Here is a 57,013-nt window from a genome sequence, read left to right as displayed (position 1 = left end):
GGCCGGAGAGCAGGGCCAGCCAGGGCAGGGCGCGGCCGGAGCGGGCGGTTTGGTCGCGCCGCCACAGCTCGGCCATCAGCAGCGCGGCGCCGGGCAGCATGGGCAGCGAATACGGGAAGATGATGTTGCCGGACATCGTGAAGAACAGCAGCGTCATCACGGTCCACAGCGCGAGATAGAGCAGCCAGCCATCTTGTTCGCCGTTGCGGAAGATGGCGGGCAGCCGGCGCGCGCGGCAGGCGAGCCAGGCCAGCATGGCGATGGACCACGGGAATAGCGCGCCCAGCGCGTAGGGCCAGATCATGCCGCGCGGCGTGGCGTGGGCGAAGCCGTACTTGTCGCCCTTCCAGCCGGAATCGAGGAAGCGGCTGACATGCTCGCCCATGATGAAGTAGTTGAGGAAGCCCGGCGTGCGGATTTCCGCCCAGATATACCAGGGCAGGGCGATGGCGGCGGCGAGCAGGGTGCCGCTGATCCAGGGCAACTCAGTCCACAGCCGCTTCCACTCGTTGCGGATCAGCACCCAAAAGAAGATGGGCATGCCTACCAGCACCACGTCCAGCGGTCCCTTGGCCAGCAGGCCCAGCCCCAAACCGACGAAGAAGGCGTAGCGCCAGGCTCGGCTGCCGCCGCTCATGGCGTGCCAGAAAGCCACCTGGCTCAGCGTGACGCAGAACATCAGCGCGGGGTCTGTCATTACGGTGCCGGCGGCGCCGTAGAACAGCAGGCCGCCGGCCAGCATCAGCGCGGCGGCCATGGCGGCGTCATTGCCGGCGCGGCGGCGCATCAAGTTGGCCGTCAGCCACAGCGCGCCCAGTGCCAGCAGCAGGGCGGGCAGGCGCGCGGCCAGCTCATTGACGCCGAACAGGCCCATGCTGGCGGCGGACAGCCAGGTGGACAGCGGCGGCTTGGCCCAGAACGGCACGCCGTAGTCGTGCAGCGGCGTCACCCAGTTGCCGGTTTCCAGCATCTTGCGGGCGATTTCGGCGTAGCGCGCCTCGGTGGTATCGGTGAGCGGAATGGCCCATAGCGCCAGCGCGCGGATCAATAGCAAGGCCAGCAGCGCAAAGCCGGCGGTCTTGCGCCAGGCGGGAATCGCAGCGGTTTTCATTCGGAGTCAAACGGAAATCGGATCGGCGAAGGCTATCACAGACAGCGTCCGGCGTGTTATTCGGCGCGCAAACGAAAACGCCACTCCGGCGGAGTGGCGTTGACGATGGCGCGGTGGCTTACTGGCGGCCGTGCATCATTTTCTTCAGCACGCTGGACAGCGCGAACAGGATCAGCGAGCTGGCGCCGGCCATGAACACGAACAGCATGAAGAAGTCGTGCAGATTGGTGACAGCGTAGCCCAGGAAGTGCGGAACCGGTTTGGCCGGGTCCGGGTACAGCTCGGACAACACGCCGGCGAACTTGTTGGCGGCCGAGTTGGACAGGAACCAGATACCCATCATCAAGCTGGTGAAGCGGGCCGGCGACAGTTTCACCACCAGCGACAGGCCGATCGGCGACAGGCTCAGTTCGCCGAAAGTGTGCAGCATGTACAGGCTGACCAGCCACAGCATGCTGACCTTGACGCCTGGCTGCAGGCCATCCACGCCGAAGGCGATCACCAGATAGCCGATGGCCAGGAAGAACAGGCCCAGCGCCATCTTGGCCGGCGACGACGGCTCCATGCCCTTGTTGCCCAGCTTGGTCCAGATCCAGGCGAAGATCGGCGCGAACAGCACCACCGAGATCGGGTTGATCGACTGGAAGAACGAGGCCGGGATCACGTAACCCATCAGATTGCGGTTGGTCTGTTCTTCGGCGAAGAAGGTCAGCGAGGCGCCGGCCTGCTCGAAAGCGGACCAGAAGAAGATGACGAAGGCGGACACGATCAGGATGACGGCCAAACGTTGCTTCTCGATGCTGGTCAGCGGCTCGTGCACCATTTTTTCGCCGCTGTCATGGTGGCGTTTCGGAGCCAGGCCAATAGGCTTGCCTTCCGGCGTGACCAGGTACTTGTTCTTGAACAGGCTGAAAATGACCAGCGACAGCAGCATGCCGCAGCCGGCTGCCATGAAGCCCCATTTGAAGTCGGACGGGTTGCCGGTGTCGCCCAGGGTGCCGCACACCAGCGGCGCGAACAGCGAGCCGGCGTTGATGCCCATGTAGAAGATGGTGAAGGCGGAGTCCACGCGCTTGTCGCCCGGGACGTACAACTGACCCACCATGGACGAAATGTTCGGCTTGAACAGGCCGTTGCCGGCGATCAGCATGCCCAGGCCGCCGTACAGCAGCCAGGAGGCGGCCATCACATTGGTTTCGTGCAGCGAGCCGGAGAAGAACAGCATGAACTGGCCGATGGCCATCAGGATGCCGCCGGAGATGATGGAGCGGCGGTTGCCCCAGTAGCGGTCGGCGATATAGCCGCCGATCAGCGGGGTCAGATAGACCAGGCCGGTATAGGTGCCGTAGATGTCGGAAGCGTGAGCCTTGTCGAAAAGCAGGGCCTTGATCATGTACAGCGTGAAGATGGCGCGCATGCCGTAGTAGCTGAAGCGCTCCCACATCTCCGTCACAAAGAGCAGGTACAGCCCCCTGGGATGCGATTGTGTAGACATAAGGGTTTCCTTCGAGTGACTTGAGACATCACCAGCAACGAGCGATGTTTTTGATTTTTTATGATTGCCTGGATTTTGTAGGCAGTTCTCGATCATATCGATTAAATGTTGAGATGTGAAAATTTTTTCAAGAAAAATGTCATAACAATGTAATAATTAGAGCAATAACTTCCAGTTTGTGATGTTTTTTATTGAGCATTTAATCGTTTTCTTATGAGTTTTATTCATTTGGTTCATTGAAGATTGTATGCAATTGGCGTTGCGAAATGTTCACAAGGTAAACGGTTTGTGATTGTCATTTACCTAAAATGCGCATAGGGTCCTGATGGGCATTCGCCCTTGTCCCACTGCTCAAGGTATGACGATGAAGATCATGACTTGCCTGGCGCAGCCCCTTTTCGAGGGCCCGCGCCCCAACTGGTATACGCTGGACATCATCCTGACGTTCGACTTCCCGCGCGCCTGACGCTCCCCTCTCGTTTTCTTTTCCATTTACAAAGTTGAAACCGCAAGACGGCAAGCCATGCCGGGTCTGCGCGCGTGCGCGCGCCGGACGCACTTGGCTGAGTCGCGAGGAGACGCATCATGGCACGACGCATTCCCGAACCGTTCCGGATCAAGATGGTGGAGCCCATCCGCCAAACCACGTCCGAAGACCGCCGCGAGGCGCTGGAGGTGGCCGGCTGGAACCCCTTCCTGCTCAAGGCGGAAGACGTATATATAGACTTGCTGACCGATAGCGGCACTGGCGCGATGTCCGACCGCCAATGGGCTGGGCTGATGATGGGTGACGAGGCCTATGCAGGCAGCCGCAATTTCCTGCATCTGGCCGACACCGTGCGCGAACTGTTCGGCTACGCCCACACCATCCCCACCCACCAGGGCCGCGGCGCGGAGCAGATTTTGTTCCCGGAGCTGGTCAAGCGCTGCCGCGGCGAGCGGCCGGTATTCCTGTCCAACTATCACTTCGACACCACCAAGGCCCACGTGGAGCTGGCCGGCGCGCGCGCGGTCAACGTGTTGACACCGCAGGCGCTGGACACCGGCACCGCTTATGACTGGAAGGGCGATTTCGACTTGCCGCGGCTAGGCGAGATCGTGGCGGCGGAGGGAGACAACGTCGCCGCCGTCATCATCACCATCACCTGCAACAGCGCCGGCGGCCAGCCTGTGTCCATGGGCAATATCCGCGCCGTCAGCGAGCTGGCGCGCGCGCGCGGCATCCCGGTGGTGATAGACGCGGCCCGCTTCGCCGAAAACGCCTGGTTCATCCGCGAGCGCGATCCGGCCTACGCCGGCGCGTCCATCGCGGCCATCGTGCGCGAGATGTTCGACTGCGGCGATATGTTCACCATGTCGGCCAAGAAGGACGGTTTGGTCAATATCGGCGGCCTATGCTGCTTCAAGGACGACGAGGAACTGTTCCGCGCGGCCCAGGTGCGCTGCGTGCCGATGGAGGGCTTCGTTACCTACGGCGGCCTGGCCGGACGCGATATGGAGGCGCTGGCGATAGGGCTGAAGGAAGGCCTGGACGATGCTTTCCTGAGCTATCGCATCGGTCAGGTGGCGTATCTGGGCGAGCGGTTGCGCGAAGGCGGCGTGCCCATCCAGACGCCTACCGGCGGCCACGCGGTGTTCGTCGACGCCAAGCTGCTGCTGCCGCATATTCCGGCCGAGCAATTCCCGGCCCATGCGCTGGCTTGCGAGCTGTATCTGGAAGGCGGGGTGAGGGCGGTGGAGATCGGCTCCCTGCTCTTGGGGCGCAATCCGCAAAGCGGCAAGCAAGAGCCGTCGCCGTTTGAACTGATGCGGCTGACCATTCCGCGCCGGGTCTATACCAACGATCACATGGACTACATCGCCGATTGTCTGATCGCGGTGAAACGGCGCGCCAGCGAGGTGCGAGGGTTGACGTTTGACTACGAGCCGCCCATCCTGCGCCACTTTATGGCGCGGCTGCGTCCGGTGTAAGGCTGGAGAAGAGGAGGCGGCTCCGGCTTGCCGGGATTGCTGCCTCCGAGCGGGCTTAAGCTTTGTGAGCCAGCCATTGGGCGGCCTGCTCGGCGGCGCGCAGCAGGGCCGGGCGGTTTTTCAGGCCGTCCCAGTAAGCGACCAGCTCCGGCCAGTCGCGCATATTGCCAAACTCTATGCCGTAACCTATGGTGCGTCCGACATACACATCGGCCGCGCTGAAGCGGTCGCCGGCGATATAGCGGCGGCCGGCCACGGCCTTGGCCAGCGTGTTGATCGTCGCCTCGTAAGAGCCGTAGCCGAACATGCGTTGCTGCTCTGGCGTGGGGATGAGGCCGGCGGTCTGGTTGGTCCAGGCCTGCTCCACGCAACTGGCGGCGAAGAACAGCCAGCGGTAGTAATCGCCGCGGGCGTCCAGCGCCGGGGCCAGTCCCGCCTCCGGAAAAGCGTCTGCCAGATAGGCGCAGATGGCCGCGCCCTCGGTGACGACCTGTTCGCCATGTTGGATGGCCGGCACCTTGCCCATGGGATTGATGGCCAGATATTCCGGCGACTTCATGGCGGCGCCGTATTCCAGCAGCACCGGGCGGTAGGGCGCGCCCACTTCCTCCAGCATCCAGTGCACGATATTGCCCCGCGACTGCGGGTTGGTATAGAAGACCAGCTCTTTCGACATGACCTTGCGCCTTTCCGTGGAGGGGTTGCGGCAACGGCGGGCATGGCTGAAGACCCGCTCTCGCCATCGCCGGAATATGCGTGATGCATTTCATGGCAGCGGCAGGCAAGCGGCTCGGCATGGCCGAGGCCGGACTCAGCCGGAGAAGGCCGGCTTGCGCACGCGCATGACGAAGCTGCAATCGCCTATCACGTTGTAGAAGTTTTGCACCGCCATCGTGATGTCGGCCTCCGCCAGCTGGCCGCTGTTGAAGCGGCTGGCCCACGGCTCCAGGATTTTCACGTCCGACGACTCCATCACCCAGTCCACGCCCAGGTAGACGCCCAGCGGGGTGCTGGAACTGCCTTCCGCCATGCTCTGGCGGTTCAGCTCCTGATTGAACAGCTGCAAGCCCATGGCGGTGATGGGCCGCACATGGGTGGGGTCCGCCAGGTAGTTGTCGCTGCGCGGATGCGGCACGGTGATGGTTACGCGCGCGTCCGGCGCGCACACCCGGTACAGCTCCTTGATGATGCCTAGGTAGATGTCGGCGCTGGCGCCCAAGTGCTCCAGCACATGGCTCATCACCACCTCGTCCACCGAGTTGTCCGCCCAAGGCCAGGGAAAGCATTCCAGATCGACTACCTGATCCGGCTGGCAAGCGGCTTGGGAATCCACATTGACGAAGCCGGGACGTTGGTCATGGCCGCAGCCGAGGTTGAGTTTGAGCATGATAGTAGGCGTCGCCAGTAGGAAGTGAGTTGCAGTCTAGCGGCGACCTCATTGGAGAAACAAGCATGGCTAGGCTTGTTCGGTCTATTTTTGGCCTCATATCACCAGGAAATGCTTGGTAGCCACAAAAGGGAGAGTTCATGTTCGAACGTTTGCGGCAGATGTTGGAGGACGGCGCTGCTAGCTTCCGCGTAATAGAACATCCGGCCGAAGGCAATTCGCGCATGGTGGCGGAGATACGCGGCACCGAGGTGGGGCAGGGGGCCAAGGCCATGCTGTGCCGGGTGGCGGACGCGCCGGGCCAGTTTGTGCTGGCGGTGCTGCCGGGCGACGAGCGGGTGGACTTCGCCAAGGTGGCCGCCGCCGTCGGCGCGCGCAAGGTCAAGCTGGCGGATGCGGCAGACGCCGAGGCCGCCACTGGCTGCGTGATCGGCTCCATCCCGCCATTCAGCTTTGACCCTGCTATCCGGCTGGTGGTGGACCCGCAGCTGCTGGCGCGTTACGGCGAAATCGCGTTCAACGCCGGCCGGCTGGATGCGTCCATGGTGCTGGACGCGGACGATTACCGCCGCCTGGCGCAGCCCTTGTTGGCCGATATCCGCAAGGAGAGCTTGGAATGAGCAATGCGAGCGAAGCGCTGGCCGCCTACGCCCGCGCCATCATGGGCGGTGCCGGGGCGGAGCGCATCATCGGCCGCGAGGAGCGGCGCGAAAGCTGGCGCGAGGCCGACTGCGAAGTGAGCCTGCGGCAGCGCGATTACAGCTTCGACAATGGCGTAGTCATCCGCCGCGCCATCGAGGTGGACGATTACCCCAGCGAGCTGGCCTGCTCCGAATGCTGGATCACCTATGAGGTGCTGGAGCTGGGCAGCTCGCCCGGCATCGAACCCGAGCGCAAGAGTTTTGACAACGCCTGCCGCGAGGCCTACTGGCTGCGCTACCACTCAGCGTCGGCCATCTGAAGGCATGGGCGGAAGCCGCGATGTGAGAGGGGTCTGTCCGATTCGCTTGGCGGCTTAGGCCTGTGCCGCGCGCGGGGGCGTTCATGGCGGCGCCAGCCAGACCTGGTCGAAATCCATCCAGCCGCACTGCGCCAGGGTCACGCCGCGCAGCTGGGGCGAGTATTCCAGCGTCTGCCAGTAATGGCGCAGCGGAATCAAGCTGGCCTCCTCCACTAGCAAGCGGGCCAAGGTCTCATAGCGCAGCCAGCGCTGCCCGGCATCCGCTTCCTTTGCCAGCGTTTCTGCCGCCTGCCGCGTCCTGCGCTTTGGCTCCGCTTCCAGCCAGCGGTGAAAGCCTGCATCCTGGCTTAGCCATTGGCAGACGTTGAAGTCCACGTCGTCGCTCATCACTTCTCCGGTCAGCAGCAAATCGGCACGCTCCAGCCAGTCGTAACGGGCGAAGTCCGGATAGGGCAGCACAATCAGCTCGATGCGGCAGCCCGCTTCGCGCAGCCGGCGTGCTGTCGCTTTCGCCAGTTCGATATGGGTTTGCAACTGGTAGGTGACGAGCCGCAGCGTCGCCGGCAGCCGCGGTTGTCGCAACAGGGCGGGCGGTGGCCGGTGTTTCCATTGCGGCAGCATGCCCAGCGCCGGATCGCCATCGAGCTTAGTCTGCCAGACGGCTGGATGCAGCCAGTCGGCCAGCGCCTGTCTTTGCTCCGGATTCAGGCTGGCTGGATTGGCCGCCAGATAGCTGCAGCCGGCTTCCAATTGACGCTGAAACGGCTTATCGACGGTTTCGGCGGGATGGCAGACGCGCGCATCCAGCCGCGCCCTGATTTCCGGATCGTTGACTATCCAGATGTCTACCGCGTCCAATAATGGCCGCTGTTTCCAGTGGCGGTCAAAGGCGCGCAGCGTGGCGCGGCAGTCGTTGTTGACTTCCAGCCGGAACGGGCCGGTGCCGATGGGCATGCGTCCGAAGCTGGTTTGCGGCCAGCCGTCGCGCGGCAAGATGGAGGCGGCGCTGTCGGCCAACCGCCGCGGCAGCAGCGCGTCGGGCAGCTTGAGCGCGATGTCCACTGTCAGCGGCGCTGGCAGGCTGATGGACTGAAGATGCGGCAGCAGGCCTTGGTGCGGGCCGGGCTCGTTGCGCAGCCGTTGCAGGGTTTGGCGGACATCTTCGCCATCCAGCGCGCGGCCATGATGGAAGAATACCCCGGGCCGCAGGTGGAAGCGCCAGTTGCGCCACTCGCCGTCATGGGTCCAATGGTGGGCCAGGGCGGGGGCAATGCTCTTCCTGGCGCGGTCGTAACGGGTGAGGCCGTCGAAGATCTGGCGGATCAGGTGGCATTCGGTGCGACGGTTGATCTGGATCGGGTCCAAACTGTGCAGCGGCCGGTAAAAGGGCAGGCGCAGCGTTTGCGGCTGGGACGGCTGCGCGCCGAGATAGGCTGGCAGCAAGGCTGCCAGCTGCCGCCGCGATTCCGGCGACAGCGAGCGGGTTGCCTGCTCGATATCGCCTTTGTCCAGCAGCCGGCGCAGCGCGTCCGCCTGCAGTTCCGCCGGCGGCGCCAGCAGCCGCAGATGGGACGGGTGGCCGCGGCCCAGGCCTGGACGCCAGCGCAGCCAGCCTTGCGTTTCCATTTTTTTCAGGATTTCTCGGGCGTGGCGCGGCGCGCAGCAAAGCACCTCGGCGACATCGGCCAGGCGGATGGGGCCGTCGTGATCGGGAAAGGCGCGATGCAGGCGCTGGTAGTGCTGGAGAGGGCGCATAAAAGGGGAGGATTGGGCTGAATTTGATCCTTTTTTATCTCCGCTTTTGTGCCGGATACTGCTGCTTCTGTCAAATGTCATGGAGCGCGCATGTCTGCCGTCCCCCTTCCTGTTTCACTTTGGCGCCAACCCGTGTTCTCCGGCCTGTTCGCTTCGACCGCGCTATTGGCGTTGGGAGGCCAGATTTACCAGCTGGCTTTGCCCTTGATTCTGTATGAGCTGACGCATTCGCTGTCGGCGATGAGCAATCTGCGAGCGGTGGAGTTTCTGCCCAACTTATTGCTGGCGGCTTTCATCGGCGTGTGGGTGGACCGGGTGTGCCGCCGGCGCTGGGCTCAGCGCTCGCTGCTGGCGATGGCGGCATGGCAGGCAGGCGCTGGCGGACTCGCCTGGTCTAGCCGGGTGAGGGCGTTGGCGTAGTTGGGGAGCGGTTTAGGAAATGACAACGGCCCGCAATGCGGGCCGTTGTCATTTGAACTCGACTGAGCTCGACGCGCTTTAGTGAGACGCCGGTTCCAGATGGGGCTGGCCCAGCTTCACCATCGGCCCCTCGGCGGTTTTCCATTCGCCGAGGATGCGCCATTGCTTGTCGTGGTCTTCCAGCTGCACGTACCAGTGGTTGGCGGTGACCAGCGGCTTGGCCAGTATGCCCTGGTATAGATTGGCGCCGGCCAGGGTCATTTCGGCGCTTTGGTCGAAGTCGTCTTGCGCCGGGTGGACCAGGCGCAGCGACAGCGTGTCCGGCAGCTTGGCCTTGCTGCTGGTGATCAGGCGCAGGCTGCGGCCGTCGGCGCCGAACATCAGTTGGCCGGACAGGCCCATTTGCGCCGCCACTTTGTCGCGGCGCAGCTCCATATTGATGGCCTTGCCCTTCTTGTAGTAATCGTCGGTGACCAGGCCATCGTCGGATTGGATGGCGACGTTCAGGTAGCAGATGCCGACGATGATGGAAACCAGCGGGATGCCGAACAAGATCCAGGGCCAGGGTTCCTTGTACCAGGGGCGAGGCGTGTGGTGGGCGGTGTGTTGCATGTCTTATTCTCCGATGAAGCTGGATTTTTCTTCCACCCGCAGTTCGGGGTGGTTGAGCGACTGGAGCACGAAGTGGATTTCGTGGCTGCCCTTGGTCGCGTACTGCGGGTCTGCCTGCACGTGCACGGTGACGGCTTCGGTTTCCGCCGCGCGCACGTCGATTTCCGCTTTCTCCGCCTTGGCCTTGATGCCGGGCAGGCCATTGGCTGTGATGGCGAAGCGCTGGTTTTGTTCCGTGGTGTTGATGATCTTGATGATGTAGGTGTTTTCCAGCCAGCCTTCCTCGGTCTCGCGCACCAGCGAGGCGCGGTCGCGGATGATGTCCAGCTTGACGGGCTTGCGCAGGAGCAGCGAGGTGACGGCGGCGACCAGCACGATGGCCAGCACCAGGCTGTACAGCACCACGCGTGGCCGTTTCAGTCGGGACGGGATGGCTTTTTCCGGGTATTTGCCTTCCAGCGCGTTTTCCGTGGTGTAGCGGATCAGGCCGCGCGGATAGTTCATTTTGTCCATCACGTCGTCGCAGGCGTCGATGCAGGCGGCGCAGCCTATGCACTCGTATTGCAGGCCGTTGCGGATGTCTATGCCCACCGGGCACACCTGCACGCAGATGCTGCAGTTGATGCAGGAGCCCAGGCCTTGCTCTTTCGGGTCCGAACCCTTCTTGCGCGCGCCGCGCGGCTCGCCGCGGGCTTCGTCGTAGGAGATGATCAGGGTGTCGGCGTCGAACATCACGCTCTGGAAGCGGGCATACGGGCACATGTACTTGCATACTTGCTCGCGCATGAAGCCGGCGAACAGATAGGTGAAGCCGCCGTAGAAAAACATCCAGAAGGTTTCCCACGGGCCGTAGCCGAAACTGGGGATGGCCGCCACCAGGCTGCGTATCGGCGTGAAATAGCCCACCAAGGTGAAACCGGTCCACAGCGAGAAGGCGAGCATCAGGAAGTGCTTGGTGGATTTGAGCCTAAGCTTGTTCAAGCTCATGGGCGCGGCGTCCAGCTTCATCCGTTTGTTGCGGTCGCCCTCCACCCATTGCTCTATCCACAGCATGATTTCGGTGTACACCGTTTGCGGACAGGAATAGCCGCACCACAGCCGGCCGGCGATGGTGGTCCAGGTGAACAGGCCGAAAGCGCAGCACATCAATAGCGCGGCGAGGTAGACGAAATCCTGCGGCCATACGGTGAGGCCAAACAGGTAAAACTTGCGGTTGATCAGGTCGAAGAACACCGCCTGGCGGCCGTTCCATTGCAGCCAGGGCAGGCCGAGATACAACAGCTGCGTGCCGATGACAAACAGGACGCGAAAGTTGTTGAACAGGCCCCTGACTGAGCGCGGGTAGAGTTTCTTCTGGGCTTCGTACAGCGAGACGGTGGCGCCTTCTTTATTGGCGGCTTCGACTTTTATGGGGATCTTCTTCAGCGACTCTGACATGTTTTTTTCCTGGAGAGGGCTTGGCTGAACTCACCTTGCGATGCGTTGGGCCAAGGCCTCTGGGGTGGGCGGAAAAACGCCGCCTGCGGGAGCAGGCGGCGCAGCCAGGCTTATTGCGGGGCTTTGGTATTGTTGGACAGACCCCAGACATAGGCTGCCAGCAAGTGGACCTTGCCTTCGCCCAGGAAGTCTTTCCAGGCCGGCATCTGGTTGTTGCGGCCGTTGGTGATGGTTTCGATGATGGTCTTCTCGGTGCCGCCGTACAGCCAGCTGCCGGACGGGTGGGTCAGGTTGGGCGCGCCCAGCTGCTGGTTGCCCTTGCCGTCCGGACCGTGGCAGGCGGCGCACAGCGTGGCGAAGGTTTCCTTGCCGCGGGAGGCGCGCTCGGCGTCGAATTTCTTCTTGTTGGCCGAGATCGACAGCACGTAGTTGGCCGCGTCCTTGACCTTCTCCTCGCCCAGCACCGCGCCCCAGGCCGGCATCTGGCCATGGCGGCCGTTCAGGATGGTGGTCTTGATGGTGTCGGGATCGCCGCCGTACAGCCAGTCGTGGTTCACCAGATTGGGGAAGCCCTTGGCGCCGCGCGCGTCCGCGCCGTGGCATTGCACGCAGTAGGTCTGGAACAGGCGCTTGCCCATTTCCTGAGCCTGCGGATCGGCCGCCACCGCTTTCAGGTCCTGTTTCAGGTACTTGTCGTACAGCGGCTGGTACTTGGCTTCGGCTTGCGCGCGCTCGTCCTTGTACTGGCCGACCGAGGTCCAGCCGCGGATGCCCTTGAAGTCGCCCAGGCCCGGGTACAGCACCAGGTAGACGATGCCGAACAGCAGCGTGATGTAGAACATCAGCATCCACCAGCGCGGCAGCGGGTTGTTGTACTCCTCCAGGTCGCCGTCCCAGACGTGGCCCATGGTCTGGACTTCCTCGCCCTTCTTGACCGTGGTCTTGGACTGAGTGAAGACCAGCAGGGTCAGGCCTATGATGCCGCCCAGCACGATCACGATAATCCAGATGTTCCAGAAATCGCTTGTGAATTGACTCATTTTCTAGCTCCGTTGGATGCCTCGCCGCGCGGGGCTTCCTCTACCTTGTCGTCATCCAGGAAGGGCAGGTTGGCCGCTTCCTCGTACCGGTTCTTGGAGCGCTTGCTGTAGGCGATGATCAGCACCACGATGAAGAACGCGAAACTGACCACGGTGAACAGCGAACGCCCGATCGTTACCCAGTCCATGGCTCAACGCACATTCTTCAGCGCAAGACCCAGGCCTTGCAGGTAGGCGACCAGGGCGTCCAGCTCGGACTTGCCTTCCACTTGGGTCTTGGCTTCGGCGATTTCCTTGTCGGAATACGGCACGCCTACCATGCGCAGGGCAGCCATCTTCTTGGGCACCACTTCGGCGTCGACCAGGCTCTTGGCCAGCCACGGGAAGGCCGGCATATTCGATTCCGGGACCACGTCGCGCGGGTTGGTCAGGTGCACGCGGTGCCATTCGTCGGAATAGCGGCCGCCGACGCGGGCGAGGTCCGGACCGGTGCGCTTGGAGCCCCACTGGAAGGGGTGGTCGTACACCGACTCGCCGGCTACCGAGTAGTGGCCGTAGCGTTCGGTTTCCGCGCGGAAGGGGCGGATCATCTGCGAGTGGCAGTTGTAGCAGCCTTCGCGCACGTAGATGTCGCGGCCGGCCAGTTGCAGGGCGGTATACGGCTTGACGCCGGCCACCGGCTCGGTCACGGATTTCTGGAAGGCCAGGGGCAGAATTTCCACCAGGCCGGCCACGCTGATGACCAACAGCGTCAGCACGATCAGCCAGCCCACATGTTCTTCGATCAGTTTTTGGATTTTGTCCATGATTATTACCTCGTCTCCTTTAGTGGGCTTGCGCGGTGATGGCCGGGATCTTGGCGTCCACGGCGCGGCCGGCGGAGACGGTGCGGAAGGTGTTGTAGGCCATCAGCAGCATGCCGGACAGGTACAGGAAGCCGCCGAGGAAGCGTACGAAGTAGTACGGGTAGCTGGCCTTCACAGATTCAACAAAGGCGTAGGTCAGCGTGCCGTCCTGGTTCAGCGCGCGCCACATCAGGCCCTGGGTCACGCCGGAAATCCACATCGAGGCGATGTACAGCACCACGCCCACGGTGGCCAGCCAGAAGTGCGCCTCGATCAGCTTCACGCTGAACATGGAGTCGCGGCCGAACAGGCGCGGGATCAGGTAGTACATGGAGCCGATGGTGATGAAGCCCACCCAGCCCAGCGCGCCGGAGTGCACGTGGCCAATGGTCCAGTCGGTGTAGTGGGACAGCGCGTTGACGGTCTTGATCGACATCATCGGGCCTTCGAAGGTGGACATGCCGTAGAACGACAGCGACACCACCAGGAATTTCAGCACCGGGTCGGTGCGCAGCTTATGCCAGGCGCCGGACAGGGTCATGATGCCGTTGATCATGCCGCCCCAGGATGGCGCCAGCAGGATCAAGGAGAACACCATGCCTACGGACTGGGTCCAGTCGGGCAGGGCGGTGTAGTGCAGGTGGTGCGGACCGGCCCACATATAGGTGAAGATCAGCGCCCAGAAGTGCACCACGGACAGACGATACGAGTAAACCGGACGGCCGGCCTGTTTGGGCACGAAGTAATACATCATGCCGAGGAAGGCGGCGGTCAGGAAGAAACCTACGGCGTTGTGGCCGTACCACCATTGCACCATGGCGTCGACGGCGCCGGAGTAGACCGAGTAAGACTTGAACAGTGTTACCGGCACGAAGGCGGAGTTGACAATGTGCAGCAGGGCCACGGCCAGGATGAAGGCGCCGTAGAACCAGTTGGCCACATAGATGTGCTTGACCTTGCGGATGGCGATGGTGCCGAAGAACACGATGGCGTACACCACCCAGGTGATGGCGATCAGGATCTTGATCGGCCATTCCAGCTCGGCGTACTCCTTGCCGAAGGTAAGACCCAGCGGCAGGGTGATGGCGGCCAGCACAATGACCAGCTGCCAGGCCCAGAAGGTGAAGGCGGCCAGCTTGTCGGAAATCAGCCGGACGTTACAGGTACGCTGCACCACATAGTAGGAAGTGGCGAACAGGCCGCAACCGCCGAAGGCGAAAATGACGGCGTTGGTGTGCAGCGGGCGCAGGCGGCCAAAGTGGAACCAGGGCCCGAAGTTGAGCTCTGGCCACACCAGCTGGGCCGCGATGACTACGCCCACCAACATGCCGACGATGCCCCAAACTACGGTCATGATGGCAAATTGGCGCACCACCTTATAGTTATAAGTGGATTGCGTTTCCATTAAGGTTATCTCCAAGGTTGCTAACTCAGAACATGAACAAACCGTTGCGACTTGAACTTTCCCCGCGTAACCACAATCTGGAGCTGTGTCGGGACAAGTCGCGGGAATCGAACCGCATGGTTGAGTCAAGTGCTAGACCTGTATCGAAAGGCCTCGATGTCCGTATTAGCAGTTCATCGATCTTTCCGACAGCACCCATTCCCAGCCAGGACCATGCTTTTATTCTATGTCAGGCATTGTGCCCAAACCAGCCGCATGCATGGCCTGGTCGTTCCGGCATGTTCTTGCCGCGTGACTGCGCGAGCGGCAATCGATAAACGGTCTAGATTGTCGCCCATGCAATTGTATTGTCCTGCTGGCAGCAGCACTTGATATGGATCAAGACGGAACAATCGTCGGCGCTTTCCAGACGGAAATGCTAGAATCATCAGGTTTTGCAACGCATGCAGGCAGGTCATGATGCAGTCCACTTCCGTACATTACACGCTGCGCCCGGTTTCGCCGGAGGCGCATCTGTTCGAGGCCTCGGTCACGGTTTCGCAACCAGCCAAGAATGGCCAAATCTTTTCGCTGCCGGCGTGGATTCCCGGCAGTTATATGATTCGCGAATTTTCCAAGCACATCGTTTCGATGACGGCGGAGAGCGGCGGCAAGCCGGTTTCTGTGCGGCAGCTGGAGAAGAACAGCTGGCAGGCAGACCCGGTGAAAGGCGCGCTGACGCTGCGTTATCAGGTCTACGCCTATGATCTGTCGGTGCGCGGCGCCTATCTGGACAGCGAGCGCGGCTTCTTCAACGGCACCAGCGTTTTCCTGGCGGCGGACGGTTACCAGGACGAGGCGTGCGCGGTGGATATCGAGGCGCCCGCCGGCAAATCTTATGCCGATTGGAAATTGGCTACCAGCCTGCCGGCGACGGACGTCAAGAAAAAGAGCGGTTTCGGCCGTTACCAGGCGTCCAGTTACGATGAGCTGATCGACCATCCGGTGGAGATGGGGGTATTCAAAAAAGTCATCTTCAAGGCCTGCGGCGTGCCGCATGAGTTCGTGGTGTCCGGCCGCTTCCAGTGCGATCTGAAGCGCCTGGCGGACGATGCCAAGAAAATCTGCGAATACCAGATCAAGTTGTTCGGCGAGCCGGCGCCGTTTGAGCGCTACGTATTCATGCTGTTCGTCGGCAAAGATATCTACGGCGGCCTGGAGCATCGCGCCTCCACCGCCCTGGTGGCCAATCGGGACGATCTGCCGGCGGCGGGCGCGGCGGAAATCAGCGACGGCTACCTGAAGCTGCTGGGCCTGATCAGCCACGAATACTTCCACAGCTGGAACGTCAAGCGCATGAAGCCGGCGGCGTTCACGCCCTACGACCTGAACCGCGAAGGCCATACCCGCCTGCTGTGGGCGTTCGAAGGCATTACCTCCTATTACGACGACCTGACCCTGGTCCGCTGCGGCCTGATAGACGAAAAGCGCTATCTGGGCTTGCTGGCCGAAACCATCACCGGCGTGCAACGCGGCGCGGGCAGGATGAAGCAAACGCTGGAGCAGTCCAGCTTCGAAGCCTGGACCAAGTACTACCGCCAGGACGAGAACAGCCCCAACAGCATCGTCAGTTACTACACCAAGGGCTCGCTGGCCGCGCTGGCGCTGGACTTGCTGATCCGCCGGGACAGCAAGGGCAAGCAGTCGCTGGACGACGTGATGCTGGCGCTGTGGAAGAAATGGCTGGCCGATGGCAAGGGCTTGCAAGAGGACGAGTGGGAAAAGATCGCCATCGAAACCACCGGCCTCAAGCTCAAGCCTTTCTTCGACCTGGCTCTGCGCAGTACGCAGGATCTGCCCTTGGCCGAGCTGCTGGCCAGCCAGGGTATCGAGATGCAATTCGAGGCGGCGCAGGGCGCGGCCGACCGCGGCGGCGTGGTGGATGCCTTCGCCGGCAAGCCGGCGCTGTTGACGCTGGGCGTGAAGACCGCGGCGGATGCCGCCGGCGTCAAGCTGGCCCAGGTGCTGGATGGCGGCGCGGCCCAGGCGGCCGGCCTGTCCGGCGGCGATGTGGTGGTGGCGCTGGACAAGCTGCGCGCGGCTGATCTGGACAAGCAGATCGCCCGTTATGCGGCAGGCGACAAGATCAAACTGCACGCCTTCCGCCGCGACGAGCTGATGACTTTCGACGTCACGCTGCAGGCTGCGCCGGAAGACACCTGCCGCCTGAAGTCGCTGCCGGATGGCGGCAAGTGGATAGCAGGCCGCTGATCGACCAAGGTACAAAAAAGAGCGGCGCCGCAAGGCGCCGTTCCGTCTATGAATGAGGCCGGCCACAAGCCGGAAGAATAAGGAGAGACACGCATGGCTCAACAGCCGGAAGTGAAGTACCGCAAGGATTATCAGGCCCCGGCCTTTCTGATAGACCGCGTCGATCTGGTGTTCGACATCGAAGACGACGCCACCCGCGTGCATTCCCGGCTGGTGATCAATCGCAACGGCCAATCCGCCGCCGCCGATCTGCAGCTGGACGGCAGCGCCAAGCTGGTGGCTGTGGTGCTGGACGGCGAGAAGCTGAACGACAGCCGCTACAGCCTGGTCGACGACGTGCTGACCGTGGCCGGCGTGCCGGACAGCTTCATTCTGGAAGTGGAAACCGAGCTCGAACCGGCCAGCAACACCAGCTTGATGGGCCTCTACGCGTCCAGCGGCAACCTGTATACCCAGTGTGAGCCGGAAGGCTTCCGCAAGATCACTTATTACCTGGACCGCCCGGATGCGATGTCCAAGTTCACCACCACCATCAAGGCCGACAAACAGAAGTACCCGGTGCTGCTGTCCAACGGCAACAAGGTGGGCGAGGGCATGGTGGACAAGAAGCGCCACTGGGTTAAATGGGTAGACCCGTATCGCAAGCCGGCCTATCTGTTCGCGCTGGTGGCGGGCAAGCTGACGGCGCTGCGCGACAAGTTCGTCACCCTGAGCGGCCGCGAAGTGGCGCTGGAGATCTGGACCGATCCGGCCGACCAGGACAAGACGCCGCATGCGATGGAGTCGGTCAAGCACTCGATGAAGTGGGACGAAGAGCGCTTCGGTCTGGAGTACGACCTCGACATCTACATGATCGTCGCGGTGGGCGACTTCAATATGGGGGCGATGGAGAACAAAGGCCTCAACATCTTCAACACCAAATACGTGCTGGCGCGCCAGGACACCGCCACCGACACCGACTTCGAGGACATCGAGGCGGTGATCGGCCACGAATACTTCCACAACTGGACCGGCAACCGCGTGACCTGCCGCGACTGGTTCCAGCTTTCGCTGAAGGAAGGCCTGACCGTCTACCGCGATCAGGAATTCAGCGCCGACATGTACAGCCGCGCGGTGAAGCGCATCGACGACGTCAAGGGCCTGCGCATGGCGCAGTTCCCGGAGGACGCCGGCCCGACCGCGCACCCGATCCGCCCGGACAGCTACATCGAGATGAATAATTTCTACACCATGACCGTGTACGAGAAGGGCGCGGAAGTGGTGCGGATGTATGAAACCCTGCTGGGCCGCGCCGGCTTCCGCAAGGGCATGGACCTGTACTTCAAGCGCCATGACGGCCAGGCTGTCACCTGCGACGATTTCCGCGCCGCCATGTCCGACGCCAACGACGCCGATCTGGAACAGTTCGCGCTGTGGTACAGCCAGGCCGGCACGCCGCGCCTGGCAGTCTCCTCCAGCTACAACCCGGCGGAGCGCAGCTACACGCTGACCGTCAAGCAAAGCTGCCCGGCCACGCCGGGCCAGGCCGTCAAGCTGCCTTTCCATATCCCGCTGACTCTGGGCCTGGTGGGCCAGAACGGCAAGGACCTGCCGCTGCGGCTGGCCGGCGAGGCGGAAGCCGCAGGCGCCTCGCGCGTGCTGGACATCAAGGCCGCCGAACAGAGCTTCACCTTTGTCGACATCCCGGCCGAGCCGGTGCCGTCCCTGCTGCGCGGCTTCTCCGCGCCGGTGAAGTTGGAGTACGACTGGCGCGACGACCAGCTGGTGTTCCTGATGGCCAATGACAGCGATAGCTTCTGCCGCTGGGAAGCGGGCCAGACCTTCGCCGAGCGCCTGTTCAAGCAATTGATCGCAGATGTGGCCGCCGGACGCGAACTGAAGCTGTCCGAAGTGTTCGTCGGCGCCTTCCGCGCCGTGCTGAAGGACCATAGCCTGGATCCGGCTTTCAAGGCCTTGATGCTGACGCTGCCGACCGAGGGCGAAATCCTGGAGATGGTGGACGTGGCCGACCCAGCCGTCATCCACCAGGTGCGCGATTTCGTGCTGGATCAGCTGGCGCAGGCCCTGCGCGGCGAATGGCGCGAGGCTTACGAGCTGAATCTGACCCGCGAGTACAAGCCGCTGGATGCCGGCAAGCGCAGCCTGAAGAACCGCGCCTTGTGGATGCTGAACCGCCTGGACGACGCCTGGCCGGCCGAGACTGCGGCCAAGCAGTGCCTGGAGGCGGACAATATGACCGACCAGATGGGCGCGCTGCTGGCGCTGCGCGACCGCGACGGCGAGGAGCGCGACGAATGCTTCACCGCTTTCGCCTCGCGCTGGCAGGACGAGGCCCTGGTGATGGACAAGTTCTTCATGCTGATAGGCGGCAGCCAGCTGGAAGGCACGCTGGAGCATGTGAAGGCGGCGCTGCAGCATCCGGCCTTCACCATGAAGAACCCGAACAAGGTGCGCTCGTTGCTGGGCGCCTTCGGCGCCAATATGTTCCATTTCCACGCGGCGGACGGGAGCGGCTACCGCTTCCTGGCGGACCGCATCCTGGAGCTGGACGCCATCAACCCGCAGGGCGCCAGCGGCCTGACCCGCGCCTTCCGCCGATTGAGCAAGCTGGAGCCGGGCCGTCAATCGCTGATGCGCGCGGAGCTGGAGCGCATGGCCAAGGCTGAACTGTCCAAGGACGTGTACGAGATCGTGTCCAAGATACTGGCTTGATCCGCGTGGCTCTCGTGGCTCGCGGGTATGGCCTGGCGGTCAACCCGCGCTACGGGCTTAGGCAGGGCGGAGGCCGAGGTTTGCCGGGGCGTTCCGCCATTTAGCCAAGCGGAAGGGGGAACGCTCCCAGGGGGCTTCCGCCCTACGGGAGCTGCCTCCCGCAGGGTTGACGACCGGCATGCAGGGTGTTTTGCAGACAGCCGCAATGTTTGGGGGCAGCCCCTCTCCCCCGCGGGAGAGGGGCGCTGTACCGCCCACCTCATGCCGGAATGAAAAACGCGCCGCATATCGCCGGCGCGTTTGGCTTTGGCGCGAGCGACGCGGAGCTTATTCCACCCGCAGCCGCTGGCCGACGCCGCCGCCGTGTTTCTTGGGCAGATTCAACAGCAGCACGCCGTTTTCATACTTGGCGCTGGCCGCCTCGCGGTCTATGTCCTGCGGCAACTGGAAGCTGCGCGACACCATGCCGTAATAGCGCTCGCTGCGCAGGCTTTGCTGCTCCTTGCTTTCTTCGTCGTATTGCTTGACTTCGGCCTTGATGGTCACCCGCGAGCCGTCGATCTCGACATGTATATCCTCTTTGCCGACGCCGGGCAGCTCGGCTTCCACCTGGTAAGCCTGCTCGGTCTCCTTTACATCCATCTTGATTTGCGCTGGCAGCGCATCGCCGTGCAAGGGTTTGATGAAGAAGCCTGGCGTGAAGTCGCGGAAAAAATCGTCCAACAGGCTATGTCGGGTAGGCAGCATGCTCATTTTCCTCTCCTTTCATTTCAGTGGCTTACGGCGGTTGCCGTCTTGTGATGGAAAATAGAGCATATGCCGCTGGTTTCAAGGGAGAGCTGTCGTTTGTGTTGATGGAGGTCAAGTCAGCCGCGCAGCCACAGCCCGGCGAAGTCCGTCCAGCCGTTGCCGCCCAGTTGCAGGCCAGCCAGCTGCGGGCTGGCGCGGTGCCCCACTTGCTCATGCGACAAGGGCAATAGCCAGCCTTCCTCCACCAGCCAGTCGCCGGCGCGGCGATAACCGGCCTGGCGCGCGGCGAAGTCGGCTTCGCCTTGCAGGCCGCGCATCTCGTCGGCCAGGCGGCCGGCTGCGGCCGGCGTCAGTCCCAGGCGCAGCGTGCCGCAACCGTTCAGCCACTCGAACATGCCGTAGTCGCGGTCATCATGCAGAATCTCGCTGCACAGGATCAGATCGGCCCGCTCCCGCCAGGCGGCGGAGTCGAAGAATTCGCGCCGGGACAGGCAGTGCGCGTTCAGACTGACGCCTAGCCGGGCCAGGCGCTGCGCCAGCGCGGCGGCCAGGGGCGGGAAACAGGGCAAGTCGTAATGAAATAGCGTCAGCTCGCGGACCGGTAGCCGCGGCGGCTGCGCCGTCGTCGGGCGCGGATGACGCCAGCCAGGCTGCAAGCCCAGCGCGAGTTCGCGCGCGGCGTTGGCGGATATCGGATGCGGCGAGGCGAGATAACTCATCAGCGGCAGGCGCTGCGAGTCTGGAATGCCGGCCGAGCCTGGCGGGATCAGCAGATAGGTGCAGGCCGATTGCAGCATGGTGGCGCCGTTCTGGGTGCCGTACTCCAGCCGCAGATGGTAATCCTGCTCCTCGGGTGTGGGAATGATCCACAGCTCGATTGCGTCCAGCAGCGCGCGCTCGCGGTAGTGACGTTCGAAGGCCGCGAGCCGCAGCCGCTGCGGGCTGCGCAATTCGACCTGGAAGGGGCCGCTACCTATCGGCATATGGTCGAAGTCCGGACCGCGCCGTTGGGGCACGATGGAGGCATTGGCGGTGGCCAGCCGCTGCGGCCACAGGAAGTCCGCCGCCTCCAGCCGGCAGCTGAAAGACAAATCGTCATGGACGTCCACGCTTTGAAGGTGGGCATATAGCGCGTGGTAGGGATTGTCCGGCCGCTTCAGGCGCAGCAGGCTGGCCGCAGCGGTGGCGGCATCCAGCGCCGAGCCGTCATGGAAGCGCAGGCCTGGCCGCAGCCAGAAGCGCCAGTTTTTGCCCTCGGCGTCGCTGTCCCAGTGGTGGGCTAGCGCCGGCCTCAAGCTTTGCCCGAGTTTGTCATGGCGGCACAGCCGGTCGAAAATCTGGCGCACCAGGTGCGCCTCCAGCCGCGCGTTGACGCGCTGCGGGTCCAGCGTCAGCGGCGCGTGCGGAATGGGGATGCGCAGGCTGCGGCCGCTGTCGCCGGCCCCGAGGTGGGCAGGCAGGCTGGCCAGCAATTGCTGCTGCCGCGCCGGCTCCAGCCGGGAGAAGGCCTGCTCCAGTTGTCCGCGCGCCAGCATGTCTTGCAGCCGCTGCCAGTCCAGTCCGTCCGGCGTTTGCTTGAGGGTGAGGGTGGAGCGATGGCCGCGGCCGCGGCCGGCTTGCCATTCCAGCCAGCCCAGTTCGCGCATCCTGGCCAGTTGCAAGCGCGCGTTGCGCTCGCTGCAGCGCCACAGCTCGGCCAGTTGCGGCAGGCCGGGTTGCGCCGGGGCTGCGCCATAGGCGTGATACAGCAACTGGTATTGTTGATGCAGGCGCATGCCGTCCCCTTAAAAAAGGAAGTATTTATTATGGATTATATCCATTTTTATATTCCGCTTTCTCAAACATACTGCCTTCGTTCCATTTGATTTCAAGGTGTTGCCGTGTCGCTGCATTCCCCCATCGTGCGCCGCATTCTGCTGTCTTCGTTCCTGTTGTCATTGTCGCGCGCGGCGATCACGCCGCTGTTGGTGCTGGCCCTGGCCAGGCAGCTTGGTTTGAGCCTGCAGGCCACCGGCGGCTTATTGGGCGCGGTGCTGCTGGCCTCGGCGCTGTTCGGCTTGTACGGCGGCTACTGGCTGGATCGCCTGCCGCGCGGGCCGGTTTTGCGCGCGGCGGCTGTGTTGATGGGCCTGGGCAGCGCGCTGCTGCCGTATGGCCATGGCTATGCCGTGGTGGTGACGGCGCTGGCGGCTGGCGAGCTGGCGATGACGCTGTATGGCATCGCGGTGAAGGCGATTTTGAGTGATCTGGTAGCGGAAGCGCAGCGCGCCAAGGCCTTTTCCATGCGCTACACCCTGGCCAATGTGGCCTGGGCGGTGGGGCCACTATTGTGCAGCGGCATGCTGCTGTGGAACGAGCTGGCGCCGTTCTGGCTGGGCGGCTTGCTGGCGTTTGCCGGCTTGCTGACCCAGCCGCGCCTGCCGTCGTTTCCGCGCGATATGGCGGTGCTGCCTGAGGGTTTCGCCGCAACCTTGCGCACCCTGGCCGGCGACCGCGTGCTGGTGTGGTTCACGCTGAGCAGCCTGTTGGCCTATGTGGTGTATGGCCGTTTTTCCAGCTATCTGCCGCTCTATCTGCTGACGAGGATGAGCGAGGCGGAGGCCATGCGCTGGATGTCCGTCTTGATCAGTTGCAACGCCATCGTGGTCGTGGCGCTGCAATACCCCTTGGGCCGGCTGCTGAAGCCTAAGCGGCTGATCCGCGCCGTAGCCGGCGGCTTTTTGTTGATCGCTGCCGGCATGTTGTGGCTGGGCGGCGCAGACAGCCTGCCCATGATGTGCGCGGCCATCGCCCTGTTCACGCTGGGCGAGGTGGTGCTGGTGCCGGCGGAATATCTGTATGTCGACGCCATCGCGCCGGAGGCGCTGAAGGGCAGCTATTACGGCGCGCAAAACCTGGCCACGCTGGGCGGCGCGCTGGGGCCGGCGCTGGCGGGTGCGCTGCTGGCGCATGGCCCTGCCTGGCTGCTGTTTGCCATGCTGGCCCTGCTGTGCGCGCTGGGCGCGGGACTGGCGCTGTTCAGCGAACGGCTGCGTTTGCAAGGGGCCGCGGGGGAGAAGCGCATCCATGCTTCCGCTTTGCCGGGTTCTTTGTCATGATCAAGCGTTTGCTTGAATTGCCGCGCAGACGGCAAGGGCATGATCCAGCGAGGAAACCATGGAGAAACTGCAGCAGGATTTATACGTGCCGGTGGGCGACGGCGAGCGGCTGTTCGTCAAGCGCATAGGGCGCGACGGCGGCGCACCGGTGTTGATGGCGCACGGCGTGATGGCCAACGGACGCATCTTTTACACGGATTCCGGCAAGGGACTGGCCCATTTCCTGGCCGATGCCGGCTACGACGTGTACGTGGCGGACTTGCGCGGCCGAGGCCGCAGCACGCCGAAGATCAGCCGCGCCTCGCGCCATGGCCAGACGGAAACCATCTGCGAAGACCTGCCGGCATTGCACGCCTTCGTCCGCGGCATGAGCGGCGGCCAGTCGGTGCATTGGGTGGCCCACTCTTGGGGCGGCGTGCATATGAGCAGCTGCCTGGCCCGTTTCCCGAGCATCGCCGCCCAAGTGGCCAGTGTGGTGTATTTCGGCTCCAAGCGCAGCGTGCGGGTGCGCAATCTGAACAAGCTGATCGAGGTGGATTTCATGTGGAACACCGCCTCGCGTTGGCTGATCAAGGCCTTTGGCTATCTGCCGGCGCGGCGCATCCGGCTGGGCGCGGACGATGAAAGCGATAAGAGCCATCTGCAAAGCAAGCTATGGGCCCAGCCCAAGCCCTGGGTGGACAGCGACGACGGTTTCGACTACGCCGCCGCGGCGCGGGCCGGCCATTTGCCGCCGATTCTGTATTTCGCCGCCGTCAACGACCCTTGCCGCGGCCACCCGGAGGATGTGCGCCGCTTCCGCGACGAATCCGGTTCGCATCTATCCCGCCTGCATCTATTAGGCAGGCGGGCCGGCCACCTACACGATTACAACCACGTGTCCCTGCTGACCCATCCAGACGCGCCGCGCGACCACTTTCCGCTGGCGCTGGATTGGCTGGCGGGGCGATATGATGCGGTGACGGAAAATTATTGAGCGGAGTTGATTCGGCGCATTCGCCTTGTGGCGCGGCTTGTGGTAGAAAGCGTCAGCCCGTTTTTTGAGCAGGATCTATATGACCGCGCTGCGATTCGATCTCGACGCCGTACTCGATACCCTGGCCGACCAAGGCTGGATCGTTATTCCCCAGGCCCTGCCGGTCGACTTGACCGCCAATTTGCGTGAGGCCTGCCTGCAAGTGTGGGACGAGGGCCGCTTCCACGAAGCCGCTACCGGCCGCGCCGGTGGCCAGGCGCGCCGCGCCGAGATCCGCTCCGACTCGGTGTTGTGGCTGGATCAGGTGGATGAACTGCCGGCGGTGCGTGCCTACAACGCCGCGATGGACGAAATCATGCAGGCGGTGAACCGCGGCCTGTATCTGGGCCTGGCCGAGCTGGAGTCTCACTTCGCCGTCTACCCGGAGGGCGCGTTCTATAAAAAGCATCTGGACCGCTTTCAGGACGACGACGCGCGCACCTTGACCACGGTGTTCTATCTCAATGAAAACTGGCCGGCCGATGCCGGCGGCCAGATCCGCCTGTATCTGGACGAGGCTTGCGGGCAGTTCATCGACGTGGAGCCGGACGCCGGCACGCTGGTGCTGTTCCTGGCCGACCGTTTCTGGCACGAAGTGCTGCCGGCCAAGCGGCAGCGGCTATCCGTCACCGGCTGGTATCGCCGGCAGGGCGGCAGCTTGCCGTGGTGAGGTTTGCGAACGCACGACTGATGCTGAATCGCACCTGACTGTTGTATGTTTAAACCGTCCGTCTTGTCTTGGGTTTTATCTATTGAGCTGCATACTCAAGGCGGGTTCACTACCATATGGTTTTGGCGCCTGGCATGGGTGCAAGTACTTTTGCGATGCGCCAAGGTCCTTTCAAGCCTGCCGCTGGGTGGCAGGCCCGAGGTTATAAGCGGCTGTCTGTTTGAGCGATTTGACGTTAGCAAATCGCGAGTTCAGCCGCGCCTCGGGCCTGACGGGACCCGACGGGGAGCCGCAGGCCTGGCTTGCAGGGTGGCCTTTAGGGGTGGAGGGCCGCCCCGGCAAGAACCATCATCCGCGCAGCGGATTCAAGACCATGCCTTTGGAGCAGGCTCTTAGCGTTGAGCTAAGCAGGCCTGCCTCGCCAACAGCGCCGCCCAGCGCGGATCGGCGGCGCTGCCGTCTTTCAATCCCACCCCGGTAGGCTGGCGCAGCGCGGCGTCTATCAGCCAGGCCAGCTTGAAGGCGGCCAGCGGATAGGGCAGGCCGTCCGGCCGCACATTGGATATGCAGTTGCGTTCGGCGTCGCTGCGGCCGGCGAGCGGCGCGGCGGTCAGGTACAGGCCCAGGCTGTCCGGCGAACTGAGGCCGGGCCGCTCGCCTATCAGCATCGCCGTCATTCTTGCGACCATGATTTCTCCTGCTTCGTCGCCCAGCGCCACCCGCGCCTCGCGCGCGATCAGCAGCGGGCCGACGCGCAAGCCCATCTCCCGCACCCGCGGCAGCAGCTCGCGCAGCAACGGCGCAGCGTGCAGGGCCGGCGCGCGCGAGGACAGGCCGTCTCCGATGAGGATCAGCAGGTCGCAGCCCTTGTCCGGTTCGGCCGCCAACCGCGCGCGGCTGGCGTCGTCCAGCCTGCGGCCCAGGTCCGGCCGCTGCAGGTATTCGGGGCGGCTGGAGGCGGCGCTGCGGATGTCGATGACGCGATGGCCATCCGTCGCCAGTTCCTCGGCCAGCGCGGAAGCATCCAGCGGGGTATGCACCGCGTCGCGCGCCTGGGCATGGGCCAACGCGAAGCGCAAGGTTTCCCGGCAGGGCAGGCTGTTGCCGGCGCGGCCCAGCGCGATGCGGGCGGCGGTGAGGCGGGACAGCTCGCTCCAGCCGTCCTCGGTGATGGGATTTTGCTTTTCTTTCACGCCACGCCCTCCATCAGCGCCAGCAGGCGCTGCTTCCTATCCTGAGGCAGCAACTTGCCGCCGCGGGTGATCTCCATCGCTTCCAGCCAGTCCTCGAACTCCGGCGCGCGTTTGAGCCCAAGCACATTGCGCAGATAGAGCGCATCGTGAAACGAGGTGCTCTGGTAGCCCAGCATGATGTCGTCGGCGCCGGGCACGCCGATGATGAAATGCGTTCCGGCCACGCCCAGCAAGGTCAGCAGCCCATCCATATCGTCCTGGTCGGCCTCGGCGTGATTGGTGTAGCAGATGTCGCAGCCCATCGGCAGGCCCAGGAGCTTGCCGCAGAAATGGTCTTCCAGCCCGGCGCGGAGGATCTGCTTGCCGTTGTACAGATACTCCGGACCGATGAAGCCGACCACGGTGTTGACCAGCAGCGGCGAGTAGCGGCGCGCCACCGCGTAGGCGCGCGCCTCGCAGGTCTGCTGGTCTACGCCCCAGTGGGCGTTGGCCGACAGCGCGCTGCCCTGGCCGGTCTCGAAATACATCACGTTGCCGCCCGCCGTGCCGCGCTGCAGCTCCCGCGCCGCCTGATAGGCCTCGTCCAGTACGGCGAGGCTGACGCCGAAGCCGGCGTTGGCTTTTTCGGTGCCGGCTATGGACTGGAACACCAGGTCCACCGGCGCGCCCTGGCGGATCAGGTTCAGCGTGCTGGTGACGTGGGTCAGCACGCAGCTTTGGGTGGGGATGGCGTAGCGCTGGCGCACCTCGTCCAGCAGGGTCAGCAAGCCGCGGATGTCGTCGGGGCTGTCGCCGGCCGGGTTGATGCCGATCACCGCGTCGCCGGCGCCGTAGAGCAAGCCGTCCAGCGTGGCGGCGGCGATGGCGCGCGCGTCGTCAGCCGGATGGTTGGGCTGCAGCCGCACGCCCATCCGTCCCGGCAGGCCCTGGGTGTTGCGGAAGGCGGTGACGACGCGGCATTTGCGCGCCGCCTGCACCAGGTCCTGGTTGCGCATCAGCTTGGACACGGCCGCCGCCATTTCCGGGGTGAGGCCGGGAGCCAGCGCCGCCAGCGTTTCCGCGGTGGCGGCGTCGGACAGCAGCCAATCGCGCAGGCCGCCCACGGTCAGGTGGGAGACGGCGGCGAAGGCGGCCCTGTCGTGGCCGTCCAGGATCAGCCGGGTGACTTCGTCTTCCTCGTACGGGATCAGCGCCTCGTTGAGAAAGACGGTCAGCGGCAGGTCGGCCAGGCACATCTGCGCCGCCACCCGCTCCTCGGCGCTGGCGGCGGCTAGGCCGGCCAACTGGTCGCCGGAGCGCAGCGGGCTGGCGCGCGCCAGCAGCGTCTTCAAGTCGTCGAAACGATAGCGGCGCGGGCCTATGGCGATGGCGTGGCTCATGTCGGCGCCTTGATGGGTTCCGCTTGGGCTTCGGACGGCGCGCCGCTCAGCAGAGCGTCGTCGGCAGCCTCGGCACGCTGGCGGGCGGTGGCGAGGAAGTACAGGTAAGCGGCGGCCAGCATGGCGGAGAAGATGGCGGCCAGCAGCAGGTTGTAATAGATCATGGCGATCAGGCAGATGACGGAACAGCCCAGCGCCAATGCCGGCAGCCAGGGGTAGCCGGGCGCGGCGTAGGGGCGGTAAAGGACAGGCTCGCGGCCGCGCAGCCGGAACAGCGCCAGCATGGACACGATGTACATGACGATGGCGCCGAACACCGACAGCGTGACGATGTTGGCGGTCAGCGGCTGGCCGGCGATCTGCACCAGGTCATCGCTGAAAATGGCGGCGATGCCGACCACGCCGCCGGCCAGTATCGCTCGGTGCGGCGTCTGGAAGCGCGGATGGATGGCGGCCAGCGCGCGCGGCAGGTAGCCGGCGCGCGCCAGGGCGAAGATTTGCCGCGAATAGCCCATGATGATGCCGTGGAACGAAGCCACCAGACCGAATAGGCCCAGCCAAACCAGCATATGCAGCCAGCCGCTGTGCTCCCCCACGATCAGCTTCATCGCCTGCGGCAGCGGGTCGTTGATATTGGCCAGCCGGCTCCAGTCGCCGGCGCCGCCGGCCATGATCATCACGCCGAAAGCCAGCGCCACCAAGGTAAGGATGCCGGCGATGTAGGCGCGTGGAATGGTTCGCGCCGGATCCTTGGCTTCTTCGGCCGCCATGGCCGCGCCTTCTATCGCCAGAAAGAACCAGATGGCGAAGGGCAGGGCGGCGAACATGCCGCCGACGGCGCCCCAGTGAAAGGCGTCCTGGCCGGCCCAGCCGTGATGCAGAAAGTGGTCCCAGCTGAAGCCCGGCGCCACCACGCCCATGAACACCAGCAGCTCGAAGATGGCCAGCAGGGTGACGGCGAGTTCGAACATGGCGGCGATGCCGACGCCGACGATGTTCAGCGCCATGAACACCAGGTAGGCGCCGCAGGCGGTCCACTTGGGCGCCAGCGACGGGAACTGCACATTAAGGTAAGCGCCTATGGCCAGCGCGATGGCGGGCGGCGCGAATACGAATTCGCACAAGGTGGCGAAGCCGGCGAAAAAGCCTCCCAGCGGCCCGAAGGCGCGGCGAGCGTAGGCGAAGGGCCCGCCGGCATGCGGAATGGCCGTGGTCAGTTCGGTGAAGCTGAAGATGAAGGCGGTGTACATCAGCGCGACGAACAGCGTGGCGCAGAGGAAGCCCAGCGTGCCGGCCTGCGCCCAGCCATAGCTCCAGCCGAAATATTCGCCGGAAATCACCAGTCCGACGGCGATGCCCCATAATTGCCAGCCGCCCAGCTTGCGCGCGAGGCCGTGTGTCGATGCGTTCATGGCAGACTCCTGTCTGATAAGGTGGCCTTCCGCTCGGGAAGGGCGGCCCGCGCCGCATCGCCAGCTTATGCAAAAAGAATGCCAGTGTTTCAGGTTGGTTTCAATGCCGTAGTCATGCTGCGCGCCCTCGGTCGGTGCATGGACGGTTGCGGCGCGCACCATGCTAGAATCGATCGGAATATCCATCGGAGCAGGGGAATAACAGATGTCGGGCAATAGCATGGGACGCTTGTTCACGGTAACTTCCTTCGGCGAAAGCCACGGGCCTGGCATAGGCTGCGTGGTGGACGGCTGCCCGCCGGGACTGGCGCTGACGGAGGCCGACATCCAGCTGGAGCTGGACCGGCGCAAGCCCGGCACCAGCCGCCACGTGACCCAGCGCCGCGAGCCGGATACCGTGGAAATCCTGTCCGGCGTCTACGAGGGCAAGACCACCGGCACGCCCATCGCGCTGTTGATCCGCAATACCGACCAGCGCAGCAAGGACTACGGCAATATCGCTGAAACCTTCCGCCCCGGCCACGCCGACTATTGCTACTGGCACAAGTACGGCGTGCGCGATCCGCGCGGCGGCGGCCGCTCGTCGGCGCGCGAAACTGCGGTGCGCGTGGCGGCCGGCGCCATCGCCAAGAAATGGCTGAGCGAGAAACACGGCATCGTGATCCGCGGCCACATGACCCAGATCGGCGAGGTGGCCATTCCGTTCAAGGGCTGGGAGCACGTGGGCGGCAATCCCTTCTTCAGCGCCGATCCGGACATCGTGCCGCGGCTGGAGGACTATATGGACGCCATCCGCAAAAGCCTGGATTCGATAGGGGCGCGGTTGCGCGTGGTGGCGGACAATGTGCCGGTGGGCTGGGGCGAGCCGGTGTTCGACCGGCTGGACGCAGACATCGCCTACGCCATGATGAGCATCAACGCGGTCAAGGGCGTGGAGATCGGCGCCGGTTTCGGCTGCGTGACGCAGAAGGGCAGCGAGCACGGCGACGAGCTGACGCCGCAAGGCTTCGCCAGCAACCACGCGGGCGGCGTGCTGGGCGGCATCTCCACCGGCCAGCAGATCGACGTCTCCATCGCCATCAAGCCTACTTCGTCCATCGCCCAGCCGCGCCGCTCCATCAACAAGCAAGGCGAAGCGATAACGATGGAAACCCACGGCCGGCACGACCCTTGCGTCGGCATCCGCGCCACGCCCATCGCCGAGGCGATGCTGGCCCTGGTGTTGATCGACCACGCGCTGCGCCACCGCGCGCAATGCGGCGACGTCTCGGTGGAAACGCCGAGAATTGCCGGCCGCATCGGCTAGAATTCTATCTGGATGCCGGCCGCCGCGAAGGCGGCCGTTTCAAACTGGGATCGCACCATGCTGAAAAGCCTGATCGATGGCCTGACCGGACGCCTGAAAAAGAGCGGAAGCGACGAGAAGGAAGCCTCGCCGCCGCAGGATGCGCCAAGCGATATGATGGTGGAGCTGCCGCCTGAGCAGCCCGCCGAGGAGTTGCCCGCCACGCTGGGCTTTGTTTCGCACCAGCCGGTGATGGACAAGCAGCGCCGCGTGGTGGCCTATGATTTTTTCGTGCGCCAGGGCAAGCGCAATATCGAGGCCGGCAAGCAGCAGGAGTTCGACCGCCTGCTGCTGGCGACGCTGCAGAATATGGACATTTTCCGCCTGCTGGCTTATCGGCGCGCTTTCGTCCATATCGCCATGACCTCGCTGGACGAGCCGCTGCTGCGCAGCATGCCGGCCGGCAGCGTGATATTCGTGCTGGAGGCCGTGCCCGGCATGGAGGTGTCCGAGTTCATGCTGGCGCAGCTGGATGATTTGCAGAAGCTGGGGCTGCGCTTCGCGCTGGAGCCGGCGGCTTACGATCATTCGGTGCTGACGGCGGCGCTGCAGGCCGATCTGTTCGGCCGCATGGATTATATGGTGCTGGACTTCGCCGGACCTTCCACCCGGGTGCTGGCGCCCATTCTGGACCAGTTGCCCAAGCGCTACCCGGCGGCGCGCTGGCTGGCGCGCAATGTCGGCACGGCGGAAGACCTGGACGTCTGCCTGCGCGCGCCCGGCCATAACCGTTTCGCCCTGTTCCACGGCCCCTTCGTCAGCACCGCGCATTCGCTGGAAGGCGGCAAGGTGGACAACAGCCAGACCCGGGTGCTGCAGATCATGCGCCTGCTGCGCACCAATGCCGAGGCCAAGGAGGTGGAGGCGCAGTTCAAGCTGGACTCCGTCTTGCTGTTCAAGCTGCTGCGCTTCATCAACTCGCCCATACACGGCTTGTCGCGCAAGGTGCAGACCATAGAGGAAACGCTGCTGCTGCTGGGCCGCGAAACCATGTTCAAGTGGCTGTCCATGCTGCTGTTCACTTCGCGCAAGGAAGACGGCAACGCGATCGCGCTGCTGGAGAAATCGCTGATCCGCGCGCGTTTCATGGAAAAGCTGGGCAGCTACCGCGGCAACAAGCTGGAGGCTGAGCATTTGTTCCTGACCGGCATGTTCTCGCTGCTGGATGTGCTGCTGAACATCCCGTTCCCGGACGTGCTGGACCCGTTGGAGCTGCCGCTGACGGTGCGCGAGGCCGTGGTGGAGCAGAAGGGCATCTTTGCGCCGCATCTGGCCTTGGCACTGGCTTGCGAGCACGGCGACAATGTGCGCATAGAGGCGCTGGCCAAGGTGCTGAACTTCGAAATCGAGCTGGTCAACCAGTATTATCTGGATTCGGTGGTATGGGCGCAGGTGGTGTTGCGCGACAGCGAGGTGCACAACAACGTGGACGCGGTATAGCCACCGCAGGCGAGCGGATGGAGACGGAACCGGGCATGCCAGAGCATGCCCGGTTTTGTTTTCGCCGGCGCGGTGGAATGGGCGGCCGAAGCCGCCGGGCGGGTTGCGGTTTTATTGTCCGTTGGCGGACAGCAGCGGGGCGTAGCCCAGCTCGCGCAGTTTCTTCATGGTGTCTTCCGCTTCCGCCCGGTTCTTGAACGGACCGATCTGGACGCGGGTGATGGTGTGGGCGGCGATGCCGTGCTTCTGCAGGTCTCGCACCAGTTTTTGCGCATTGCCCATGCTGGCGAACAATCCGAGCTGCACCTGGTAGCCGACCGAGCTGCCGGGCGGCTCCGCCTTGGCTGCCGGCATCGTCATCGGCGCGGGCGCGGGCGCAACTTTCGCCGAGGGTGCCTGGTCCATGCTGGGCGGGGCGGCTTGCGCGGCCGGCGGCGCGCTGCGCGCCGGCGCGTTTTCCGGACGGCTAGGGGCGGCCTTGGCCGGCGCCTGCTCCGCAGCGGCGGTTTTGCCGGCGGAATGGGCATCGGCCGGCGTGGCGCGATGCGGCGCGCCGGAGTGGCTGGGCTGCTGATTGGCGACGGCCGGCGTTTTGCTCAGGTCCGGCGATTGCGGGCGGTTTTCCGCCGGGGCGGCCGGCGCGCCGGTTTGGGCTATCGGCTCGCTGCTTTGCATGGCGGGCGCGCTGGCGGCCTTGGGCAGGGTGATGGCGCCGGATGCCGGGCTGGAGGCGGCCTTGACTATCTTGCCTGAGCTCGGCGTCGGAGCCTCGCTGCTCATTTCCACCTTGGGCTTGGTGAGCGCGTCCATTAGCGGGATGGCTGCTACGGCGACTGCCACCAGGCCGCCGGCTATCCATAGCCTTTTTTTCAGCTTGCCGCTGAGCTCGGATTCATCTTGGCCGTCATGCGGCGCTGGTTGCTGGTTTTGTTCTCGCATGGTTCCGATTGGAATGTGCAGCACGTGTTTGAAAACACTGCTAAAATAGCGGGTTCGTCAGAATTGGGTAACCCGAGTGGCGTCATAATACGCAAGTTTAGCCACTCGTCTTGTCGTTAGGGAGAATTTATATGGCAATCGAACGTACCTTGTCCATCATTAAGCCGGATGCCGTCGCGAAAAACGTGATCGGCAAAATCTACGACCGTTTCGAATCCAACGGCCTGAAGATCGTCGCCGCCAAGATGAAGCAACTGTCCCGCGCCGAAGCCGAAGGCTTCTACGCCGTGCACAAAGAGCGTCCGTTCTTCACCGCTCTAGTTGACTTCATGGTATCCGGCCCGGTGATGATCCAGGCGCTGGAAGGCGAAAACGCCGTGCTGAAGAACCGCGAGCTGATGGGCGCCACCGATCCGAAGAAGGCTGAAGCCGGCACCATCCGCGCCGATTTCGCCGACTCCATCGACGCCAATGCCGTTCACGGTTCCGACAGCGTGGAAAACGCCGCCATCGAAGTGGCCTACTTCTTCGCCGCTTCCGAAGTCTGCGGCCGCTAAGCCTCAGACAGCAGTTGTATGACCGGAGGCCGCCGGAAGTTCGGCGGCCTCTTTCCCCTCTAGAGGATTGCATGAAAACCAACCTGCTCGACTTCAATCTGGACCAACTGACCCAGCACTTTGCCGAAATGGGCGAGAAGCCGTTCCGCGCCAAGCAAGTGATGCGTTGGATGCACCAGATGGCCGAAGACGATTTCGACGCGATGACCGACCTCGCCAAGAGCCTGCGCGCCAAGCTGCACGAGCGCGCCGAGGTGCGAGTGCCATCGCTGATGACCGGGCAGGAGTCCAGTGATGGCACCCGCAAGTGGCTGCTCGACGTCGGCACCGGCAACGGTGTGGAAACCGTGTTCATTCCGGAAGACGACCGCGGAACCTTGTGCGTGTCATCCCAGGTGGGCTGCGCGCTGGAGTGCACTTTCTGCTCCACCGGCCGCCAGGGATTCAACCGCAACCTGTCCACGGCCGAGATCATCGGCCAGCTGTGGTGGGCCAACAAGGCCATGGGCGTGACGCCCAAGAACGAGCGCGTGGTGTCCAATGTGGTGATGATGGGCATGGGCGAGCCGCTGGCCAACTTCGACAATGTGGTCAGCGCGATGCAGATCATGCTGGACGACCACGGCTACGGCCTGTCCCGCCGCCGCGTGACGCTTTCCACCTCCGGCCTGGTGCCGCAGATGGACCGCTTGCGCGAGGAATGCCCGGTGGCATTGGCGGTGTCGCTGCATGCGCCCAATGATGCGATCCGCGACGTGATCGTGCCGATCAACAAGAAGTACCCGCTGTCAGAATTGATGGCGGCTTGCCGCCGCTATCTGGAAAAAGCGCCGCGCGATTTCATCACCTTTGAATATGTGATGCTTGACGGGGTTAACGATAGACCGGAACATGCTCGCCAGTTGATGGAATTGGTGAAGGATGTGCCGTGTAAATTCAATCTGATCCCATTCAACCCGTTCCCGAACTCGGGGTATGATCGCTCCAGCAACAACGCGATTCGCATTTTCCGTGAACTTCTGCAAGAACAAGGCTATGTGGTGACCGTGCGCAAGACGCGCGGCGACGACATCGATGCGGCCTGCGGCCAGTTGGCCGGGCAGGTGCGAGACAAAACGCGACGCCAGGCCAAGTGGACGCAGATCATCGAGGACAAGGGACTATGAATAAAGGGCGGAGATGGTTGGCTGGATGGCTTTTGGCATTTGGCGTCGCTTTCTCCGCCTGCGCGGCCGACAAACCGCGCGAGCTGGCGCAGATCCGCAGCCAGCTTGCTGTCGAGTATGCCAAGATCGGCAATGTGAAGGCTGCGCTGGACAACGCCAACCAGGCGGTGCAGGCAGATGCAACTTATGCTCCGGCCTATGTCGCGCGAGCCTTCGTGCTGGGCTTGCTGAGGCAGAACGACCAGGCTGAGCAGGATTTTCGCCGCGCCTTGCAGCTGGATCCGGCCGATCCCGCAGCCAACAACAATTACGGCCTGTTCCTGTGCGAGAACGGCCGGGTGCAGGAATCGCTGCCCTGGTTTCAGAAGGCGTTGGCCAACCCCTTGTACAATTCGCCGCAATCGGCGTATTTGAACCTGGGACGCTGCAGCCTCAAGCTGGGGCAGGCGGACAAGGCCAACGAGTACCTGCTGGACGCCTTGCGCGCCGCGCCGGAATACGCGCCGGCGCTGGCCGAGCTGGCTGAATCGCAGCTGGCTCAGGGCAACGCCAAACTGGCGGCGTTTTATTTCGAACGGCTGCGCCGAGCCAGCGCCAACGGCCTGAGCGCTGCCGATTTGTGGCTGGGAGCCAGAATCGCCCGCAAGACCGGCGACGGCGCGCTGGAAGGCGAGTGCGCCAGCGAGCTGAAGAACCGGTATCCGGACTCTAGAGAAACACAACTGCTGTTGAGTGGAAGCTGAGGATGGAAAGAACAAACGAACATCATGACGCGCCGATGCCCAGCGGCATCGGCGCCAGTTTGAAGGCGGCGCGCGAAGCGGCGGGCCTGGGCCTGGGGGAAGTGGCCGATCGCCTGAAGTTGTCCTTGCGGCAGTTGGAAGCGATAGAGCGCGACGATTTCGACGCGCTGCCGGGCGCCACTTTCGTCCGAGGCTTTGTCCGCAACTACGCTCGTTTTCTGGATGTCGATCCGGAGCCGCTGATGCAGGCCCTGGAGCAGCATTTTCCTTCCGCCGTCAACGATGTGGCCAATCTGGTCAAGGGAACCACGGCGCGCGAAACGCCGCATGAGCCCGAGCCGCAGCCAGAGGAGGCCAGCGGCGGAGCCGCGGGCAAGTGGCTGGTGCTGGCCGTCGTGGTGGCCGCGGTGGCCGGCGGTAGCATCTGGTTCGCCAACCGTGATTCGGGCGAGCCCAAACAAGTGTCCACGGCAGAGAACCAGCTGGAGCCGATGCTGACTGAAAAACACGAGGCGTCGCCGGCTGCGGCGGCATCTGCCCCCGCGGCGGCCAAGCCGATATCATCCGCTGCGGCGGTCAAACCCGCGGCCAGCGCCCCAGCTCCGGCCAAGGCTTTGGTGACCAAGCCGGCAGCCAGCGCGCCGGTCAAGGCCACGGCAGCCAAGCCGCAGGCCAGCGCGCCAGCGGCGCAGGGCGGCGACAAGGTCAGCGTCAGCGTCAAGGGCGAGGCCTGGGTGTCGGTGCAGGACGCCTCCGGCCGCAAACTGATTTACAAGGTGATGCAGCCGGGCGATCCAGCCGAGGTGAGCGGAACCGCGCCGTTCAAGGTGGTGGTCGGCAATGCCAGCCAGGTGGAACTGAGCTACAACGGCAAGCCGGTGGATCTGAGCGACAAGATCCGCGGCACTACCGCCAAGATTCAACTCAAGTGATGCAGGGTAGCGAATGGATAGCGTGAATATCGCGCGCCGCCTCACTCGCCAGGTGCGGGTGGGGCATGTTTTGGTGGGTTCGGCCGCGCCGGTGATGGTGCAGTCCATGACCAACACCGATACCGCCGATGCGGCGGCGACTGCCGAACAGGTTTACCAGCTGGCCCAGGCCGGCTCCGAAGTGGTGCGCATCACCGTCAATTCGCCGGAAGCGGCGGCGAGGGTGGCGGAAATCCGCCAACGCCTGGACGATCTGGGCTGCGACGCGCCGCTGGTCGGCGATTTCCACTTCAACGGCGACCGACTGCTGAAGGAATACCCGGACTGCGCCAAGGCCTTGGCCAAGTACCGCATCAATCCGGGCAACGTCGGCAAGGGGGCCAAGGGCGACGACAAATTCGCTTACATGATCCGCGCCGCGATGGAGCACGACAAGGCCGTGCGCATCGGCGTCAACTGGGGCAGCCTGGACCAGGCCCTGCTCGCGCGCATGATGGACGCCAATAGCCGCGCGGCCCAGCCGCTGCCGCTGCCCAAGCTGATGCAGGAGGCGCTGATCGTGTCGGCGCTGGAGTCTGCGGAGAAGGCGGTGGAGATCGGCCTGTCGCCGGACAACATCATCCTGTCCTGCAAGGTCAGCAATGTGCAGGACCTGATCAGCGTCTACCGCGAGCTGGGCAGTCGTTGCGACTACCCCTTGCATCTGGGCTTGACCGAGGCCGGCATGGGCAGCAAGGGCATCGTCGCCTCCAGCGCCGCGCTGGCGGTCTTGCTGCAGGAAGGCATAGGCGACACCATACGCATCTCGCTGACGCCGCAGCCGGGCGAGGCGCGCACCAAGGAGGTGACGGTGGCGCAGGAGCTGTTGCAGACCATGGGCCTGCGCAGCTTCACGCCGCTGGTCACCGCCTGTCCGGGTTGCGGCCGCACCACCAGCACCTTCTTCCAGGAGCTGGCGGACGACATCCAGACCTATCTGCGCGAGCAAATGCCGGTGTGGCGTCTGCAGTATCCGGGCGTGGAGGACATGAAGGTGGCGGTGATGGGCTGCGTGGTCAACGGCCCAGGCGAGTCCAAGCTCGCCGACATCGGCATCTCGCTGCCCGGCACCGGCGAAGTGCCGGTGGCGCCGGTGTATGTGGACGGCCGGAAGGACGTGACCTTGAAGGGCGAGCATATCGCCGCCGAGTTCACCGCCATCGTCGACAACTATGTGAAAACGCGCTACGGCGAGGGCGGCGCCAAGCGCCGCGAAACCGCCAGCCGCACGATTCCGATCCAGCCGGTGAAGGCCTGACGGAACAGAATTCAGCTGATATTAAGAAGATAGCAATGGCTCAGAAATACCAAGCGGTCAAAGGCATGAACGATGTGCTGCCGGCCGAATCCTACCAGTGGGAATACTTCGAAGGCGTGCTGCGCAAGCTGCTGGCCGATTACGGCTACCACAACATCCGTACGCCCATCCTGGAAAATACCGCGTTGTTCGTGCGCTCCATCGGCGAAGTGACCGATATCGTCGAGAAGGAAATGTACACCTTCACCGACAGCCTGAACGGCGACAGCCTGACGTTGCGTCCGGAAGGCACGGCCGGCACGCTGCGCGCGGTGGTCGAGCACAACCTGCTGTACAACGCCACGCAGAAGGTGTGGTACATGGGGCCGATGTACCGCCATGAGCGGCCGCAGAAGGGCCGTTATCGCCAGTTCCACCAGATGGGCGTGGAAGCGCTGGGCTTCGCCGGTCCGGACGTGGATGCGGAGATCATCGTCATGACGGCCGATTTGTGGCGCCGCCTCGGCATCAGCCAGTACGTGCGCCTGGAGATCAACTCGCTGGGCAACAAGGACGAGCGCGCCGCGCACCGCGAGGCGCTGATCGCCTATCTGGAACGCCACGTCGACATCCTGGACGAGGACGGCAAGCGCCGCATGCATACCAACCCGCTGCGCGTGCTGGACACCAAGAATCCGGCGCTGCAGGAAATGGCCAACGCCGCGCCCAAACTGTCGGACTACCTGGGCGAGGACTCGCGCGCCCACTACGAAGGCTGGAAGGCGATGATCGCCGCGCTGGGCGTGGACTATGTCGAGAATCCGCGCCTGGTGCGCGGACTGGACTACTACAATCAGTCCGTGTTCGAGTGGGTGACCACCGAGCTGGGCGCCCAGGGCACGGTTTGCGCCGGCGGTCGTTACGACGGCCTGATCGAGCAACTGGGCGGCAAGCCGGCGCCGGGCATCGGCTTCGGCATGGGCATGGAGCGCGTGCTGCTGTTGTTGCAGGACAAGAACCTGCTGCCGGCGCAGCGCGGCGTCGACGTCTACCTGGTGAACCAGGGCGAGGGCGCCGGCCTGTACGCGATGCGTCTGGCGCAGCAGATGCGCGCTGCGGGCCTGTCCGTGGTGCAGCACCTGGGCGAGGGCAGCTTCAAGTCGCAGATGAAGAAGGCCGACGCCAGCGGAGCGGCGTTCGCCGTCATCGTCGGCGAGAACGAGATCGCGGCCGGGCAGGCCGTGATCAAGGCGCTGCGCGCCGAGATCGAACAAAAGACCGTGGCCGCCGCGGAAGTCGCCGCGACGCTGGCCGCTCTGAAAGCTTGATTGAATAAGGGGGAACGCAATGGCGTTCGACTTGCAGGAACAAGAACAGATCGATTCGATGAAGGCCTTCTGGCAGCAGTGGGGCAAGCTGATAGGCGGCGCCGTGCTCGCAGTCAGCCTGGGCTACCTGGGCTACAAGGCTTACGGCATGTACCAGCATCAGCAAGCTGAGAAAGCCGCCGTCGCCTATGAGGCGGTGGACGACGCCGTGGCCGCCAAGGACCTCGCCAAGCTGAAGGCCGCCGCTCTGCGGCTGCAGGGCGAGTACGCCGGCACGCTATACGCCAGCCGCAGCGCGCTGGTGCTGGCCAAGGCGGCTTTCGACAAGAACGATCTGGCGCTGGCCTTCAGCCAGTTGCAATGGGCTGCGCAAAATGGCAAGGACGAAGCGCTGCAAGCCATCGCCCGTCTGCGTCTGGCCTCGCTGCAACTGCAGCAGAAGCAGTACGACGCCGCGGTCTCCGAGCTGAGCCAGCCGCATCCGGCCGCCTTTGACGCCGCCTACCTTGAGTTGAAGGGCGACGTGTTCACTGCCAAGGGCGATGCCGCCGGCGCGCGCGACGCCTACAAGGCCGCGCTGGCCAAGCTGGTGGAAGAAAGCCCGATCCGCGAACTGGTGCGGATGAAACTCGACGCGCTGGGAGGCTGACCGCATGCGCCGCCATTTGTTGCTTACCGCTGTAATCTCGTCTTTGTCGCTGGCCGGCTGCGCCAGCTGGTTTGAGGGCTCGAACCAGTTCCAGCCGACGCCGCTGGCCGCCATCAAGCAAGTGCAGTCTCTGAGCGTCAAGTGGGCGCTGCAGCAGGCCGCGCCGGCTTCCGGCTTCCTGCCTGTGTACGCCAACGGCAATGTGGTGGCCGCCGACGCGGCCGGCCGCATCCGCAGCGTGGACGCGCTGTCGGGCCGGTTGCAGGCCGATGTATCGTTGAAGCGCGCGCTGAGCACAGGCGTCGCCGTCAATGGCGACGTCGTGCTGGCGGGCACCCAGGACGCCAAGCTGCTGGCGGTGGATCGTTCCAGCGGCAAGAAGCTGTGGGAGCAGCCGCTGACCAGCCTGATGCTGGAGCCGCCGCAGATCGCCGGCGACATCGTGGTGGTGCGCACCAATGACGCGCGCCTGACCGGCTTCAGCCTGGCCGACGGCAAGCAGCAATGGTCAGTCGGCAATGTGCTGCCGCAATTGACGGTGCGCAACGACGGCTCGATGCGAGCGGTGGGGCGCGAGGCGGTGATGGTAGGCTTGGCCGGCGGCCAGCTCGACATCATCAATCCGCAATCCGGCAATACGCTGTGGCAGGGCGCGGTGGCCACGCCGCGCGGCGCCACCGAGCTGGAGCGCGTCACTGATGTCGTCAGTCGTCCGGTGTTCGATGGCGGCCAGGTGTGCGCCGTGGCCTATCAGGGCCGCGTCGCCTGCTTCGAGGCGCGCAGCGGCAGCCTGCAGTGGGCGCGCGAAGTCTCGTCCAGCCGAGGTTTGGCGCTGGACGCGCGCAATGTGTACGTGACGGCGGAAAATGGCTCGATCTGGGCTTATGACCGCCAAACCGGACGCAATGTCTGGAAAAACGACGATCTGAAGTACCGCGATGTCTCTGGTCCGGCCATGATGGGCCGCTTTGTGATGGTGGTGGATGGCGAAGGCTATGCCCATCTGCTATCCAACGAGAGCGGCGGCATTGTCGGCCGCGGCAAGATCGGCACCTCCGGTCCGGTCAATCAACCGGTGTCGCTCGGCTCCACCGCCCTGGTGCAGGGACAGGATGGCCGCCTGGCGATGCTGAATCTGGAATAAAAGCAGTTTTACATGAAACCTACCGTAGCGCTGGTCGGCCGCCCCAATGTGGGCAAGTCGACCCTCTTCAACCGGCTGACCCGCAGCCGCGACGCGTTGGTCGCCGACCAGCCTGGCTTGACGCGCGACCGCCATTATGGCCAAGGCCGCGTTGGCGAAAAGCCGTATCTGGTGGTCGATACTGGCGGCTTTGAGCCCGTGGTGGACGAAGGCATCCTGTTCGAAATGGCCAAGCAGACGCTGCAGGCCGTGGACGAGGCCGACGCCGTGGTCTTCCTGGTGGATGGCCGCTCGGGCCTGACGCCGCAGGACAAGATCATCGCCAATCGCCTGCGCCAGCTGGATCGTCCAGTGTTCCTGGCGGTCAACAAGGCCGAAGGCATGAAGCACGCCATCGCTGGCGCAGAGTTCCATGAACTGGCGCTGGGCGAACCGCTGGTGATTTCCGCGGCCCACGGCGACGGCGTGCGCGAACTGATGGAACTGGTGCTGGAAGGCTTCCCGGAAGAAGTGGAAGAAGAAGACAGCCGCCATCCCAAGTTCGCCATCATCGGCCGCCCCAATGTCGGCAAGTCCACCCTGGTCAATGCCGTCTTGGGCGAAGAGCGCGTAATCGCCTTCGATCAAGCCGGCACCACGCGCGACAGCATTTATATTGATTTCGAGCGCGATGGCCATACTTATACCATCATCGACACCGCTGGCGTGCGTCGCCGCGCCAAGGTCAACGAGATGCTGGAGAAATTCTCCGTCATCAAGACCATGAAGGCGATAGAGGATGCCAACGTGGCGGTGCTGGTGCTGGACGCGCAACTGGACATCTCCGAACAGGACGCCACCATCGCCGGCTTCGCGCTGGAGGCGGGCCGCGCCTTGGTGGTGGCGGTGAACAAGTGGGACAATCTGGACGGCGAGAAGAAGGAAAACGTGCGGCGCGAGATCGCGCGCAAGCTGAACTTCCTGGATTTCGCAAAGTTTCATTACATCTCGGCCATCGAGGGCCGAGGTGTGGCAGACTTGTTCAAGTCGATCGATGAGGCGTACCGCGCCGCGATGATCAAGCTGGCGACGCCGAAGCTGACGCGCGTGCTGCAGGTGGCGCTGGAGCGCCAGCAGCCGCCGCGCTCGGGCCTGATCCGTCCCAAGATGCGCTATGCGCACCAGGGCGGACAAAATCCGCCTATCATCGTCGTGCATGGCAATGCGCTCGATAATATACCGGACAGCTACACCCGCTATTTGGAACATACTTTCCGCAAAGTGTTCAAACTGCAGGGCACCCCGCTGCGGGTGCAGTACAAGTCGTCGGAAAACCCGTTCGACAAGGATGAGGGCAAGGAGAAATCCCGGGCCAAGCCCAAGCCTATGTCCAAGATGCGGGGCAGGGAAAAAGAAGTTCGCTACGGCAAAAGCAGCAAAAAATAGTACGCCGGAATGTTTTCTGCTAAAAATAAGCAGGCCGCCGCGCTGTTCGCTGTACAGTTAATACAACAATCAACGATTCGGAGAAAAACGAATGAGCTCTAAAGGGCAAATGTTACAAGACCCGTTCCTGAATATCCTGCGCAAGGAACACGTGCCGGTCTCCATTTATCTGGTCAACGGCATCAAGCTGCAAGGCCAGGTCGAATCCTTCGACCAATACGTGGTCCTGCTGAAAAACACGGTGACCCAGATGGTTTACAAGCACGCCATCTCCACCGTGGTTCCGGCCCGCGCGGTTTCCATTCCGCACGAACATCCGGCGCAGAAGCAGGAGCAGGCGCAGGACGCTTAAGTCCCCGCGCCTTTATCGAACGGGCCGATTGGCCGCAGCGCAAGCTTGCGGCCACTCGGCCTTTGTCATTTACGCCGCATAGATTGAAAAAGCATGTTCGATCGTCCTGACTTGGGCGACCAGGCTATCCTGGTCAGCCTGGATTTTGGTGGCGCCGATTACCAGGAAAGCGTTGCCGAGTGCGCCGAGCTGGTGCGCAGCAGCCAGGTGGAAATCCTGGGCATGGTGCAGGGCAAGCGCCAGCGTCCCGACGCCGCGCTGTTCGCCGGCAAGGGCAAGGTGGAGGAAATCGCCTCCGTGGTGCGCGCCACCGGCGCCAACGTGGTGATTTTCAACCATGCGCTGTCTCCCGGGCAGGAGCGCAACCTGGAGCGCGCGCTGCAGTGCCGGGTGATAGACCGCAACAGCCTGATTTTGGACATCTTCGCCCAGCGCGCGCGCAGCCACGAAGGCAAGCTGCAGGTGGAGCTGGCCCAGCTTTCCCATCTGTCCACGCGGCTGGTTCGCGGCTGGACCCACTTGGAGCGGCAGAAGGGCGGCATCGGCCTGCGCGGCCCCGGCGAAACGCAGCTGGAAACCGACCGCCGCCTGCTCGGCATTCGCGTCAAGGCCTTGAAAGACCGCCTGGCCCAGGTGCAGAAGCAGCGTCATACCCAGCGCCGCAGCCGCAACCGCGCGGGCATCGCCTCGGTGTCCATCGTCGGCTATACCAATGCCGGCAAGTCCACTTTGTTCAATGCGCTGACCAAGTCCAACATCTACGCTGCGGACCAGCTGTTCGCCACGCTGGATACCACCAGCCGCAAACTATTCCTCAATCACGGCTGCTCGGTGGTGTTGTCCGACACCGTGGGCTTCATCCGCGACCTGCCTCACACTCTGGTGGCCGCCTTCCGCGCCACGCTGGAGGAGACGGTGCAAGCCAATCTGCTGCTGCATGTGGTGGACTGCGCCAATGAAATGCGCGAAGCGCAGATCGAGGAAGTCAACAAGGTGTTGGCTGAGATCGACGCCGATGGCATTCCGCAACTGATCGTTTGGAACAAGTGCGACCTGCGCGAGCTGCCGCCTGAGATCGAACGCGGCGAGGATGGCCAGATCGTTTCGGTACGCGTATCGGCGTTGAAAGGCGAGGGGCTGGAACTCTTGCGCGAAGCGATTGCCGAACGGGTGCAACCTTTCGCAAACAACCATAAAGAACCATACGAGCATGTCGCAGAATGACCCGAACCGTGGCCGCAACGGCCAGAATGGGCCACCGGACCTCGATGAAGTGTTCCGTGATCTGAACCGAAAATTGTCCCGCCTCTTGGGCGGCAAGTCCGGCAATGGCGGTCCGAACAATCCGATGGGCCAGGGCGGACGTCCCGGCTCCGGCATGTCGCCGCCGTCGTTCAAGGGCGGCGCTGCCGCCCTCGTCGGCGTATTGGCCGCCTTGTGGCTGGCCAGCGGCTTTTATGTGGTAGACGCGCGCGAAGCCGGCGTGGTGCTGCAGCTGGGCAGTTTCAATCGTCTGACCGAGCCCGGCCTGCAATGGCACGCGCCGTATCCGTTCGAGAAATCGGAGATCGTCAATCTGACCGAAGTGCGCAGCATTGAGGTGGGTTACCGCGGCAGCGCGCAGAACCGCGTGCCGGAAGAGTCGCTGATGCTGACCGAAGACCAGAACATCATCGATGTGCAGTTGTCGGTGCAGTACGACATCAAGGATGCGCGCGCCTTCTTGTTCAATAACGCCGCGCGCGAGCGCGACGGCAAGGATTTGGTCAAGCAGGCGGCCGAGACGGCCATCCGCGAAGTCGTGGGCCGCAACAAGGTGGACTTCGTGCTGAACGAGGGCCGCGCCCAAATCGCCGCCGACGCGCACAAGCTGATCCAGGAGGTATTGGATCGCTACCAGGCCGGCATTCGCATCGCCAAGGTCAATATCAATGACGTGCAGCCGCCGCAGCAGGTGCTGGCGGCGTTCGACGACGCGGTGAAGGCAGGTCAGGACAAGGACAAGCTGCTGAATGAGGGTATGGCCTACGCCAACGAGGTGGTGCCCAAGGCCAAGGGTATGGCATCGCGTTTGGTGCAGGAAGCCGAGGCTTACCAGCAGCAGGTGGAGGAACGGGCCGAGGGTGATGCCCAGCGATTCAAGCAAGTGTTGCCTGAATACAACAAGGCGCCCAAGGTCATGCGCGACCGCATGTACCTCGACATGATGCAGCAGGTCATGAACAACAGCAGCAAGGTGTTGGTGGATCAGAAGGGCGGCAATAGCCTGCTTTACCTGCCGCTGGACAAACTGGTGCAGATGGCCGCTCCAGGCGCCGCCGCGCCGACTCCCGCTCAACCCGCCGCGAGCCCGGCCCCGGCGCAGCCGGCTAATTCGCCAGCAGCCAAGAACGGGCGCGATGCTTCGCGCAGTCGCGATATTTTTGGAGCGGAGCGATGACGCAAAGACTGATTCCAACCCTGGCGGCGATCGCCGGCGCGCTGTTTATCGCCAGCTTGTCGCTGTTCACCGTCGATCAACGCCAGTATGCGCTGGTCTTCCAGTTTGGCGAGGTGGTCAAGGTGATCTCCCAGCCTGGCATCCAGTTCAAGATCCCGCTGTTGCAGAACGTGCGCTATTTCGACCGCCGCGTGCAGACCATAGACGCGGAAACGCCTGAGCTGTTCAACACTCGCGAGAAGAAGAACGTGCTGGTGGACAGCTTCGTGAAATGGCGCGTGGTGGAGGTGTCGCAGTTCTACAAGAGCGTGGGGACCGAGGCTGCCGCGGTGGCGCGTCTGAAGCAGACCATCAACGACGGCCTGCGGGCCGAGTTCGGCCAGAAGACCGTTGCCGACGTCATTTCCGGCCAGCGCGATCAAGTTATGGAGACGGTTCGCAAGCGCGCGGACGCGGATGCGCGTAAAATAGGTGTAGAAATTCTTGATGTCCGCTTAAAACGCGTCGACTTTCCGGATAAAATAAGCAGTTCCGTCTATGATCGCATGCAGTCTGAGCGTCGCACCGTGGCCAGCAAGCTGCGCAGCGAAGGCGCGGCCGATGCCGAGCGTGTGCGGGCGGAAGCCGACAAGCAGCGCGAGGTGATCCTGGCCGAAGCCTATCGCAAGGCGCAGGAGCTGAAGGGCGCGGGCGATGCCAAGGCCGGCGCGATCTATGCTGAGGCCTACGGCAAGAACCCGGAGTTCTACGCCTTCTGGCGCAGCATGGATGCGTACAAGGAGTCGTTCAAGAACAAGAGCGACGTGCTGGTGCTGGACCCAAGCAGCGATTTCTTCAAATACCTGAAGAACCCGCAAGCGGGACAGGGCAAGAGCAAGTAAGCAACAATTCAGTATTATTAAAGAAGACTGGCCGGGGCGACCTGGCCAGTTTGCTGCTGACAAGGCGGGGCTTATCCCGCCTTTTATTCTGTTGAAACGAAATGCGTAATTGGCTGTTACCTGAATATATCGCGGACATCCTGCCGGCTACGGCGCGCCAGGTTGAGTCCGCCAAGGCCGCGATGCTGGAAGGCTTTCGCGTGGCTGGCTACGAGCTGGTGCTGCCGCCGCTGATCGAGTACATCGATTCGCTGGTCAGCGAAGGCGACGCCACGCTGGACCTGAAAACCTTCAAGCTGGATGACCAATTGTCCGGACGCCAGCTGGGCCTGCGCGCCGACATCACGCCGCAGGTGGCGCGCATTGACGCCCACCTGCTGGGCGAACGCACCGGCGTGACCCGCTTGTGTTACGCCGGCAGCGTGGTGCACAGCCGCCCATCCGGCCTGACCAGCTCGCGCGAGCCGCTGCAGGTAGGCGCGGAGCTGTACGGCTACGCCGGCATCGAGGCCGACCTGGAAATCATCGACCTGATGCTGTCCACGCTGGAAAAGACCGGTGTGGAAAAGCTGCGCCTGGACGTGGGCCATATCGGCATCTATCGCGGCTTGGCCGCGGCCGCCGGTCTTGCGCCGGAAGTCAGCCGCGAGTTGTTCGGCCTGCTGCAGAACAAGGACGCAGCCGGCATCGCCGCGCTGGTCGCCGGCGTGGCCGAGCCGTACAAGAGCGCCTTCCTTGCGCTGCCGGAGCTGTATGGCCCGGCTGCCGTGCTGGACAAGGCGCGCACTCGCTTGCCGTCGCTGCCTGAGGTCGAGCTGGGCTTGATGCAGCTGTCCGCCATCGCCCGCGCGATGCAGGGCAGGGTGGAGCTGAGTTTCGACCTGGCCGAGCTGCGCGGAGACTTCTACCACACCGGCTTGATGTTCGCGGCTTACGCGCCGGGCTGGTCCGACGCCATCGCGCGCGGCGGCCGCTACGACAATGTCGGCCGGCGTTTCGGCCGCGCGCGTCCGGCCACCGGCTTCAGCCTGGATCTGCGCGATTTGCTGCGCATCCTGCCGGAGCGCGATTCCAGCCGCGGCATACGCGTGGCGGCCCGCCATCTGCCGGCAGCCGCCGCGGAAGTCGCGCGCCTGCGCGCCGAGGGCGAGATGGTGGTGGTGGATTACCTGGGCGAATCGGCGGCCGCGTTGAATTGCGACCGAGAGCTGGCGCCGGCCGCGGATGGCTGGCAGCTGGCCCCGTTTCACTGAATTTTTTGTTTGAATCTGACTGACGAAGAGGTTTTTTCCAATGTCCAAGAACGTTGTCGTGATTGGCACCCAGTGGGGTGACGAAGGCAAGGGCAAAATCGTTGACTGGCTGACCGACCACGCGCGTGCCGTGGTGCGCTTTCAGGGCGGCCACAATGCAGGCCACACCCTGTGGGTGAACGGCAAGAAGACCGTTGTGCGCCTGGTGCCGTCCGGCATTCTGCGTCCGGACGTCGAGTGTTTCATCGGCAACGGCGTGGTGCTGTCGCCGGAAGCGCTGCTGAAAGAGATCGATGAGCTGGAGGCTGCCGGCGTCAACGCTTCGGCCCGCCTGAAGATCGCCGAAGGCTGCCCGCTGATTCTGCCTTACCACGTCGCGCTGGACCAGGCCCGCGAAGCCTCGCTGGGCGCTGGCAAGATCGGCACCACCGGCCGCGGCATCGGCCCCTGCTACGAAGACAAGGTCGCCCGCCGCGCGCTGAAGGTGATCGACCTGTTCAATCCGGAACGCTTCGCCTCCAAGCTGAAGGAAAACGTAGACTACTACAACTTCCTGCTGACCAATCTGTTCAAGGCCGAGCCGGTGAGCTACGAAGCGATCCTGGCCGATACGATGAAGATGGCGGAGCGCATCAAGCCCATGGTGGCCGATGTGTCGCGCACCTTGTACGACCTGGACAAGGCCGGCACTCCCATCCTGTTCGAAGGCGCGCAAGGCACGCTGCTGGACATCGACCACGGCACCTACCCGTACGTGACCTCGTCCAACTGCGTCGCTGGCGCAGCAGCGCCGGGCGCCGGCGTGCCGCCGCAAATGCTCAACTATGTGCTGGGCATCGTGAAGGGCTACGCCACACGCGTGGGTTCCGGTCCGTTCCCGACCGAGCAGGAAAACGAAATCGGCGCCTTCTTGGCCAAGCGCGGCAACGAGTTTGGCTCGGTGACCGGCCGTCCGCGCCGCTGCGGCTGGTTTGACGCCGCCGCGCTGAAGCGCTCCATCCAGATCAACGGCGTGTCCGGCCTGTGCGTGATGAAGCTGGACGTGATGGACGGTCTGGAAGAGATCCAACTGTGCACCGGCTACATGCTGGATGGCAAGAAGGTTGACATCCTGCCCTTCGGCTCGGATGCCGTGACCAAGTGCGAGCCGGTGTACGAAACTCTGCCGGGCTGGGAAGGCACCACCGTGGGCGTGAAGCGCTGGGAAGACCTGCCGGCGAATGCCCAGGCCTATCTGAAGCGCATCGAGGCAGTCTGCGGCGCGCCGGTCGACATCGTGTCCACCGGTCCGGACCGCGAAGAAACCATCGTGCTGCGCCACCCGTTCGGCTTGTAAGCCGCGCGAGATCGCGCCAGTAAAAAGCCCACCGCTTGCGGTGGGCTTTTTGTTTATGCGGCGTCAGCTTTTCTGGCGTTTGGCTGATTGGTAGCCGTCATTCAGCGTTTTCAGGAAGGCTAGCATGTCGTCTATGTCTTGCTCGGTGAACGCCGGTTTGCCGCCCGGCTTGCCGCCAAACGGCGGCTCCATATTGATATTGCCGTGATAGCGCGCCGGCAGGTCGTCGAACTTGGCCGTCTTGCCATTCTTGCCTCTGGGGTACCATTTTTCTGGGTGCGTGTCGCGTTCGGCGTAGAAGCGCAGCACTTGGCGCAGATCGTGGAACGCTCCGTTATGGAAGAAAACCCGGCGCGTGGCCACATTGCGCAGGCTGGGCGTGCGGAACAAGCCGCAATATTCCGCATGGTTCTTCAGGTCTGTGCGGTAGGGGCCGCACAAGCCAAGGTCGTGATAGGCCGGATCGCGGTTGGCCGCAATGGCGGGATTGCGCGGCGCGCCCACGGCGATGTGGCCGAAGTCGCTGAACAGCGGGAAGGCGCCGCTTTCCGAGCGCTGGCTCAGGTGGCAAGACGCGCAATTGCCCTTGGCCGGGTCGTTGAAGGCTTTGAGGCCGCGCGCCTCTTGGGTGCTCAGCTTGAGCTGGCCGCGCAAATACGCGTCGTACTTGCTGTCGTAAGGCGAAAATTCCTTGGGATTCTGTTGAAACACCTCCAGCGCCAGCACTGCCTTGCCGAAAGCCGTATCCGGATGGCTGAAGATATCTTTGCCGAAAAGCTGGCGGAAGCTGTCCGCTGTGCGCGAAGCCTGCAATTTCTTCACCACGGCGGCCGGCGTGCCGTTGGCCATTTCATTGGCGGCTAGCAGCGGCAGGGCTGCCTGGCTGTGGGTGGAGTCGGCGCGGCCATCCCAGGTGAAGCCGCCTGTGGGGCCGGCGTCTTCGCTGTCATTGCCGTCATCGTCATGAAAGTGTTCGCTGAACGCGGGCACGCTCTGCAAGTAGCGCAAAGACGGTACGGCGCGCGTGCCGGCTTGCTTTCCATCCTTGCCGCCCAATTGGACGGCTAGGCCATTGGGCGGGCCGTAGGCATGGGCCGGACTGTGGCAGCTGGCACATGACATGCTGCCGGAGGCGGATAGCGAACGGTCGAAGAAGAGTTGTCGACCCAGGCTTTCCAGTTGCTTGGCGCTGACCGGGTGCGGGCCGGGAGCGTAGGGCGCGCCGAGATAGGCGGGCTTGGCCGGCGTGGCTGCGGAGGCTGCGGAAAACGATTGCAAGACAAAAATGAGCGGCAACAGGGTGCGAGTTATGATCATAAGTAAATGCTAAATAAATTTAATCATAAAATATATCTTATTTTTATTAAATAAAAATAAAACAGGTGAACTTGAAATATTCATGCTTATGGGTATGTTAACAATGTGTAAATCAAGTGTAACATTGCGCGGCAATAATCCGTACACCTCAAATAGCAAGGAACATCGTGATGGATCGTTTGACCTGTGGCGTCGCGCTGACTCTGATCAGCGCCGCCGTGCTGAGCGCCTGTGGCGGCGGCTCTTCCTCCTCCGCCAATGCGGCCACCGCCACGACTAGCGGCGTGGTGACCGGCAGCTATTTCCGCCATGCCAAAGTGTGTCTGGATCAGAATGGCAACGGCCATTGCGACGCCAATGAGCCGTCGACTTATACCGATGGCAATGGCGCGTTTACCTTGAGTGGCAGCGGCGCGGTGCTGGTCGAAGTGGGGACGGACGCTACGCGCTTCGATCCGGACGCCAATACGGAGACCAAGGTAAGCGATCCTTTGGTATTCCGCGCGCCGGCCGGCGCCAATAAAGTGGTGGTCAGCTCCTTGACTACCGAAGTGGCCGACCTGATGGACAATGGCATGGATTTGGCCGGCGCGCGCAAAGCGGTGGCTGACCGTCTGGGCGTGGACCCGGAAAAGATCATGGCCGACCACAACAAGGAAACGGACCCGGACGTCAAAGCCGCCTTGAAGGTTGCGATCAACCAGAATATCGATGCCATCGCCAGCGCGGTGAAAGAAGCGGGTCCGACAGGCGACATCAAGGCCAATCTGCATAAGCGGATGGGTTTGAGCGATATCCAGAACGTGGTAGTGATCTACGCCGAAAACCGAGGCTTCGATAACCTGTATGGCCTGTTCCCTGGGGCCAATGGCATTCCGGGCGTGAATCCGAGCGCGCAGGGCGCCATCACGCCGCAGAAGGACTTCGACAATGCCGTGCTGCCGGCGTTGCCGCCGACCTGGGGCGGGCTGACGGCGGGCGGTCAGAGCGTGACGCTGAGCCAAGCTCAGACCGTGGGCTTCGCCAACAAGCCGTTCCAGATCGATGATCCCAAGGGCTTGAACGTCACCGGCGTGGTGGTGCCGCAATCGGTGGTGACGCGCGACCTGATCCATAGCTTCTATACCAATCAGATGCAGATCAATGGCGGCGCCAACGACAAGTTCGCGGCCTACTCCGACGCCGGCGGCCTGTCCATGGGCTACTACGACGGCAGCAAGATGGCCATGTGGAAGTTGGCCCAGCAATACACGCTGGCCGACAACTTCTTCATGGGCGCTTTCGGCGGCTCCTTCCTGAACCACCAATACCTGGTTTGCGCTTGCGCGCCGGTGTATCCGAACGCCGATGACGCCAAGTCTCCGGCCAAGGGCAGCATCGCTGCCATCGATACCGACAGCAAGGGCAACTTTGTCCGTCTGACGCCGGCTGCCAATAACCCCGCCTCGGTGCTGATAGGCGCGGCCAAGTATGTGAACAATGGCAATCTGACACCCAAGGACAGCGCCGGCAAGTTCTATGCCGTCAATACCATGCAGCCGCCGTTCCAGCCTAGCGGCAATACGCCGGCCAGCGATGACAAGACCGGCAAGTACGCGGATGGCAACAAGGCCAATACCTTGCCGGCTCAGGCTCAGGCCACCATTGCCGACCGTCTGGACGCCAAGAAGGTTAGCTGGGCTTGGTATGCTGGGGCCTGGAATGCCGTGGCGGCAGATCCGAGCAAGATCTACCATGCTCCGACGCCGAACTTCCAGGCGCATCACCAGCCGTTCAACTACTATGCGGCCTTTGATCCGGTGAAGCAGGCGGCCTATCGCGGTCAGCACCTGAAGGACTTCGATCAGAGCTTCCTGGCCGACGCCGCTGCCGGCAAGCTGCCGCAGGTGGCGTTCTACAAGCCGCAGGGCAATTTGAACCAACATTCCGGCTACGCCAGCGTGGCGGATGGCGACAATCACATCGCTTCCGTGATTGCCCAGCTGCAGAAGAGCCCGCAGTGGAAAAACATGCTGGTTGTCGTGACTTATGATGAAAACGGCGGTTTCTATGACCACGCGGCTGTGCCGAAGGGCGACCGCTGGGGCCCGGGCACCCGTATTCCGGCCATCCTGATTTCGCCATTCACTCAGAATCGGTCGAAAGATCAAACCAAGGTGGATCATACCCAGTACGACACGGGCTCCATCCTGCGCTTCCTGACGCGCCGTTTCGGCCTGCAGCCGCTGCCGGGCGTGGTGGCGCGCGATGCGGCCCTGGTGAAAAACGGCAACAAGCCGATGGGTGATTTCACTACGGCCTTGTCGTTCAAGTAAGCACCGCGGCCTTATCCATTCACCGCCCGGCGCTGCCGGGCGGTTTTGTTTGTTAGCGTGTATTTTCCATGCGGCAGGCATGCGGTGGCGGTGGTACACTGCATGGCTTGTCCGGTTATCCAAAAGTCATGCAGTTGAAAATCGCCCCCGGCATGGTGACGCCGTTAATCGTCGCTACGGCGTTGTTCATGGAGAATATGGACGCCACCGTTATCTCTACCTCTCTTCCCGCCATCGCGCGCGATCTGTCCGTCGATCCCATCTCCCTGAAACTGGCCCTGACTTCTTATCTGGTCAGCCTGGCGGTATTCATCCCGCTCAGCGGCTGGATGGCGGATCGCTTTGGCGCGCGGCGTATTTTCCGTTCCGCCATTCTGGTGTTCATGCTGGGGTCTTTGCTATGCGCGGCGACCAGCTCATTGCATGGCTTTGTCATGGCTCGCTTCCTGCAGGGCATAGGCGGCGCGATGATGGTGCCGGTGGGGAGGTTGGTGATCCTGCGCACCATAGACAAGGCCAATCTGGTGCAGGCGCTCAGTTATCTGACGGTGCCGGCGCTGCTGGGGCCGGTGATAGGGCCGCCTCTAGGCGGCTTCATCAGTACTTATTTTCACTGGCGCTGGATCTTCCTGATCAATATTCCCATTGGTTTGCTGGGTTTGGTGCTGGCAGGACGTTTCATCGCCAATCTGAAAGAGGAGCATGTGCCCAGGTTGGATGTGGCTGGCTTCGTGTTCACCGGCGCCGGTCTTTCCATGCTGATGTTGGGCTTGGCGTCAGAGGGCAAGCATATGCTGTCGGCGCAAGCCTCGATTTGGCTGACCGTGGGGGGCGGCGCGCTGTTGCTGGCCTATTTGTGGCACTATCGGCGGCAGGAGCACCCTTTGTTGGACCTGTCGCTGCTGCGCTTGCCCACTTTCAATGCCGGCGTGGTGGGTGGCTTCATGTTCCGCGTCGGCATAGGCACCATCCCTTTCCTGCTGCCGCTGATGCTGCAACTGGGCTTTGGTTTCACGCCCTTCGAGTCTGGCCTGTTGACCTGCTCCACCGCGATGGGGGCCATAGGCATGAAAACCATCGTGGCCAAGGTGCTGCAGCAATTCGGCTTCCGCCGCATTCTGGTGCTGAACAGCCTGCTGGCAGGTTGTTCGGTGGCGGTGTATTCGCTGTTCCGCGCCGATACGGCGCACTGGGTGCTGTTAGCGGTTTTCGTGCTGGGCGGTTGCCTGCGCTCGCTGCAGTTCACCAGCCTGAACGCCATCACCTTTGCCGATGTGGATAAGGACAGGTTGAGCCAGGCCACCAGCTTGTCCAGCGTGGCGCAGCAGCTGGCGGCCGGTTTCGGTGTGACGGTGGGGGCGTTCGCGCTGCAATCGGCGGCCTGGCTACAGGGTCATAAGCAGTTGCTGGCGGAGGACTTTGGCCACGCCTTCTTGATCATGGGGGCGTTGACGGCTTTGTCCAGCCTGTTGTTCCTGCGCCTGGAGCCCAATGCGGGCCGGCAGGTGTCGGCGGGGAGTGAAGGTTAGGGCCTGCGTGGCGAGCGCCGTCGGCTGGCGGCGTTTCGTGCGCTGGGATGGGTAGTGCGGAACGCAAAAAAGCCGTTGATAAGAAATCAACGGCTTTCATGCTGGTGCCCAAGAGAAGACTCGAACTTCCACACCCTTGCGGGCGCTAGGACCTGAACCTAGTGCGTCTACCAATTCCGCCACCTGGGCATAACTCTAAATTGTATTGATGCTTGAACCTGAAACTAAAAGCGCCAGATTTATAATATTTGGTGCCCAGGAGAAGACTCGAACTTCCACACCCTTGCGGGCGCTAGGACCTGAACCTAGTGCGTCTACCAATTCCGCCACCTGGGCAAGCAAATTGTCTTGCTGAATCGGCCTGGCCGATTTTAAATCTATCTGTTTTGGTGCCCAAGAGAAGACTCGAACTTCCACACCCTTGCGGGCGCTAGGACCTGAACCTAGTGCGTCTACCAATTCCGCCACCTGGGCCAACCAGATTTTCATGATGCCAGCTTAGCGACAGGCTTACAATAGTAAGATTGGTGCCCAAGAGAAGACTCGAACTTCCACACCCTTGCGGGCGCTAGGACCTGAACCTAGTGCGTCTACCAATTCCGCCACCTGGGCGTCGCTTTGCTGTATCATCTGTTGCATCGCTGCAACGAGAAGCGAATTATAGACATAATTCTGAGGGTGTCAATGGATCAGACCTCAAAAAGGCAAAAAAAACTTTCCCTGCGTGACCAGGATCCTTTCCTGGAGCGGGAAAAACTTAAATATTCCAATCCCTTGCCCAGCCGCGAGTTCATCATGCAGATTCTCGCCGAGCAAGGGGTGCCGCTGTTTCCGGATGAATTGGCCCAGATGTTGTCGATTCACCGCGACGAACAATCGTTTTTTGAACGTCGCTTGCGCGCCATGGAGCGCGATGGCGAAATCATCATCAACCGCAAAGGCGCGGTCTGCGTTGCCCAAAAGCTGGACCTGGTGCGCTGCAAGGTGTCTGGCCACCGAGATGGCTATGGCTTCGCCATGCCCGACGAGGGCGAGGGCCGCGGTAACGACATATTCCTGCCTGAGCGTGAAATGAAAAAGGTGATGCACGGCGACCGCGTGATGGTGCGGCCGTCCGGCGTTGACCGGCGCGGTCGGCAGGAAGGCAAGATCGTCGAGGTGCTGGAGCACGCGGTGACTAAGCTGGTTGGCCGCATTCAGCATGAACGCGGCGTTTGGGTGGTCAGGCCGGAAGATCGCCGGATCAATCACGGCATCCTGATCGAGCCGGGCAGCGAGTCCGGCGCGCTGGATGGCCAGGTGGTGATGGTCGATATTGTGCGTCAGCCTGACGCCTATCATCAGCCGGTCGGCCGGGTGGCCGAGGTGCTGGGCAACTACGCCGATCCGGGCATGGAGATCGAAATCGCGCTGCGCAAGCACGCGCTGCCGCATGTCTTCCCGGATGATGCGCTGACCCAGGCCAAGACGACGCCGAAGAAAGTGCGCAAGAAGGACTGGACCAAGGATAGGGTAGACCTGCGCGATCTGCCGCTGGTGACGATAGACGGCGAAACCGCGCGCGATTTCGACGACGCGGTATTCGCGGAAAAACAGGGCAAGGGCTACCGCTTGGTGGTGGCCATTGCCGACGTCAGTTTCTACGTGCAGCCGGGAGACGCGCTGGATCAGGAGGCGCTGGATCGCGGGACCTCGGTCTATTTTCCGCGCCGAGTCATTCCCATGCTGCCGGAGGCGCTGTCCAATGGCATCTGTTCGCTGAATCCGGACGTCGAGCGCATGTGCATGGTCTGCGACATGCAGATCAATGCCAAGGGCGAGGTCAAGAAGTACAAATTCTATCCGGCAGTCATGCAGTCCAAGGCGAGGTTGACGTACAACCAAGTGTGGGATTGGCTACAGAACGGCACCGATCATGCCATGCTGCCGCATGTGCGGGATTTGTACGCCCTGTTCAAGATCCTGCTGTCGGCGCGCGGCAAGCGCGGCGCCATCGAGTTCGACTCGACCGAAACGCAAATGGTCTTCAACGACAAGGGCAAGATCGAGCGCATCGTGCCCATTGTCCGCAACGACGCGCACCGGTTGATCGAAGAATGCATGCTGGCGGCCAACGTCTGCTCGGCGGATTTCCTGCAAAAGAACGGCCATAAGGCCTTGTATCGCGTGCATGAGGGACCGACCGAAGAAAAGTTGGAAAACCTGCGCACTTATCTGCGCATGGTTGGCTTGACCCTGGGTGGCGAAGACAAGCCCAGCGCCAAGGATTACGGCAAGCTGGCCGAGCAGATCCATGGCCGCCCGGACGCGCCTGTGCTGCAGACCATGTTGCTGCGCTCGATGCAGCAAGCCGTGTACACGCCGGACAATAGCGGCCACTTTGGCCTGGCTTACGAGGCTTACACCCACTTCACGTCTCCCATTCGCCGCTACCCGGACTTGCTGGTGCATCGCGCGATCAAGGCGGTGCTCAAGGGGGAGAAGTACAAGCCGGGCAAGTGGGCGCAGCTGGGTGTGCATTGTTCGATGACCGAGCGCCGCGCCGACGACGCCAGCCGCGACGTGGAGTCCTGGCTGAAAACCTACTATATGCGCGACAAGATAGGCGAGGTCTTCCAGGGCAAGATCTGCGCGGTCACGGGATTTGGCGCGTTCGTGCTGCTGGACGAGGTCTATGTGGAAGGCTTGGTGCACATTTCCGAACTGGGCAAGGACTATTTCCACTTCAAGAAGGATCTGCAGGCCATCATAGGCGAGAAGAGCGGCGTGCAATACCGCTTGGGCGACACGCTGAAGGTGAAGGTGATGAGCGCCAATTTGGAGAACTCGCAGGTGGAGTTCGCCCTGGTCAGAGATGAGCCGGCAGCTGCGCAGGGAACTGAGCGGGTGGAAAAGGCGGAGCCGGCTAAGTCGAGTCGCCGCCGTCGTGGCAAGACTGCCGGCGCCGCCGAGGCGCGCGTGGCGCCGTTGGAGAACTCGCCTGCGTCTGTAGAAACGGTCGAGCCTGCTCCTGCCAAGCCTGTGGGCTTGCCGGCTGCTCCCAAGGGGCGCCGTCGCCCGGCTAAACCTGCCGTGGGGCAGGAGGCTGTAGGCAAGCTTGTGGCGGAGCCTGAGGCAAAAGCAAGGCCGGGCGCAGCGCCAGCAGCTCAATCCGCAGGGGCATCTGCGGGCAGCTCCACAGACGCGGCGGGCGCAGTTGCGCCTGCCGCGTCTAAGGGAAGAGGGCGTACGGCTAAGCCTGCGCAAGAGAAGCAGGATATCGCTCAGGTGCCGAAGGCGGATCAGGTTCAGCCGCAGCCGCAGCCAGTGGCGCGCCGTCCGGCCGCCAAGAGAACTCCTGTTGCTCCGATTGCTCCGGTGGACGAGGCGCAGAAGCCAACGCCTTCCGCAGCATCGACAGCGCGTAGGCGCGGCAGAAGCAATGCCAAGCGACGCGGTGGCGATGAGTGATCAGTAGCTATCTATATTAATAGGTATAAGAAAACCGGCTCGAAGCGAAGTTTCGAGCCGGTTTTTGTTTTCCAAGTTGAGCCAATGCGGGCAGGAAGCGAGCTGGAATGCGGCTGGTTTGAGATTTTTTTGAATGCCACTTCTTTTTAAATCAGTAACTTGACGGGGGTTGTCGAAAATCTTTCAATTTTTCTCGCAAAAGGTGTTGACGGGGGTGGGGCCCGGGCGTATAGTTCGCCTCCTCAGCTGACGCAGCGAACGAAGCAGCGGAAACGAAA

The 57,013-nt window shown here is 63.1% G+C and carries 47 protein-coding genes and 4 tRNA genes (1 of these 51 cut by a window edge); 29 read left to right on the top strand and 22 right to left on the bottom strand.

The window, feature by feature from the left end; translation table 11 throughout:
* Positions 1-1,111: the 5' portion of an ArnT family glycosyltransferase gene (locus C2I19_RS06845; RefSeq protein ID WP_103901965.1), read on the bottom strand. Its footprint begins 359 nt before the window's first position; 1,111 of the gene's 1,470 nt are visible here — the first part of the coding sequence; the start codon lies at positions 1,109-1,111; its stop codon lies off the left edge, out of view.
* A gap of 118 nt (positions 1,112-1,229) precedes the next feature.
* Complete coding sequence (locus C2I19_RS06840; protein ID WP_103901964.1) at positions 1,230-2,606, bottom strand: peptide MFS transporter; 1,377 nt, start codon at positions 2,604-2,606, stop codon at positions 1,230-1,232.
* Positions 2,607-3,191: 585 nt separating this feature from the next.
* On the opposite strand from C2I19_RS06840, the gene C2I19_RS06835 reads away from it, so the two are divergent.
* Positions 3,192-4,577, top strand: a complete 1,386-nt coding sequence (locus C2I19_RS06835; protein ID WP_103901963.1) for a tryptophanase — start codon at positions 3,192-3,194, stop codon at positions 4,575-4,577.
* 55 nt (positions 4,578-4,632) lie between these two features.
* Here C2I19_RS06835 and C2I19_RS06830 read toward each other — a convergent pair whose 3' ends face one another.
* On the bottom strand, positions 4,633-5,253 hold the full coding sequence (locus C2I19_RS06830) for a glutathione S-transferase family protein (protein ID WP_103901962.1): 621 nt from the start codon (positions 5,251-5,253) through the stop codon (positions 4,633-4,635).
* A gap of 135 nt (positions 5,254-5,388) precedes the next feature.
* Positions 5,389-5,964, bottom strand: coding sequence for a class I SAM-dependent methyltransferase (locus C2I19_RS06825; RefSeq protein WP_146056753.1), 576 nt, complete (start codon positions 5,962-5,964; stop codon positions 5,389-5,391).
* 140 nt (positions 5,965-6,104) lie between these two features.
* On the opposite strand from C2I19_RS06825, the gene C2I19_RS06820 reads away from it, so the two are divergent.
* Positions 6,105-6,584 carry a YbaK/prolyl-tRNA synthetase associated domain-containing protein gene (locus C2I19_RS06820; RefSeq protein ID WP_103901961.1) on the top strand — a complete coding sequence of 160 codons (480 nt, stop codon included), beginning with the start codon at positions 6,105-6,107 and terminating at the stop codon, positions 6,582-6,584.
* A complete protein-coding gene (locus tag C2I19_RS06815; protein ID WP_103901960.1) occupies positions 6,581-6,925 on the top strand; it encodes a hypothetical protein in 345 nt (114 codons plus the stop codon). The genes C2I19_RS06820 and C2I19_RS06815 overlap by 4 nt, the downstream gene beginning before the upstream one ends.
* Before the next feature lie 81 nt (positions 6,926-7,006).
* Here the strand turns inward: C2I19_RS06815 and C2I19_RS06810 are convergent, their stop codons facing one another.
* A complete protein-coding gene (locus tag C2I19_RS06810) occupies positions 7,007-8,680 on the bottom strand; it encodes an SgrR family transcriptional regulator (protein ID WP_103901959.1) in 1,674 nt (557 codons plus the stop codon).
* A gap of 90 nt (positions 8,681-8,770) precedes the next feature.
* On the opposite strand from C2I19_RS06810, the gene C2I19_RS06805 reads away from it, so the two are divergent.
* Positions 8,771-9,100, top strand: a complete 330-nt coding sequence (locus C2I19_RS06805; protein WP_199181099.1) for an MFS transporter — start codon at positions 8,771-8,773, stop codon at positions 9,098-9,100.
* A 78-nt stretch (positions 9,101-9,178) separates the two neighbouring features.
* Here the strand turns inward: C2I19_RS06805 and C2I19_RS06800 are convergent, their stop codons facing one another.
* The 6 genes from C2I19_RS06800 to ccoN all read right to left on the bottom strand — a co-directional run bounded on the left by C2I19_RS06800 (position 9,179) and on the right by ccoN (position 14,439).
* The gene (locus C2I19_RS06800) at positions 9,179-9,712 is read right to left on the bottom strand and encodes a FixH family protein (RefSeq protein ID WP_103901958.1); all 534 of its coding nucleotides are present in this window, start codon (positions 9,710-9,712) and stop codon (positions 9,179-9,181) included.
* Positions 9,713-9,715: 3 nt separating this feature from the next.
* The gene (gene ccoG, locus C2I19_RS06795; RefSeq protein ID WP_103901957.1) at positions 9,716-11,149 is read right to left on the bottom strand and encodes a cytochrome c oxidase accessory protein CcoG; all 1,434 of its coding nucleotides are present in this window, start codon (positions 11,147-11,149) and stop codon (positions 9,716-9,718) included.
* Positions 11,150-11,259: 110 nt separating this feature from the next.
* Positions 11,260-12,189 (bottom strand): cytochrome-c oxidase, cbb3-type subunit III, encoded by a 930-nt coding sequence (ccoP, locus tag C2I19_RS06790; protein WP_103901956.1) that lies wholly within the window; start codon positions 12,187-12,189, stop codon positions 11,260-11,262.
* The gene (locus tag C2I19_RS06785) at positions 12,186-12,377 is read right to left on the bottom strand and encodes a cbb3-type cytochrome oxidase subunit 3 (protein WP_103901955.1); all 192 of its coding nucleotides are present in this window, start codon (positions 12,375-12,377) and stop codon (positions 12,186-12,188) included. Before C2I19_RS06785 ends, ccoP begins: the two co-directional genes overlap by 4 nt.
* A gap of 3 nt (positions 12,378-12,380) precedes the next feature.
* On the bottom strand, positions 12,381-12,995 hold the full coding sequence (ccoO, locus tag C2I19_RS06780; RefSeq protein WP_103901954.1) for a cytochrome-c oxidase, cbb3-type subunit II: 615 nt from the start codon (positions 12,993-12,995) through the stop codon (positions 12,381-12,383).
* Positions 12,996-13,014: 19 nt separating this feature from the next.
* Complete coding sequence (gene ccoN, locus C2I19_RS06775; RefSeq protein WP_103901953.1) at positions 13,015-14,439, bottom strand: cytochrome-c oxidase, cbb3-type subunit I; 1,425 nt, start codon at positions 14,437-14,439, stop codon at positions 13,015-13,017.
* Positions 14,440-14,895: 456 nt separating this feature from the next.
* Between ccoN and C2I19_RS06770 the strand changes: the two genes are divergently transcribed.
* Both C2I19_RS06770 and pepN read left to right on the top strand, forming a co-directional pair.
* Entirely contained in the window at positions 14,896-16,689 is a 1,794-nt protein-coding gene (locus tag C2I19_RS06770; protein WP_233201124.1) for a M61 family metallopeptidase, read from the top strand.
* A gap of 93 nt (positions 16,690-16,782) precedes the next feature.
* A complete protein-coding gene (pepN, locus tag C2I19_RS06765; protein WP_103901952.1) occupies positions 16,783-19,401 on the top strand; it encodes an aminopeptidase N in 2,619 nt (872 codons plus the stop codon).
* Positions 19,402-19,728: 327 nt separating this feature from the next.
* Here the strand turns inward: pepN and C2I19_RS06760 are convergent, their stop codons facing one another.
* Together C2I19_RS06760 and C2I19_RS06755 are read right to left on the bottom strand one after the other, a co-directional pair.
* Complete coding sequence (locus tag C2I19_RS06760; protein ID WP_103901951.1) at positions 19,729-20,154, bottom strand: Hsp20/alpha crystallin family protein; 426 nt, start codon at positions 20,152-20,154, stop codon at positions 19,729-19,731.
* A 113-nt stretch (positions 20,155-20,267) separates the two neighbouring features.
* Positions 20,268-21,926: an ABC transporter substrate-binding protein gene (locus C2I19_RS06755; RefSeq protein WP_103901950.1), complete on the bottom strand. Its 1,659-nt coding sequence runs from the start codon at positions 21,924-21,926 to the stop codon at positions 20,268-20,270.
* A 105-nt stretch (positions 21,927-22,031) separates the two neighbouring features.
* Between C2I19_RS06755 and C2I19_RS06750 the strand changes: the two genes are divergently transcribed.
* The 3 genes from C2I19_RS06750 (at position 22,032) to C2I19_RS06740 (ending at position 24,934) form a co-directional block, all read left to right on the top strand.
* The gene (locus C2I19_RS06750; RefSeq protein ID WP_103901949.1) at positions 22,032-23,249 is read left to right on the top strand and encodes an MFS transporter; all 1,218 of its coding nucleotides are present in this window, start codon (positions 22,032-22,034) and stop codon (positions 23,247-23,249) included.
* A 58-nt stretch (positions 23,250-23,307) separates the two neighbouring features.
* Positions 23,308-24,225, top strand: a complete 918-nt coding sequence (locus C2I19_RS06745; RefSeq protein WP_103901948.1) for an alpha/beta fold hydrolase — start codon at positions 23,308-23,310, stop codon at positions 24,223-24,225.
* A 79-nt stretch (positions 24,226-24,304) separates the two neighbouring features.
* Entirely contained in the window at positions 24,305-24,934 is a 630-nt protein-coding gene (locus C2I19_RS06740; RefSeq protein ID WP_103901947.1) for a 2OG-Fe(II) oxygenase, read from the top strand.
* A gap of 392 nt (positions 24,935-25,326) precedes the next feature.
* Here C2I19_RS06740 and eutC read toward each other — a convergent pair whose 3' ends face one another.
* From eutC to eat, 3 genes are read right to left on the bottom strand one after another with little or no spacing between them, the layout of a single operon-like run.
* Positions 25,327-26,127: an ethanolamine ammonia-lyase subunit EutC gene (eutC, locus tag C2I19_RS06735; protein WP_103901946.1), complete on the bottom strand. Its 801-nt coding sequence runs from the start codon at positions 26,125-26,127 to the stop codon at positions 25,327-25,329.
* The gene (locus C2I19_RS06730) at positions 26,124-27,506 is read right to left on the bottom strand and encodes an ethanolamine ammonia-lyase subunit EutB (protein ID WP_103901945.1); all 1,383 of its coding nucleotides are present in this window, start codon (positions 27,504-27,506) and stop codon (positions 26,124-26,126) included. Before C2I19_RS06730 ends, eutC begins: the two co-directional genes overlap by 4 nt.
* Entirely contained in the window at positions 27,503-28,918 is a 1,416-nt protein-coding gene (gene eat, locus C2I19_RS06725; RefSeq protein WP_103901944.1) for an ethanolamine permease, read from the bottom strand. Before eat ends, C2I19_RS06730 begins: the two co-directional genes overlap by 4 nt.
* Positions 28,919-29,123: 205 nt before the next feature.
* Here eat and aroC point away from each other — a divergent pair, with 205 nt between their 5' ends.
* Both aroC and C2I19_RS06715 read left to right on the top strand, forming a co-directional pair.
* Positions 29,124-30,224 (top strand): chorismate synthase, encoded by a 1,101-nt coding sequence (aroC, locus tag C2I19_RS06720; RefSeq protein ID WP_103901943.1) that lies wholly within the window; start codon positions 29,124-29,126, stop codon positions 30,222-30,224.
* Between the two features lie 57 nt (positions 30,225-30,281).
* Positions 30,282-31,703, top strand: coding sequence for an EAL and HDOD domain-containing protein (locus C2I19_RS06715; protein WP_103901990.1), 1,422 nt, complete (start codon positions 30,282-30,284; stop codon positions 31,701-31,703).
* 111 nt (positions 31,704-31,814) lie between these two features.
* On the opposite strand, the gene C2I19_RS06710 is transcribed toward C2I19_RS06715, so the two are convergent.
* Positions 31,815-32,642 carry an SPOR domain-containing protein gene (locus C2I19_RS06710; protein WP_103901942.1) on the bottom strand — a complete coding sequence of 276 codons (828 nt, stop codon included), beginning with the start codon at positions 32,640-32,642 and terminating at the stop codon, positions 31,815-31,817.
* A gap of 131 nt (positions 32,643-32,773) precedes the next feature.
* On the opposite strand from C2I19_RS06710, the gene ndk reads away from it, so the two are divergent.
* The 15 genes from ndk (at position 32,774) to C2I19_RS06635 (ending at position 48,124) form a co-directional block, all read left to right on the top strand.
* Positions 32,774-33,199: a nucleoside-diphosphate kinase gene (gene ndk / locus C2I19_RS06705; RefSeq protein ID WP_103901941.1), complete on the top strand. Its 426-nt coding sequence runs from the start codon at positions 32,774-32,776 to the stop codon at positions 33,197-33,199.
* A 71-nt stretch (positions 33,200-33,270) separates the two neighbouring features.
* A complete protein-coding gene (gene rlmN, locus C2I19_RS06700) occupies positions 33,271-34,365 on the top strand; it encodes a dual-specificity RNA methyltransferase RlmN (RefSeq protein WP_103901940.1) in 1,095 nt (364 codons plus the stop codon).
* A 32-nt stretch (positions 34,366-34,397) separates the two neighbouring features.
* Positions 34,398-35,108 (top strand): type IV pilus biogenesis/stability protein PilW, encoded by a 711-nt coding sequence (gene pilW / locus C2I19_RS06695; protein WP_233201123.1) that lies wholly within the window; start codon positions 34,398-34,400, stop codon positions 35,106-35,108.
* Between the two features lie 2 nt (positions 35,109-35,110).
* Positions 35,111-36,040: a helix-turn-helix domain-containing protein gene (locus C2I19_RS06690; protein ID WP_103901938.1), complete on the top strand. Its 930-nt coding sequence runs from the start codon at positions 35,111-35,113 to the stop codon at positions 36,038-36,040.
* A gap of 13 nt (positions 36,041-36,053) precedes the next feature.
* A complete protein-coding gene (gene ispG / locus C2I19_RS06685; RefSeq protein WP_103901937.1) occupies positions 36,054-37,337 on the top strand; it encodes a flavodoxin-dependent (E)-4-hydroxy-3-methylbut-2-enyl-diphosphate synthase in 1,284 nt (427 codons plus the stop codon).
* Between the two features lie 35 nt (positions 37,338-37,372).
* A complete protein-coding gene (gene hisS / locus C2I19_RS06680) occupies positions 37,373-38,644 on the top strand; it encodes a histidine--tRNA ligase (protein ID WP_103901936.1) in 1,272 nt (423 codons plus the stop codon).
* 19 nt (positions 38,645-38,663) lie between these two features.
* Positions 38,664-39,293 carry a YfgM family protein gene (locus tag C2I19_RS06675; protein WP_103901935.1) on the top strand — a complete coding sequence of 210 codons (630 nt, stop codon included), beginning with the start codon at positions 38,664-38,666 and terminating at the stop codon, positions 39,291-39,293.
* Positions 39,294-39,297: 4 nt separating this feature from the next.
* Positions 39,298-40,437 (top strand): outer membrane protein assembly factor BamB, encoded by a 1,140-nt coding sequence (bamB, locus tag C2I19_RS06670; RefSeq protein WP_103901934.1) that lies wholly within the window; start codon positions 39,298-39,300, stop codon positions 40,435-40,437.
* A gap of 12 nt (positions 40,438-40,449) precedes the next feature.
* Positions 40,450-41,862: a ribosome biogenesis GTPase Der gene (gene der, locus C2I19_RS06665; RefSeq protein WP_103901933.1), complete on the top strand. Its 1,413-nt coding sequence runs from the start codon at positions 40,450-40,452 to the stop codon at positions 41,860-41,862.
* A gap of 91 nt (positions 41,863-41,953) precedes the next feature.
* The gene (gene hfq, locus C2I19_RS06660) at positions 41,954-42,214 is read left to right on the top strand and encodes an RNA chaperone Hfq (RefSeq protein ID WP_103901932.1); all 261 of its coding nucleotides are present in this window, start codon (positions 41,954-41,956) and stop codon (positions 42,212-42,214) included.
* Positions 42,215-42,307: 93 nt separating this feature from the next.
* Positions 42,308-43,438: a ribosome rescue GTPase HflX gene (hflX, locus tag C2I19_RS06655; protein ID WP_103901931.1), complete on the top strand. Its 1,131-nt coding sequence runs from the start codon at positions 42,308-42,310 to the stop codon at positions 43,436-43,438.
* A complete protein-coding gene (hflK, locus tag C2I19_RS06650; protein ID WP_103901930.1) occupies positions 43,425-44,654 on the top strand; it encodes an FtsH protease activity modulator HflK in 1,230 nt (409 codons plus the stop codon). The genes hflX and hflK overlap by 14 nt, the downstream gene beginning before the upstream one ends.
* Entirely contained in the window at positions 44,651-45,535 is an 885-nt protein-coding gene (gene hflC, locus C2I19_RS06645) for a protease modulator HflC (RefSeq protein WP_103901929.1), read from the top strand. Before hflK ends, hflC begins: the two co-directional genes overlap by 4 nt.
* Positions 45,536-45,636: 101 nt before the next feature.
* Positions 45,637-46,788, top strand: coding sequence for an ATP phosphoribosyltransferase regulatory subunit (locus C2I19_RS06640; protein ID WP_103901928.1), 1,152 nt, complete (start codon positions 45,637-45,639; stop codon positions 46,786-46,788).
* Between the two features lie 40 nt (positions 46,789-46,828).
* Positions 46,829-48,124, top strand: a complete 1,296-nt coding sequence (locus C2I19_RS06635; RefSeq protein WP_103901927.1) for an adenylosuccinate synthase — start codon at positions 46,829-46,831, stop codon at positions 48,122-48,124.
* Positions 48,125-48,187: 63 nt separating this feature from the next.
* Here the strand turns inward: C2I19_RS06635 and C2I19_RS06630 are convergent, their stop codons facing one another.
* Complete coding sequence (locus tag C2I19_RS06630) at positions 48,188-49,441, bottom strand: cytochrome-c peroxidase (RefSeq protein WP_103901926.1); 1,254 nt, start codon at positions 49,439-49,441, stop codon at positions 48,188-48,190.
* 170 nt (positions 49,442-49,611) lie between these two features.
* On the opposite strand from C2I19_RS06630, the gene acpA reads away from it, so the two are divergent.
* Positions 49,612-51,756, top strand: coding sequence for an acid phosphatase (acpA, locus tag C2I19_RS06625; protein ID WP_103901925.1), 2,145 nt, complete (start codon positions 49,612-49,614; stop codon positions 51,754-51,756).
* 128 nt (positions 51,757-51,884) lie between these two features.
* Complete coding sequence (locus C2I19_RS06620) at positions 51,885-53,285, top strand: DHA2 family efflux MFS transporter permease subunit (RefSeq protein ID WP_233201122.1); 1,401 nt, start codon at positions 51,885-51,887, stop codon at positions 53,283-53,285.
* Between the two features lie 102 nt (positions 53,286-53,387).
* On the opposite strand, the gene C2I19_RS06615 is transcribed toward C2I19_RS06620, so the two are convergent.
* The 4 genes from C2I19_RS06615 to C2I19_RS06600 form a co-directional block, all read right to left on the bottom strand.
* A tRNA-Leu gene (locus tag C2I19_RS06615) sits at positions 53,388-53,474 on the bottom strand.
* Between the two features lie 60 nt (positions 53,475-53,534).
* A tRNA-Leu gene (locus C2I19_RS06610) sits at positions 53,535-53,621 on the bottom strand.
* A gap of 51 nt (positions 53,622-53,672) precedes the next feature.
* Positions 53,673-53,759 (bottom strand) — tRNA-Leu (locus C2I19_RS06605).
* A 51-nt stretch (positions 53,760-53,810) separates the two neighbouring features.
* Positions 53,811-53,897 (bottom strand) — tRNA-Leu (locus C2I19_RS06600).
* 72 nt (positions 53,898-53,969) lie between these two features.
* Here C2I19_RS06600 and rnr point away from each other — a divergent pair.
* On the top strand, positions 53,970-56,735 hold the full coding sequence (rnr, locus tag C2I19_RS06595) for a ribonuclease R (protein WP_103901924.1): 2,766 nt from the start codon (positions 53,970-53,972) through the stop codon (positions 56,733-56,735).
* Positions 56,736-57,013: the final 278 nt, after the last annotated feature.

Origin of the sequence: Chromobacterium alticapitis (assembly GCF_002924365.1) — a bacterium.
Classification (GTDB): Bacteria; Pseudomonadota; Gammaproteobacteria; order Burkholderiales; family Chromobacteriaceae; genus Chromobacterium; species Chromobacterium alticapitis.
This window is presented reverse-complemented; position numbering and strand designations above follow the sequence as displayed.

Excerpts from the sequence above, each read along its gene's own strand:
- C2I19_RS06840 (WP_103901964.1), bottom strand. The coding sequence starts at position 2,606 with ATGTCTACACAATCGCATCCCAGGGGGCTGTACCTGCTCTTTGTGACG.
- C2I19_RS06835 (WP_103901963.1), top strand. The coding sequence starts at position 3,192 with ATGGCACGACGCATTCCCGAACCGTTCCGGATCAAGATGGTGGAGCCC.
- C2I19_RS06830 (WP_103901962.1), bottom strand. The coding sequence starts at position 5,253 with ATGTCGAAAGAGCTGGTCTTCTATACCAACCCGCAGTCGCGGGGCAAT.
- C2I19_RS06825 (WP_146056753.1), bottom strand. The coding sequence starts at position 5,964 with ATGCTCAAACTCAACCTCGGCTGCGGCCATGACCAACGTCCCGGCTTC.
- C2I19_RS06820 (WP_103901961.1), top strand. The coding sequence starts at position 6,105 with ATGTTCGAACGTTTGCGGCAGATGTTGGAGGACGGCGCTGCTAGCTTC.
- C2I19_RS06815 (WP_103901960.1), top strand. The coding sequence starts at position 6,581 with ATGAGCAATGCGAGCGAAGCGCTGGCCGCCTACGCCCGCGCCATCATG.
- C2I19_RS06810 (WP_103901959.1), bottom strand. The coding sequence starts at position 8,680 with ATGCGCCCTCTCCAGCACTACCAGCGCCTGCATCGCGCCTTTCCCGAT.
- C2I19_RS06805 (WP_199181099.1), top strand. The coding sequence starts at position 8,771 with ATGTCTGCCGTCCCCCTTCCTGTTTCACTTTGGCGCCAACCCGTGTTC.
- C2I19_RS06800 (WP_103901958.1), bottom strand. The coding sequence starts at position 9,712 with ATGCAACACACCGCCCACCACACGCCTCGCCCCTGGTACAAGGAACCC.
- ccoG (WP_103901957.1), bottom strand. The coding sequence starts at position 11,149 with ATGTCAGAGTCGCTGAAGAAGATCCCCATAAAAGTCGAAGCCGCCAAT.
- ccoP (WP_103901956.1), bottom strand. The coding sequence starts at position 12,189 with ATGAGTCAATTCACAAGCGATTTCTGGAACATCTGGATTATCGTGATC.
- C2I19_RS06785 (WP_103901955.1), bottom strand. The coding sequence starts at position 12,377 with ATGGACTGGGTAACGATCGGGCGTTCGCTGTTCACCGTGGTCAGTTTC.
- ccoO (WP_103901954.1), bottom strand. The coding sequence starts at position 12,995 with ATGGACAAAATCCAAAAACTGATCGAAGAACATGTGGGCTGGCTGATC.
- ccoN (WP_103901953.1), bottom strand. The coding sequence starts at position 14,439 with ATGGAAACGCAATCCACTTATAACTATAAGGTGGTGCGCCAATTTGCC.
- C2I19_RS06770 (WP_233201124.1), top strand. The coding sequence starts at position 14,896 with ATGATGCAGTCCACTTCCGTACATTACACGCTGCGCCCGGTTTCGCCG.
- pepN (WP_103901952.1), top strand. The coding sequence starts at position 16,783 with ATGGCTCAACAGCCGGAAGTGAAGTACCGCAAGGATTATCAGGCCCCG.
- C2I19_RS06760 (WP_103901951.1), bottom strand. The coding sequence starts at position 20,154 with ATGAGCATGCTGCCTACCCGACATAGCCTGTTGGACGATTTTTTCCGC.
- C2I19_RS06755 (WP_103901950.1), bottom strand. The coding sequence starts at position 21,926 with ATGCGCCTGCATCAACAATACCAGTTGCTGTATCACGCCTATGGCGCA.
- C2I19_RS06745 (WP_103901948.1), top strand. The coding sequence starts at position 23,308 with ATGGAGAAACTGCAGCAGGATTTATACGTGCCGGTGGGCGACGGCGAG.
- C2I19_RS06740 (WP_103901947.1), top strand. The coding sequence starts at position 24,305 with ATGACCGCGCTGCGATTCGATCTCGACGCCGTACTCGATACCCTGGCC.
- C2I19_RS06730 (WP_103901945.1), bottom strand. The coding sequence starts at position 27,506 with ATGAGCCACGCCATCGCCATAGGCCCGCGCCGCTATCGTTTCGACGAC.
- eat (WP_103901944.1), bottom strand. The coding sequence starts at position 28,918 with ATGAACGCATCGACACACGGCCTCGCGCGCAAGCTGGGCGGCTGGCAA.
- aroC (WP_103901943.1), top strand. The coding sequence starts at position 29,124 with ATGTCGGGCAATAGCATGGGACGCTTGTTCACGGTAACTTCCTTCGGC.
- C2I19_RS06715 (WP_103901990.1), top strand. The coding sequence starts at position 30,282 with ATGCTGAAAAGCCTGATCGATGGCCTGACCGGACGCCTGAAAAAGAGC.
- C2I19_RS06710 (WP_103901942.1), bottom strand. The coding sequence starts at position 32,642 with ATGCGAGAACAAAACCAGCAACCAGCGCCGCATGACGGCCAAGATGAA.
- ndk (WP_103901941.1), top strand. The coding sequence starts at position 32,774 with ATGGCAATCGAACGTACCTTGTCCATCATTAAGCCGGATGCCGTCGCG.
- rlmN (WP_103901940.1), top strand. The coding sequence starts at position 33,271 with ATGAAAACCAACCTGCTCGACTTCAATCTGGACCAACTGACCCAGCAC.
- C2I19_RS06690 (WP_103901938.1), top strand. The coding sequence starts at position 35,111 with ATGGAAAGAACAAACGAACATCATGACGCGCCGATGCCCAGCGGCATC.
- ispG (WP_103901937.1), top strand. The coding sequence starts at position 36,054 with ATGGATAGCGTGAATATCGCGCGCCGCCTCACTCGCCAGGTGCGGGTG.
- hisS (WP_103901936.1), top strand. The coding sequence starts at position 37,373 with ATGGCTCAGAAATACCAAGCGGTCAAAGGCATGAACGATGTGCTGCCG.
- C2I19_RS06675 (WP_103901935.1), top strand. The coding sequence starts at position 38,664 with ATGGCGTTCGACTTGCAGGAACAAGAACAGATCGATTCGATGAAGGCC.
- bamB (WP_103901934.1), top strand. The coding sequence starts at position 39,298 with ATGCGCCGCCATTTGTTGCTTACCGCTGTAATCTCGTCTTTGTCGCTG.
- der (WP_103901933.1), top strand. The coding sequence starts at position 40,450 with ATGAAACCTACCGTAGCGCTGGTCGGCCGCCCCAATGTGGGCAAGTCG.
- hfq (WP_103901932.1), top strand. The coding sequence starts at position 41,954 with ATGAGCTCTAAAGGGCAAATGTTACAAGACCCGTTCCTGAATATCCTG.
- hflX (WP_103901931.1), top strand. The coding sequence starts at position 42,308 with ATGTTCGATCGTCCTGACTTGGGCGACCAGGCTATCCTGGTCAGCCTG.
- hflK (WP_103901930.1), top strand. The coding sequence starts at position 43,425 with ATGTCGCAGAATGACCCGAACCGTGGCCGCAACGGCCAGAATGGGCCA.
- hflC (WP_103901929.1), top strand. The coding sequence starts at position 44,651 with ATGACGCAAAGACTGATTCCAACCCTGGCGGCGATCGCCGGCGCGCTG.
- C2I19_RS06640 (WP_103901928.1), top strand. The coding sequence starts at position 45,637 with ATGCGTAATTGGCTGTTACCTGAATATATCGCGGACATCCTGCCGGCT.
- C2I19_RS06635 (WP_103901927.1), top strand. The coding sequence starts at position 46,829 with ATGTCCAAGAACGTTGTCGTGATTGGCACCCAGTGGGGTGACGAAGGC.
- C2I19_RS06630 (WP_103901926.1), bottom strand. The coding sequence starts at position 49,441 with ATGATCATAACTCGCACCCTGTTGCCGCTCATTTTTGTCTTGCAATCG.
- acpA (WP_103901925.1), top strand. The coding sequence starts at position 49,612 with ATGGATCGTTTGACCTGTGGCGTCGCGCTGACTCTGATCAGCGCCGCC.
- C2I19_RS06620 (WP_233201122.1), top strand. The coding sequence starts at position 51,885 with ATGCAGTTGAAAATCGCCCCCGGCATGGTGACGCCGTTAATCGTCGCT.
- rnr (WP_103901924.1), top strand. The coding sequence starts at position 53,970 with ATGGATCAGACCTCAAAAAGGCAAAAAAAACTTTCCCTGCGTGACCAG.